General features: G+C 70.3%; 54 protein-coding genes (1 of these 54 only partly in view). 14 read left to right on the top strand and 40 right to left on the bottom strand.

Annotation, left to right across the window (positions count from 1 at the left end; genetic code table 11):
• From VK501_RS08585 to VK501_RS08540, 10 genes are all read right to left on the bottom strand, one after another.
• A protein-coding gene (locus tag VK501_RS08585; RefSeq protein WP_324336644.1) for a pyruvate, phosphate dikinase crosses the window boundary here: on the bottom strand, positions 1-1,300 show its 5' portion. Its footprint begins 467 nt before the window's first position; 1,300 of the gene's 1,767 nt are visible here — the first part of the coding sequence; the start codon lies at positions 1,298-1,300; the stop codon falls past the left edge of the window.
• The gene (locus VK501_RS08580; protein WP_324336642.1) at positions 1,297-1,908 is read right to left on the bottom strand and encodes a hypothetical protein; all 612 of its coding nucleotides are present in this window, start codon (positions 1,906-1,908) and stop codon (positions 1,297-1,299) included. Before VK501_RS08580 ends, VK501_RS08585 begins: the two co-directional genes overlap by 4 nt.
• Entirely contained in the window at positions 1,905-2,594 is a 690-nt protein-coding gene (locus tag VK501_RS08575) for an HAD family hydrolase (protein WP_324336640.1), read from the bottom strand. Before VK501_RS08575 ends, VK501_RS08580 begins: the two co-directional genes overlap by 4 nt.
• An 84-nt stretch (positions 2,595-2,678) precedes the next feature.
• Positions 2,679-3,416 (bottom strand): alpha/beta hydrolase, encoded by a 738-nt coding sequence (locus VK501_RS08570; protein ID WP_324336638.1) that lies wholly within the window; start codon positions 3,414-3,416, stop codon positions 2,679-2,681.
• 8 nt (positions 3,417-3,424) lie between these two features.
• Positions 3,425-4,114, bottom strand: a complete 690-nt coding sequence (locus VK501_RS08565; protein WP_324336636.1) for a histidine phosphatase family protein — start codon at positions 4,112-4,114, stop codon at positions 3,425-3,427.
• Positions 4,111-5,148 (bottom strand): zinc-dependent alcohol dehydrogenase, encoded by a 1,038-nt coding sequence (locus VK501_RS08560; protein ID WP_324336634.1) that lies wholly within the window; start codon positions 5,146-5,148, stop codon positions 4,111-4,113. Before VK501_RS08560 ends, VK501_RS08565 begins: the two co-directional genes overlap by 4 nt.
• A 178-nt stretch (positions 5,149-5,326) precedes the next feature.
• On the bottom strand, positions 5,327-6,094 hold the full coding sequence (locus VK501_RS08555) for an SDR family NAD(P)-dependent oxidoreductase (protein ID WP_324336632.1): 768 nt from the start codon (positions 6,092-6,094) through the stop codon (positions 5,327-5,329).
• An 18-nt stretch (positions 6,095-6,112) separates the two neighbouring features.
• The gene (locus tag VK501_RS08550; protein WP_324336630.1) at positions 6,113-7,639 is read right to left on the bottom strand and encodes a class I adenylate-forming enzyme family protein; all 1,527 of its coding nucleotides are present in this window, start codon (positions 7,637-7,639) and stop codon (positions 6,113-6,115) included.
• A 128-nt stretch (positions 7,640-7,767) separates the two neighbouring features.
• Positions 7,768-8,808: a thiolase family protein gene (locus VK501_RS08545; protein ID WP_324336629.1), complete on the bottom strand. Its 1,041-nt coding sequence runs from the start codon at positions 8,806-8,808 to the stop codon at positions 7,768-7,770.
• Positions 8,809-8,917: 109 nt separating this feature from the next.
• On the bottom strand, positions 8,918-10,858 hold the full coding sequence (locus tag VK501_RS08540; RefSeq protein WP_324336627.1) for a helix-turn-helix domain-containing protein: 1,941 nt from the start codon (positions 10,856-10,858) through the stop codon (positions 8,918-8,920).
• 303 nt (positions 10,859-11,161) lie between these two features.
• On the opposite strand from VK501_RS08540, the gene VK501_RS08535 reads away from it, so the two are divergent.
• The gene (locus VK501_RS08535; RefSeq protein ID WP_324336625.1) at positions 11,162-11,953 is read left to right on the top strand and encodes an acetoacetate decarboxylase family protein; all 792 of its coding nucleotides are present in this window, start codon (positions 11,162-11,164) and stop codon (positions 11,951-11,953) included.
• Between the two features lie 10 nt (positions 11,954-11,963).
• Positions 11,964-12,416: a DUF3237 domain-containing protein gene (locus VK501_RS08530; RefSeq protein ID WP_324336623.1), complete on the top strand. Its 453-nt coding sequence runs from the start codon at positions 11,964-11,966 to the stop codon at positions 12,414-12,416.
• Here VK501_RS08530 and VK501_RS08525 read toward each other — a convergent pair.
• The 3 genes from VK501_RS08525 to VK501_RS08515 form a co-directional block, all read right to left on the bottom strand.
• On the bottom strand, positions 12,409-13,113 hold the full coding sequence (locus VK501_RS08525) for an ABC transporter ATP-binding protein (RefSeq protein ID WP_324336620.1): 705 nt from the start codon (positions 13,111-13,113) through the stop codon (positions 12,409-12,411). The genes VK501_RS08530 and VK501_RS08525 overlap by 8 nt on opposite strands.
• Entirely contained in the window at positions 13,110-15,860 is a 2,751-nt protein-coding gene (locus VK501_RS08520) for a branched-chain amino acid ABC transporter permease/ATP-binding protein (protein ID WP_324336618.1), read from the bottom strand. Before VK501_RS08520 ends, VK501_RS08525 begins: the two co-directional genes overlap by 4 nt.
• 90 nt (positions 15,861-15,950) lie before the next feature.
• Positions 15,951-17,288, bottom strand: a complete 1,338-nt coding sequence (locus tag VK501_RS08515) for an ABC transporter substrate-binding protein (protein WP_324336616.1) — start codon at positions 17,286-17,288, stop codon at positions 15,951-15,953.
• Positions 17,289-17,595: 307 nt separating this feature from the next.
• Between VK501_RS08515 and VK501_RS08510 the strand changes: the two genes are divergently transcribed.
• Positions 17,596-18,420, top strand: coding sequence for an acetoacetate decarboxylase family protein (locus VK501_RS08510; protein ID WP_324336615.1), 825 nt, complete (start codon positions 17,596-17,598; stop codon positions 18,418-18,420).
• Here VK501_RS08510 and VK501_RS08505 read toward each other — a convergent pair.
• The 3 genes from VK501_RS08505 to VK501_RS08495 are packed head-to-tail and all read right to left on the bottom strand — an operon-like array spanning position 18,398 to position 21,781.
• Positions 18,398-19,858: a hypothetical protein gene (locus VK501_RS08505; RefSeq protein ID WP_324336613.1), complete on the bottom strand. Its 1,461-nt coding sequence runs from the start codon at positions 19,856-19,858 to the stop codon at positions 18,398-18,400. The two genes, VK501_RS08510 and VK501_RS08505, sit on opposite strands and share 23 nt — an antisense overlap.
• Positions 19,858-21,234, bottom strand: coding sequence for an acetyl-CoA carboxylase biotin carboxylase subunit (locus VK501_RS08500; protein WP_324336612.1), 1,377 nt, complete (start codon positions 21,232-21,234; stop codon positions 19,858-19,860). Before VK501_RS08500 ends, VK501_RS08505 begins: the two co-directional genes overlap by 1 nt.
• A 7-nt stretch (positions 21,235-21,241) precedes the next feature.
• On the bottom strand, positions 21,242-21,781 hold the full coding sequence (locus VK501_RS08495; RefSeq protein ID WP_324336610.1) for an acetyl-CoA carboxylase biotin carboxyl carrier protein: 540 nt from the start codon (positions 21,779-21,781) through the stop codon (positions 21,242-21,244).
• 53 nt (positions 21,782-21,834) lie between these two features.
• On the opposite strand from VK501_RS08495, the gene VK501_RS08490 reads away from it, so the two are divergent.
• Positions 21,835-22,524: a histidine phosphatase family protein gene (locus VK501_RS08490; protein WP_324336608.1), complete on the top strand. Its 690-nt coding sequence runs from the start codon at positions 21,835-21,837 to the stop codon at positions 22,522-22,524.
• A gap of 194 nt (positions 22,525-22,718) precedes the next feature.
• Positions 22,719-23,561 carry an SDR family oxidoreductase gene (locus VK501_RS08485; RefSeq protein ID WP_324336606.1) on the top strand — a complete coding sequence of 281 codons (843 nt, stop codon included), beginning with the start codon at positions 22,719-22,721 and terminating at the stop codon, positions 23,559-23,561.
• A gap of 66 nt (positions 23,562-23,627) precedes the next feature.
• Here VK501_RS08485 and VK501_RS08480 read toward each other — a convergent pair whose 3' ends face one another.
• The 3 genes from VK501_RS08480 to VK501_RS08470 are packed head-to-tail and all read right to left on the bottom strand — an operon-like array spanning position 23,628 to position 26,796.
• Positions 23,628-24,851 (bottom strand): M20 family metallopeptidase, encoded by a 1,224-nt coding sequence (locus VK501_RS08480; RefSeq protein WP_324336604.1) that lies wholly within the window; start codon positions 24,849-24,851, stop codon positions 23,628-23,630.
• Positions 24,852-24,853: 2 nt separating this feature from the next.
• Positions 24,854-25,597, bottom strand: a complete 744-nt coding sequence (locus tag VK501_RS08475) for an SDR family NAD(P)-dependent oxidoreductase (RefSeq protein WP_324336602.1) — start codon at positions 25,595-25,597, stop codon at positions 24,854-24,856.
• Positions 25,594-26,796, bottom strand: coding sequence for a dihydrolipoamide acetyltransferase family protein (locus VK501_RS08470; protein WP_324336600.1), 1,203 nt, complete (start codon positions 26,794-26,796; stop codon positions 25,594-25,596). The genes VK501_RS08475 and VK501_RS08470 overlap by 4 nt, the downstream gene beginning before the upstream one ends.
• 85 nt (positions 26,797-26,881) lie before the next feature.
• Here VK501_RS08470 and VK501_RS08465 point away from each other — a divergent pair, with 85 nt between their 5' ends.
• Genes VK501_RS08465 through VK501_RS08455 form a run of 3 tightly spaced genes read left to right on the top strand, consistent with a single transcriptional unit; the run spans position 26,882 to position 29,626 of the window.
• Positions 26,882-27,868 carry a thiamine pyrophosphate-dependent dehydrogenase E1 component subunit alpha gene (locus VK501_RS08465; protein WP_324336598.1) on the top strand — a complete coding sequence of 329 codons (987 nt, stop codon included), beginning with the start codon at positions 26,882-26,884 and terminating at the stop codon, positions 27,866-27,868.
• On the top strand, positions 27,852-28,835 hold the full coding sequence (locus VK501_RS08460; RefSeq protein WP_324336595.1) for an alpha-ketoacid dehydrogenase subunit beta: 984 nt from the start codon (positions 27,852-27,854) through the stop codon (positions 28,833-28,835). The genes VK501_RS08465 and VK501_RS08460 overlap by 17 nt, the downstream gene beginning before the upstream one ends.
• 17 nt (positions 28,836-28,852) lie before the next feature.
• Complete coding sequence (locus tag VK501_RS08455) at positions 28,853-29,626, top strand: FadR/GntR family transcriptional regulator (protein WP_324336593.1); 774 nt, start codon at positions 28,853-28,855, stop codon at positions 29,624-29,626.
• A 14-nt stretch (positions 29,627-29,640) separates the two neighbouring features.
• Here the strand turns inward: VK501_RS08455 and VK501_RS08450 are convergent, their stop codons facing one another.
• The 3 genes from VK501_RS08450 to VK501_RS08440 form a co-directional block, all read right to left on the bottom strand.
• Positions 29,641-30,849, bottom strand: a complete 1,209-nt coding sequence (locus VK501_RS08450; protein ID WP_324336591.1) for a thiolase family protein — start codon at positions 30,847-30,849, stop codon at positions 29,641-29,643.
• Between the two features lie 68 nt (positions 30,850-30,917).
• Complete coding sequence (locus VK501_RS08445) at positions 30,918-31,769, bottom strand: 3-oxoacyl-ACP reductase family protein (protein ID WP_324336590.1); 852 nt, start codon at positions 31,767-31,769, stop codon at positions 30,918-30,920.
• 3 nt (positions 31,770-31,772) lie between these two features.
• Positions 31,773-32,258 (bottom strand): nuclear transport factor 2 family protein, encoded by a 486-nt coding sequence (locus VK501_RS08440; RefSeq protein WP_324336588.1) that lies wholly within the window; start codon positions 32,256-32,258, stop codon positions 31,773-31,775.
• 413 nt (positions 32,259-32,671) lie between these two features.
• Here VK501_RS08440 and VK501_RS08435 point away from each other — a divergent pair, with 413 nt between their 5' ends.
• Entirely contained in the window at positions 32,672-33,217 is a 546-nt protein-coding gene (locus VK501_RS08435; RefSeq protein ID WP_324336587.1) for a hypothetical protein, read from the top strand.
• A 56-nt stretch (positions 33,218-33,273) separates the two neighbouring features.
• Here the strand turns inward: VK501_RS08435 and VK501_RS08430 are convergent, their stop codons facing one another.
• The 10 genes from VK501_RS08430 to VK501_RS08385 all read right to left on the bottom strand — a co-directional run bounded on the left by VK501_RS08430 (position 33,274) and on the right by VK501_RS08385 (position 40,898).
• The gene (locus VK501_RS08430) at positions 33,274-34,011 is read right to left on the bottom strand and encodes a hypothetical protein (RefSeq protein WP_324336584.1); all 738 of its coding nucleotides are present in this window, start codon (positions 34,009-34,011) and stop codon (positions 33,274-33,276) included.
• Between the two features lie 55 nt (positions 34,012-34,066).
• Positions 34,067-35,965, bottom strand: a complete 1,899-nt coding sequence (locus tag VK501_RS08425) for a HEPN-associated N-terminal domain-containing protein (RefSeq protein WP_324336582.1) — start codon at positions 35,963-35,965, stop codon at positions 34,067-34,069.
• Positions 35,966-36,146: 181 nt separating this feature from the next.
• Positions 36,147-36,953 carry a hypothetical protein gene (locus VK501_RS08420; protein ID WP_324336580.1) on the bottom strand — a complete coding sequence of 269 codons (807 nt, stop codon included), beginning with the start codon at positions 36,951-36,953 and terminating at the stop codon, positions 36,147-36,149.
• 75 nt (positions 36,954-37,028) lie between these two features.
• Positions 37,029-37,361: a DUF86 domain-containing protein gene (locus VK501_RS08415; RefSeq protein WP_324336578.1), complete on the bottom strand. Its 333-nt coding sequence runs from the start codon at positions 37,359-37,361 to the stop codon at positions 37,029-37,031.
• Entirely contained in the window at positions 37,358-37,921 is a 564-nt protein-coding gene (locus VK501_RS08410; RefSeq protein WP_324336576.1) for a nucleotidyltransferase domain-containing protein, read from the bottom strand. The genes VK501_RS08415 and VK501_RS08410 overlap by 4 nt, the downstream gene beginning before the upstream one ends.
• 11 nt (positions 37,922-37,932) lie before the next feature.
• Positions 37,933-38,079 carry a hypothetical protein gene (locus VK501_RS08405; RefSeq protein ID WP_324336575.1) on the bottom strand — a complete coding sequence of 49 codons (147 nt, stop codon included), beginning with the start codon at positions 38,077-38,079 and terminating at the stop codon, positions 37,933-37,935.
• A gap of 80 nt (positions 38,080-38,159) precedes the next feature.
• Positions 38,160-39,383 (bottom strand): site-specific integrase, encoded by a 1,224-nt coding sequence (locus VK501_RS08400; protein WP_324336573.1) that lies wholly within the window; start codon positions 39,381-39,383, stop codon positions 38,160-38,162.
• Positions 39,384-39,425: 42 nt separating this feature from the next.
• Complete coding sequence (locus tag VK501_RS08395; protein WP_324336571.1) at positions 39,426-39,635, bottom strand: helix-turn-helix domain-containing protein; 210 nt, start codon at positions 39,633-39,635, stop codon at positions 39,426-39,428.
• 41 nt (positions 39,636-39,676) lie between these two features.
• Positions 39,677-40,285 carry a type IV toxin-antitoxin system AbiEi family antitoxin domain-containing protein gene (locus tag VK501_RS08390; protein WP_324336569.1) on the bottom strand — a complete coding sequence of 203 codons (609 nt, stop codon included), beginning with the start codon at positions 40,283-40,285 and terminating at the stop codon, positions 39,677-39,679.
• A gap of 166 nt (positions 40,286-40,451) precedes the next feature.
• Entirely contained in the window at positions 40,452-40,898 is a 447-nt protein-coding gene (locus VK501_RS08385; RefSeq protein WP_324336566.1) for a YccF domain-containing protein, read from the bottom strand.
• Positions 40,899-40,998: 100 nt separating this feature from the next.
• Here VK501_RS08385 and VK501_RS08380 point away from each other — a divergent pair, with 100 nt between their 5' ends.
• Positions 40,999-41,841, top strand: a complete 843-nt coding sequence (locus VK501_RS08380) for a hypothetical protein (RefSeq protein WP_324336564.1) — start codon at positions 40,999-41,001, stop codon at positions 41,839-41,841.
• A gap of 63 nt (positions 41,842-41,904) precedes the next feature.
• Here VK501_RS08380 and VK501_RS08375 read toward each other — a convergent pair whose 3' ends face one another.
• From VK501_RS08375 to VK501_RS08350, 6 genes are all read right to left on the bottom strand, one after another.
• Positions 41,905-42,393 (bottom strand): hypothetical protein, encoded by a 489-nt coding sequence (locus VK501_RS08375; protein ID WP_324336562.1) that lies wholly within the window; start codon positions 42,391-42,393, stop codon positions 41,905-41,907.
• Positions 42,394-42,431: 38 nt separating this feature from the next.
• Positions 42,432-43,169: a PH domain-containing protein gene (locus tag VK501_RS08370; protein WP_324336560.1), complete on the bottom strand. Its 738-nt coding sequence runs from the start codon at positions 43,167-43,169 to the stop codon at positions 42,432-42,434.
• Between the two features lie 92 nt (positions 43,170-43,261).
• Complete coding sequence (locus VK501_RS08365; protein ID WP_324336558.1) at positions 43,262-44,845, bottom strand: DUF429 domain-containing protein; 1,584 nt, start codon at positions 44,843-44,845, stop codon at positions 43,262-43,264.
• A 49-nt stretch (positions 44,846-44,894) separates the two neighbouring features.
• Positions 44,895-45,131, bottom strand: a complete 237-nt coding sequence (locus tag VK501_RS08360; RefSeq protein WP_324336556.1) for a hypothetical protein — start codon at positions 45,129-45,131, stop codon at positions 44,895-44,897.
• 5 nt (positions 45,132-45,136) lie between these two features.
• Positions 45,137-45,808, bottom strand: coding sequence for a hypothetical protein (locus tag VK501_RS08355; protein WP_324336554.1), 672 nt, complete (start codon positions 45,806-45,808; stop codon positions 45,137-45,139).
• A 19-nt stretch (positions 45,809-45,827) separates the two neighbouring features.
• On the bottom strand, positions 45,828-46,562 hold the full coding sequence (locus VK501_RS08350; protein WP_324336552.1) for a hypothetical protein: 735 nt from the start codon (positions 46,560-46,562) through the stop codon (positions 45,828-45,830).
• Between the two features lie 983 nt (positions 46,563-47,545).
• On the opposite strand from VK501_RS08350, the gene VK501_RS28890 reads away from it, so the two are divergent.
• The 3 genes from VK501_RS28890 to VK501_RS08340 all read left to right on the top strand — a co-directional run bounded on the left by VK501_RS28890 (position 47,546) and on the right by VK501_RS08340 (position 50,081).
• A complete protein-coding gene (locus tag VK501_RS28890) occupies positions 47,546-47,845 on the top strand; it encodes an acyltransferase (RefSeq protein WP_414641164.1) in 300 nt (99 codons plus the stop codon).
• Positions 47,842-48,984 carry an N-acetylglucosamine-6-phosphate deacetylase gene (gene nagA, locus VK501_RS08345; RefSeq protein WP_324336550.1) on the top strand — a complete coding sequence of 381 codons (1,143 nt, stop codon included), beginning with the start codon at positions 47,842-47,844 and terminating at the stop codon, positions 48,982-48,984. Before VK501_RS28890 ends, nagA begins: the two co-directional genes overlap by 4 nt.
• Before the next feature lie 71 nt (positions 48,985-49,055).
• Positions 49,056-50,081: a hypothetical protein gene (locus VK501_RS08340; RefSeq protein ID WP_324336548.1), complete on the top strand. Its 1,026-nt coding sequence runs from the start codon at positions 49,056-49,058 to the stop codon at positions 50,079-50,081.
• A gap of 51 nt (positions 50,082-50,132) precedes the next feature.
• Here VK501_RS08340 and VK501_RS08335 read toward each other — a convergent pair whose 3' ends face one another.
• Both VK501_RS08335 and VK501_RS08330 read right to left on the bottom strand, forming a co-directional pair.
• Positions 50,133-50,378: a hypothetical protein gene (locus VK501_RS08335; RefSeq protein ID WP_324336546.1), complete on the bottom strand. Its 246-nt coding sequence runs from the start codon at positions 50,376-50,378 to the stop codon at positions 50,133-50,135.
• A 170-nt stretch (positions 50,379-50,548) separates the two neighbouring features.
• On the bottom strand, positions 50,549-53,116 hold the full coding sequence (locus VK501_RS08330) for a CHAT domain-containing protein (protein ID WP_324336544.1): 2,568 nt from the start codon (positions 53,114-53,116) through the stop codon (positions 50,549-50,551).
• Between the two features lie 283 nt (positions 53,117-53,399).
• On the opposite strand from VK501_RS08330, the gene VK501_RS08325 reads away from it, so the two are divergent.
• Positions 53,400-56,858 carry a CHAT domain-containing protein gene (locus VK501_RS08325; protein ID WP_324336542.1) on the top strand — a complete coding sequence of 1,153 codons (3,459 nt, stop codon included), beginning with the start codon at positions 53,400-53,402 and terminating at the stop codon, positions 56,856-56,858.
• Positions 56,859-57,069 lie beyond the last annotated feature (211 nt).

Genomic DNA, 57,069 nt, shown 5'->3' with positions numbered 1-57,069 from the left:
CGGCGTGCGACGTCGAGCCGCCGCGCTCGGTCACCACGGCGCGCGCCGCGATCATGCCGGCGACGTCCTCCGGGCTGGTCGTCGGGCGCACCAGCACGGTCTCGCCGCGGGTGGCCTCGGCCGCGTCCGCGTCGGGCACGACGAGGCCGCCGGCCACGCCCGGGCAGGCCGGGGTGCCGCGCGCCAGCACCTCCGCACCCGCGACGGTGGCGTCCGACAGACGCGGCGCCAACACCGATGAGAGCTGCTCAGGAGTCACGCGGGCCAGCGCCGTGGCCTCGTCGATCGCGCCTTCGCGCGCGAGGTCGACGGCCGTTTTCAGCGCCGCCGCAGGCGAGCGCTTGGCCGCGCGCGTCTGCAGCAGGAAGAGCCGCCCGCCCTCGACGGTGAACTCGACGTCCTGGACGTCGCCGTTCTCGCGCTCCAGCAGCGCGCCCGCCTCGAGCAGTTGGGCATGCGCGTCGCCGAGCCCGTCGCGCAGCGCCGACAGCGGCAGGCAGTCGTGGGTGCCGCTGACGACGTCCTCGCCCTGGCCGCCGGGCAGCCACTCCCCGTAGGGCTCGGGCTCGCCGCTGAGCGGGTCGCGCGTGAAGAGCACGCCGGTGCCCGAGCCCGCGCCGAGGTTGCCGAAGACCATGGCCTGGACGATCACCGCGGTCCCGCCGTCCTCCGGGATGCCCCAGTGGCGCCGGTAGGCGACCGCGCGGCGCGAGGACCACGACTCGAAGACGGCGTGGATCGCGGCGCGCAGCTGCTCCAGCGGCTCGGCGGGCACGGTCGCGCCGGTGTCCTCGAGGACGGCCGCGCAGACGTCGCTCGCCGCGGCGTCGTCGGCCGGCGGGTCGAGGTCGGCGCCGTGCACGGTGTGGCCGAACTCGTGGCAGAACCGAACGTGGGTGCGGCGCGCGAAGTCGGCGTCGCCCGCCAGGCGCGCCAGCCCGGCCTCGACCGCTTCGGTCATCCCGAGGTTCAAGATGGTGTCCATCATCCCCGGCATGCTCACCGCGGCGCCCGAGCGGACGGAGACCAGCAGCGGCGCGTCGGGATCGCCGAGCCGCCGCGCGGTGCGCTCCTCGAGGTCGGCCAGCCCGGCGAGGACGTCCTGCCAGACCTCGTCGTCCAGCCGGCCGCCGTTGGCGTGGTAGCGGCGGCACTCGTCGATCGGTAGCGCGAAGGCCGGGGGGACCGGCAGGCCGAGGCCGAGCATCCGCGCGACGCTCGCGCCCTTGTTGCCGATCGTCTCGCGATCGTGCGTCGTGCCGCCGTCGAGGATGACGACGTGCTGGGCGACGCGGTTCACGGCGCCTCCTCGCGCTCGCGACCGAGCATCCGCAACAGGTCCTCGTGCAGCTCGAACCAGACCGTGTGGTAGCTGTCGACGCGCGCGCCGCTGACGTACTCGTGCTCGCCGGCGAGCACCTGGTCGTAGGCCTCGTCGAGCCGGCGGCGGTAGACGTCCAGCCGCGGGTCGAGCGCTGAGAATCGGCCCAGGTTCTTCTCGGCGCGCTCGTGCAGGTCGCCGAGCCGGTCGACGATCCCGCGGTCGTACTCGGCGTCGGCGTGGTCGTTGGTGACGCGGCCGCTGGCCGCCGGGACCATCTGCCAGTCGGTGAAGAGCGTCAACAGCTCCCGGTTGATCCGCTCGAAGCGCTCGTAGGCCGCGGTCGCCGCCGGGTCGTCGCGGAACTCCGCGAACGCCTGCGGGTAGCGCTCGTCCAGCCAGGACCGCCCGGCGGGTGTGACCATGAACGTGCCCTTGGCGCCGATCGCGTGGCCGGCGGCCACGGCGGCGTCGAGCCCGGCGACCACGTCGTCCTCTTGCGCGCCGAGGACGGCGGCGACGGCCGGCGCGCCGCCGGCCTTCTTGACGGCGAGGCCATGCAGGGCGAGGAGCTCGAGGTCGCTCAAGGTGCGCTGACCTTCCGGGGTTCGTGGTGGCAGACGGCGGCGAGGATCATCTCGGTGAGAGCGGCGGCGTCGGAGGCGACCGCGGCGGCGCCTGCGGCCTGCAGCGGGCCGGGGCCGCTCGCGCCCCAGGCGACGCCGAGCGCGGCGGCCGTGCCGGCGGCGCGCCCGGCCGCGATGTCGACCGGCGTGTCGCCGGCCATCGCCGCGTCGGCCGGCGCGGCGCTCAGCGCCATCAGCGCGGCGAGCACCGGCGCGGGGTCGGGCTTGTGGAAGGCGACGTCCTCGACGCAGATCGCGGCGTCGATCAGCCCGTCCAGGCCGGCATGGCCGACGTCGGCGTTGAGCCGGCGTCGAGCCTTGGACGTCACGACGCCGATCGCCACACCCGCGGCGCGCAGCGCCACGAGCATCTCGGCCACGCCGTCGAACGCGCGCACCGCGCGGCCGCTGTCGGCGTAGGCCTCCTGGAAGGCGGCGACGAACGCCGCCGTGTCGGCGGGATCGCCGTCGCTGAGCGCAGAGAACAGCTCGAGGCCGGGGCGCGTGAAGACGAGCTCGTCCTCGGCCGCGCTAGCCGGGAAGCGGCGCCCGATGCGCGCCTCGCTGGAGGCATGCCAGGCCGTCAGGATCGCGTCGCGCGAGTCGAGCAACGTCCCATCCCAGTCGAAGAGCGCGGCGGCGGCCATGTGACGACCGCCACGCTAGTTCCCGGCAACGTGCGCAGGGGCGCTCCGCAACGACGCGATTTGGCGTTCCCACAAACTCGCGCCTCAGCCGCGGGCGCTGTTCCAGCGCGACAACAGCGCCGCCGCGGTCTCCTGCGGGCGCTCGTACGGCCACCAATGCCCGCACTCCAGGACGACGAAGTCCGCCTTCATCCGGCTGGCGAGCCGCTCGCCCCAGTTCAGTGGGACGTAGGGATCCTCGCGGCCCCAGATGACCATCGCCGGGACGGCGACGCGCTCGAGGTCGGGCTGCCACTCCTCGCCGACGTGGATCGCCGACCGGTACAGCGCGAGGATGCAGTCCTTGTTGCCCGGCGTCAGCCACGCGTTGTGCTGCGCGAACCGCTGCGGCACCCCGTTCTCCACGAGGTACGGCACGCTGACCTCCTCGGTGAGCTCCTCCGCCATATAGCGCTCGCCCTCGCCCGGCGTCTGCCAGATCTGGGCGATGTCGTGCCACGGGTACTCCGTGTCGACGGCGGCGCCGCCGGCGGTCACCGAGCTCAGGAGGTCGGGCCGCAACGACGCGATGCGCTGCACCAGCAGCGAGCCCCAGTCGTGGCCGACGAGGTCGACGGGGCCAGCCGCAGCCAAGTCCTCCAACTGCGCGATGATCCAGTCGACGTAGCTCTCCTTGGTCGCGTCGAAGCCGTTGGGCGTCGGCGCCGCGAACCCGGGCAGGTCCACGGCGACGATCTCCTCGCCGTAGTCGCGCAGGTGCGGAAGCACGTCCTCCCAGAGACGGGACGTGTCGGGGTTGCCGTGGACGAGCAGTGCGGGCATGGGGTCTCCTAGAGGATCGGGGCGGCGCGCACCGCGAGGTGCGAGGTGTCGTTGAACGAGCGCAGCTGCCAGCGGCCGTCGGCCAGCACCACCAGCCGCGAGATCGAGCCGTTGTCGGAGTGCACGAAGGCGAACGGGCGGCTGTCGGTGGCCTGCCGGCACAGCTCGCCGATCACCGCGCCGTGAACGACCGCGGCCGCGACCGCGTCCGGCCCGGTCTCGGCGACGATCCGCTCGATGCTGGCGCGCACGCGGCCGCCGAGCGACTCCATCGACTCGCCGCCCGGGATGACGTCCCACCGCTGCTCGGCGAACATCCGCTTGATGATCGGGTCGCCGCGGCCGGCGCGAACGCGGTACTCGCCGCCCTCCCAGTCGCCGAGGCGGACCTCGGCGAGGTCGTCGACGACGATCGGCTCGAGGCCGGTGGCGGCGACCAGCGGCGCGGCGGTCTCGTGGGTGCGGCGCAGGTTGGTGACGTACAGCCGCGAGGGCGGGTCGGCGGCCAGGCGCGCGGCGATCGCCTCGGCCTGGCGGTGGCCGGCCTCCGACAGCGGCGGGTCGCCGCGGCCGTCGACCAGCGGGAAGCGCGCGCCGGACACCGCGGCCGCCGACGCACCGTGCCGGACCAGGACGACTTCAGTCGCCCCGGCAGGCAGCGCGTACGGAACCTGCTCGAAGCCGTCGCGGTCGCTCATGCCCCGTTGGGAGTGATCAGCACCTTCAGCGAGCGGTCCTTCTCCAGCTGCACGGCGAACGCGCCGGCGACGTCGTCCAGCGACTCGCGCTGCGTGATCAACGGCGCGAACTGGACTGCTCCGCGCGTGAGCAGCGCGACCGCCTCGCCGAAGTCGTCGCTCGTGTAGGCGATGCTGCCCTGCAGCCGGATCTCCTTCTGCACGAGCACCGTCGGGTTGAACGACACGTCGTCGTCGTAGAGCGCCAGCACCACGATCGTGCCGCCGGCCTTGACGGCGTCCAACGCGGCGGCGTTGAGCGCGGGCACGCCCGAGCACTCGAAGACCACGTCGACCTCGCCGCCCTCTCCGAGCGTGGCGGCCAGCGCATCCTGCAGTCCCGGGGCGCCATCAACGGCCTCAGCGCCCAGCTCGGCGGCGGCCCGCAGGCGCAGCGGCGAGAGGTCCATCCCGATCACGCGGCCCGCGCCGTAGGCCTTGAGCACCTGCACGACCTGCTGACCGATGGTGCCGAGGCCGAGCACGAGCGCGGTCTGGCCGGCCACGTCGCCGGCCAGGCGCACCGCGTGCACCGCGACGGCGAGCGGCTCGACCGTCGCGCCCGCCTCGTCGGGAACCGACTCGTCCAACTTGAAGACGTTCTCACCCGCGACCGAGTTCGGGATCCGGACGCGCTCGGCAAACGCGCCCGGCCGGCCGTAGGCGATGCCGGTCGTCCACGCCTCGGCGCACAGGTTGTAGCGCTGCTCGGCGCAGCGGGCGCAGTGGCCGCAGGGCACGATCGGCGACGCGGTCACGCGGTCGCCGACGGCCAGGCCCTGGACGTCGGTACCGGCGGCGATGACCTCGCCGGCGAACTCATGGCCCATCACTTGGCCGGGCTCGACGAACGAGCCGTGCAGGAAGGTGTGCAGGTCGGAGCCGCAGATGCCGCACGCGGCGACCGACACCACCAGGTCGGTCGGGCCGGCCTCGGGCTCGTCGACGTCCTCGACCTGGATGTCCTGGACGCCCTTGAACACCGCCGCCTTCATCGCCGCACCTGCGCGTGGTCGTTGCTGCTGCGTCGGTCCATGCGCCGATCCTGGCTCATCGCGCGCGCCGCGCCGTCCCGGCGGCGCAGCGGTCGTTGGGCAAACCCCAATCGGCCCCCGAGGCAGACCGGGACGGCGGAAGAGGAGGGACGCCGCCGGCCCGGCTGCCGGTCGAGGACTACGGCGCCGTGTAGCCGCCGTCCACGCTCATCGCCGTTCCGGTGACGAACGAAGCCTTGTCGGAGAGCAGCCAGACGCAGGCTGCCGCGATCTCCTGCGGCCGCGCGAAGCGGCCGATCGGATGGTTCGCCAGCGCCGCCTTGGGCGCCTCGGGGTCGCCGCCGAGCAGGTTGTCGAACAAGTCGGAGACCATCGGCGTCTCGGTGTAGGACGGGCACATCGCGTTGACCCGGATGCCCTCGGCCGCGTACTCGACGGCCGCGGCCTTGGTCAGCCCGACCACGCCGTGCTTGGCCGCGACGTAGCCCGGTGCTCCCGCCCAGCCGATCAGACCCGCCGCGGACGCCATGTTGACGATCGACCCGCCGCCGTTGCCGAGCATGGCGCGGACCTCGTGCTTGGTGCACAGGAACACGCCGTTGAGGTCGACGTCGAGGATCCGGCGCCAGTCGTCGAAGCTCGTATCGCCGGTCAGCCCGACAGTCCCGAGGATGCCGGCGCAGTTCAGCGCGCCGTCGAGGCCGCCGTCCTCACGCGCGCGGGAGACCAGCGCCTCCACCTGCCCTTCGTCGGTCACGTCGCACGGTCTGAACGTCGCCGTGCCGCCGGCCCCGGCGATCTCCGCCGCGAGCGCTTCGCCCTGGTCGGCGTCGACGTCGGACAGCAGCAGCGCTGCTCCTTCGGCGTGTGCCTCCAGCGCGGTGGCGCGTCCGATGCCACTCGCCGCGCCGGTGATGAGGACGGACTTGCCGTCGAGGATGCCCATTCTGGCGATCTCTCCTGTTCAGGCCGGTGCGCCGCCGGCGACGCCGGCGCGCAACGGCTTCTTGTCGATCTTGCCCGTCGAGGTCTTGGGCAGCGCGTCCACCACGTCCCAGGTCGTCGGGACCTTGAAGCGCGCCAGCCGCTCGGCACAGTGCGCCTCCACGTCGACCAGCTCGGTGCCCGCCGCGAGGACGACCACCGCGTGGACCTCCTCCCCACGCACCTCGTCGGGGCGGCCGACCACCGCGGCCTCGAGCACGCCCGGGTGCTCCTGCAGGACGTCCTCGATCTCGCGCGGGTAGATGTTCTCCCCGCCGCGGATGATCATGTCCTTCTTGCGGTCGACCAGGAAGAAGAAGCCGTCGGCGTCGCGGTAGCCGACGTCGCCGGTGTGCAGCCAGCCGTCGCGCAGCGTCTCGGCGTTGGCATCGGGGCGGTTGTAGTAGCCCTGCATGACGTTGGGCCCGCGCACGCAGACCTCACCGGGCTCGCCGTCGGGCGCGACCCGGCCGGCCTCGTCGAGGATCACGACGTCCTGGCCGCGGACGGGCATCCCGATCGAACCGATCTTGCGCGGCCCGAGGAACGCGTTCAGGGTCGAGCAGCAGGCGCCTTCGGTCAGCCCGTAGCCCTCGAGGATCGCGATCGAGAACTTCTCCTCGAAGCGCCGGAAGAGCGCGGGTGACAGCGGCGCCGCGCCGCAGATGACGTAGCGGACGGAGTTGTCGGCCATCTCGTCGGCGCCCGGCGCGTGCAGGAGGGCCGCGAGCATCGTCGGGACCGCCGAGAACGTCACCGGCTCGAACTCCGCGACCGTCTTCCAGAAGGTCGAGGCCGAGAAGCGGTCCCACATCGCGACCTCCGCCCCGATCAGCATCGGCATCACGGTGGTGACGAGCTGCGCGTTGACGTGGAACAGCGGGAGGACCATCCCGAGCACGTCGCCGCGCACCGCGGGCACCAGCTCGGCGAGCATGCGCGTGTCGGTCAGGAAGTTGCGGTGCGAGAGCATCGCGCCCTTCGGCCGGCCGGTCGTCCCCGAGGTGTAGACCAAGGACATCAGGTCGTCGCCGCCGGCGGCGGCGGGCTCGCGGACCACGCCGTCGCCCCGCAGCGCGTGCAGCGGGTCCGGTACGCCCGGCTCGACCGCGATCAGCTCGCGCAGGGCCGGGAGCTCCTCCAGGGCGGCCTCGAACCCGGGCACGCGGTCCGCACGGCAGGCGATGGCCACGGCGCCGGAGTCCTCCAGGATCGCGACCGCCTCGCGCGTCGTGAGGTCCGCGTTGACGGGGTTGAACACCGCGCCGAGCCAGAGGACCGCCCACCACACCTCGAGGTACTCGGGGCCGTTGGGCAGCACCACGCCCACGACGTCGCCTTGGCGGAGGCCGCGGGCCCGAAGCCCCGCGGCGATCTCGGTCACGCGGTGGGCCAGCTCGGCGTAGGACCACGTCTGACGGGCGTCGCGGACGAAGCGGGCGTCGCCGAGCTCGACGGCTCGGGTCTGCAGCAGCTGGGGCAGCGTCTCGATCTCGGTGGAGAGCACGACGCCCAGCGTCGCAGGCGGGCGGACTCGCGCCCGGCCGCTGCCGGCCCGCCCGTTGTGCGGGCCACCACGGCGTCACCGGCCACCGTTGCGCGCGGCCTACGCGTGTGCTTGCGCCCGTCGGGCGCTCAGCCGGCCGTCACGATCGTCAGCGACACGACCTGCGCGCCATCGTCGGCGGGCCCCGCGCTGCACGCCAGCCCGACGCGGGCGCCGGCCACCTGGCGGCGCCCCGCCTGCCGGCGCAGCTGCCACGCCAGCTCGCAGATCTGCGCGACGCCCGAGGCGTGGACCGCTTCGCCCAGGGCCAGCATGCCGCCGCTGGCGTTGACGGGCAACACGCCGCCGAGCATCGTGAACCCGGCCGCCACCAACTCGGGGCCCTGGCCCTCGGGCGCGAACTGCAGGGCCTCATAGGACATCAACTCGCCGGCCGCGGTTGCGTCGTCGACCTCGGCGCAGTCGACGTCGTCCGGGCCGATGCCCGCGGCCTGGTAGCCCATCCGGCCCGCCTCGGCCACCGCGCCGTTGACCTCCCCGACGGGCCCACGGGCCAGCACCGACGCGCGGATGCGCAGCGGGCGCGGCCCCGGACCGCGCCGCCGGCGCGACGCGGTCAGCACCACCGCAGCGGCGCCGTCGGACAGCTCGGCGACCATGAGCCGGCGCAGCGGGTCCACCAGCAGCTCGCTCTCGAGCACCTCAGCCGCGCCGTGCGCGCGGGCCAGCAGCGCCCGCGGGTTCTCGGCGCCCTGGGCGGAGTTCTTGGCCACGACGCGCGCCAGGTGGCCGGCCGTCGCGCCGGACCGCGACATGTAGGCCTCGGCCGCCCGGGCGCGAACGGCGACGAGCGCGGCGTGATCGTGGGTGGTCCGCAGCGTCTGCACGCCCAGGCAGATGACCACGTCGAGCTCCCCGCTGGCGACAGCGTGCCAGCCGCGCTGCAGCGCCTGGGCCGCCGACACGCTCGCCGGCCCCAGCGCCCGCAGGCCCCGGCCGGCCCGGCCCTCGCCCCGGCCGGCGGCCCGCGCGACCCCCCCGACCTGCGCGGCCGTCAGGCCGGCGTCGGCGATCGCCGCGGCCAGCGCGTCGCGCTCCAGGGCACCGGCGCTGCGCCCGGATCTCCCGAACGTCGTCGCGCCGACGCCCGCCACGAAGACGTCGCGCACCTGGACCTCCCTGTCTTCCTCACCGTTGGACCGAGGGCGAGCATGGCAAGGGCGGCGGGGCGCGGTCTTCGCCGGCTGAAGCCCTGGTTGGGCTTTCCCCAAGCGCGCGTCAGCCGGCGGTGTTGGAGACCACGACCAGCGTGGTCGTCGCGGGGGCCTCGGCGACGGCGGCCTCGGGGACGCGACCTTGGAGCATCAGCACCAACAGCGCCAGCCTTGCCTGCAGCTGCGCGTCGGGGTCGTGCGTGATCGCCAGGCCCGTGATCTGCTCCACGCGCGAGAGCCGGTAGCGGATCGTGTTCTCGTGCACGCCGAGCCGCTCGGCGACGCGCCGCGTGCTGGCCATGTTGTCGAAGAACGAGCGCAGCGTCGCGAGCAGGTCGGCCTTGGACGGATCCTCCACCAGACCGCCCAGGGTGCTCTCGGCGTGGTTGGCCACGAGCTGTGGATCCGAGGTCGCCAGGAACATCCGGCCCGCGCCGAGCTCATCGGCCGAGCAGACCGCCGCGCCCGGCCGCGGCGAGTAGTGCTGAAGGCACGCGACGACCTGCTGGACGTCGAAGTAGGCGGCCCGGTACTCGGCCGGGTTCGAGCGCACGCCCGATACCGCGGCGACGAGCAGGCCCTCGGGACACAGCTTGTCGCAGATCTCGTGCAGCAGGTGCTTGACGCGGGCGACGAACTCCTGCTCGTCGGCGCCGTCAGGCAGCGAGAGCAACGCGGCGACGCCCGCCGACGTCGCGATCGCCTGGACCGTGAGGTCCGGCGCGCGGTCCGCGAACGCCCGCACGATGGCGCGGAAGTCGAGGATGCGGCGGTCGCGGTTGTCGCGCGCGCAGATGAGCGTCACGACGCGCGGGATGTCCAGTCGCACGCCAAGGCGGTCCGCGCGGCGCTTGGCCAGCGCGACGTCCGAGCACCCGCCCAGCAGCTCGGCGGCCAGCGACGCGCCGGCGTTCCAGTCGGCCTCGATCGCGCGACGCTCGGTCGTGACCTGCAGGGCGACGAGCGTCGCGGCGCGGCGCAGCGTCAGCAGATCGCCGCCGCTGAAGCGGCGCTTGTGCTCCATGACCACGAGGTGGCCCCAGATCTGGGAGCCGACGAGCACGGGCGCCACGACGTAGCGGTGCAGGATCCCGGCTGCCGGCAGCGGGCCGACGAGGAAGGCGCGGCTGCCCGCGTGCGCGGCGAGCGCCTCTTGGACCTCGGGTCGCTCGACGTGCGGAGCCTCCAGCAGCCGCGGCGCGATCCCGTCGTCCGCGCCGGGCGGGACGGCGGTGGCCAGGCGGTCGCCGTCGGCGCCGTGCACGGCGCAGGGCTTGCCCAGCAGCTCGGCGAGCGTGGCGAGCAGCTCGTCGAGCGACTTGCCCTCCAGCACGAGGTCGCTGAGGCGCTCGTCGACCGCGGTGGCGCGGCGCAGTGCCCGGATCTGGCGTTGCTGGGCATCGAGCTGCGCGCGCAGGAGCGCGCGCGACTGCCCGTCCATGACGGCGACGGCGGCCAGCCCCGCGAACGTGAACGCGAGGTCCGCGTGCTCCTCGGTGAATTCGTGGCGCCGGTCGACGTTGTCCAGGAAGACGACCCCGATGACCTCGTCCTTGAAGACCATCGGCACCGCCATGATCGAGCGGATCTTCCAGTAGCGCACTGTGGACTGCACGGAGCGCGGGTCGGTGGCGGCGTCCGCGATGATCACCGGCCGCAACGTCTGCAGCAGCTCGGCGGTGATGCCGTCGGCCGGCACGCCGGCCAGCGACCGCTTGATGTCGGCGCCGAGCTCCTGCTGCCCCACGTGGCCGACGCAGCCGCGGAACACGCCTGCGCTCTCGTCGCGTAAGTGGATGCTGCACCGGTCGACGCCCACCAGCGCGCTGATCTGGCGTGCGACGACCTCGAGCAGCTCGTCGATGTCCGAGCTGCCCTCGACGGCCGCCGCGACGAGGGCGAACGCGGCGATCGCACGCCGCAGACCCTCGGCGTCGGGCGACGCCTCGCAGTCGGCGATCTCGGGACCGGGCAGCTGCCCGTCCCGCTCCAGCGTGATGTCCAACTCGACCCCTCCTCCTGAAGCCGGGCGCTGACCCGACCGGTGACCTCGCCGACGCTAGACCGCCACGCGGCGCGCGTCGTCGTCCTCCGCGCCCCATCCCGACGCCCCACGTTGTGGTCCGACGACAAAGAAGCGTGGGCGGCGACGCCGCACACGCGTACGATCCGCCGGCTCGCCCCTTGCGGCAACCCCGAATCGGTCTCTCCCTGTGACTCCACCAAGGTGGGCGCCGGCGCCCCCGGCCGGCCGGCGGCGCGCGGGAATACGGTCGGCGCTTCATCGCCAACTCGCTTTGGAGGCACCATGGGCTTCGTCAAGCACCCCGAGGAGATCGCCCGCATCCAGGAGGCGCTGCGCCATCCGCGGTTCGTCAATGGCGAGATGCTGACGGTCGACTTCCTCACCGACCCGACGGTGGTCGCGCGCATCCTCCCGCCCCCGCTCGAGCCGGCCGACGCGCCGCGCGTCACCGCCATGATCGGCCGCTGGCAGTCCAACTGCGTCGGCGACTTCCATGGCGCGGCGATCTACGTCGCGGCGCGCCACGACGGCCTCGACGGCGACTACGTCCTGGCCATGTACATGGACAACGACGTCCCGACGATCTACGGGCGCGATCTCTTCGGCGAGCCGAAGAAGCTGGCCGAGAGCACGCTGCACCGCCACGGCGACACGTTCCACGGCTGGCTGGACCGCGGCGGCGTGCGGCTGATGGAGCTGCACGGCGAGCTGCCCAACCAGCTCGGCAGCGCCGACGTCGAGGGCATCAACTACAACTTCAAGGCGCGCCCCAGCGCCGACGGCGTCGGGCTGCAGGAGGACGCGATCCTCACGCGCGCGACGTTCCAGACCCACGTCGTCGCAGCGCAGGACGGGGCCGGCAGCGTGGTGCTGCGCGGCAGCGTTCACGACCCGCTCGACGAGCTGCCGGTGGTCTCGGTGCTGCGCGGCGCGTTCATGGAGTGCGACCTCATCGGCGCCTGCCAGGCGGTCGCGACCGTGCCGGCCGAGACCTTCCTGCCCTACCACCACGGCCGCCACGACGACTGGAGCGCGCTCGACACCGAGTCGGCCGCCCTGGTGCCGGTCGCCTGAGCCGGCGGCGATGGAGCTGGTCGAGGAGTTCACCTTCACCGCGCGGCTGGCGCCGTCGGTGCCGGTCGGTCCCGGCCCGCTCGGCACGCGGCGCATCCGCGAGGTGCTCGGCGGCGACGTGACGGGCGCGCGATTGCGCGGCACGGTTGGCAGCGGCGGAGGCGACTGGGTCCTGATCGGCCCGGACGGCTGGGGCCTGCTCGACGTGCGCCTGACGATCACCACCGACGACGGAGCGCACATCTACGTCCAGTACTTCGGCGTGATCGAGTACACGGAGGCCGCTCTGGCCGCCAACGCCGGCACGCGCCCGAGCCAGTACGACGAGCACTACTTCCGCACCGCCCCGCGGCTGGAGACCGGCGACGAGCGCTACGCGTGGGTCAACCGCACGCTCTTCGTCGGGGAAGGCCGGCTGCATCCGGGCCCGGTCGTCGAGTACCGGGTGCACCGGGTCACGTGATCGCGGCCTTCGTCCCCGCCAGGTAGGTGCTCTCGATCTCCGCCAGCCGCGATTGCGCCTCGGCGGCGGTGAGCGCCATCACGATGCGCCCCCGGCTCATGACGTAGACGCGGTCCGCGTAGCGCAGCGCCTTGCGCGCGTGCTGCTCGACGATCAGCGCACCCGCGCCGCCCTCGGTGGCCGCGACGCGCACGGCCGCGAGGAGACGGTCGACGACCAGCGGCGCCAGGCCGAGCGACAGCTCGTCGGCCAGCAGGACCCGCGGCTGGCGACACAGCGCGCGGGCGAGCGTGAGCATCTGCTGCTCGCCGCCCGAGAGCAGCCCGCCGCGCGTGTCCATGCACTTCTCGAGCTCGGGGAAGAGCGCCGTCGCGTCCTCCGCGGTCACACCGCCACAGCGCAGGTTGTCGCGTGCCGACAGCGCCTTGAAGACGGAGCGCTCCTCGGTGACGTAGGCCAGCCCGGCGCGGGCGCGGCGGTGCAGCGGCGCGTCGGTGACGGCGTCGTCGAAGGCCACCTCACCCGACAGCTGCGGCAACTCGCCGCTGAGCGTGAGCATGGTGGTGGTCTTGCCGGCGCCGTTGGGACCGAGCAGGCACACGACCTCGCCGGCGCTGACCTCGAGGTCGAGGTCGTGGATGACCGGCCGCCCGGCGTAGCCGGCGCTCACGCCCCGGGCGGAGACGACGGTGCTCATCGGGGGACCTCCTTGGCGGCGGCGGGCGCTGGCCCGGGCGCGGCATGGGCGGGCTCGTCGCCGTCGTCCTCGCCGAGGTAGGCGGACACGACGCGGCGGTCACGGCGGATCTCCTCGGGCGTGCCCGAGGCGATCTGGCGGCCGAAGTCCAGCACGACGATGTCGTCGCAGACCGACATGACGAAGTTCATGTCGTGCTCGACGAGCAGGATCGCCATCCCCCAGTCGTCGGCCAGGCGGCGGACGAGCTGGGCCAGCTCGGCGGTCTCGGCGTCGCCCAGTCCCGCCGCGGGCTCGTCGAGCAGCACGACGCTGGGCTGCGTCGCGACCGTGCGGGCGATCGCGAGCAGGCGGCGCTTGCCGTAGGGCAGGTCCTCCACGGTGCGATCGAGATCCTCCGCCAGGCTGAATTCCCGGATCGCGCTGATGACCTCGCCGGGCAGCGGCGGGTTGACCGGCCAGACGAGGTCGCGCAGGTAGGACGCGCGGTCGCGCGGGTCCGACGCGACCCGCAGGTTGTCGAGCACGGTCGAGTCCTCGAACAGCTCCAGCGACTGGAAGGAGCGGCCCAGGCCCGCGCGGGCACGCTTGGTCGCCGACCAGCGGGTGATGTCGGTCCCGTCGAGGTGCAGGGTGCCGCCGGCCGTGCGGGCGAAGCCGGTCACCGCGTCGATCAGCGACGTCTTGCCCGCGCCGTTGGGGCCGATCAGGCCGGTCACGCGGCCGGGCACGACCGCGAGCGAGACGGAGTCGACGGCGACCGACGGGCCGTAGGTCACGGTCAGGTCACGCAGCTCCAACGTGCGCGGCGCGACCGGCACGACCTTGCGCTCGGGCAGCTCGCGCACCGCGGGCGGCCGGATCGCCACGCGCGGGAAGCGCCTGCCCAGCGCCGTGCGCAGCCCGCGGATCTGGTTGATCTGCTCGCGGGCGATCCCGTCCTGGTTGAGCAGGACGATCACCAGGATGCTGATGCCGCCGATCAGGTCGATGTACTTGCCGACGCTCGACGAGAAGATCGACGTGAGCAGCTGCTGGCTGAACGCGCCGGCGGCCAGCGTCGCGCCGATCACGGGACCGACCAGGAAGCCGAGGCCGCCCAGCAGCGCCAGGCCCACGTCGGTGATCGAGGTGAAGTTGGTGAACTCGGTGTAGTCCACGCTGGGCAGGCGGAAGACCAGCAGGATGCCGCCCAGCGCCGAGATTGCGGCCGACAGGCCGAAGGCGTACAGCTTGGCCGCGGGCACGCTGATGCCCAGCGCCGCGGCCGCGCGCTCGTTCGTGCGCACCGCGATCATGCGCCGCCCGCTGCGCCCGCGGCGCACGTTGGCGACGACCACCACGCACAGCACGAAGAACGCCAGGACGAACAGCCCGTAGCGCGTCGGGTGGGTGATCGAGTTGATGTCCCAGCCGAAGAGGTTGGCGTCGCCGACCTGCGTCCCCCCGATGCCGCCCGTGTAGGCCGGGTTGCGAAAGAGCATCAGCTCCATCGCCGTGCCGAGGCCGAGCGTCACGACCGCGAGGTTGATCCCGCGGGTCCGCACCGCCGGGATCGCGAACGCGACGCCGACGGGAACGGTGGCCGCGACGCCGATGATCAGCGCCAGCCAGAACGGCACGCCCTGGCTGGCCACGAGGCGGCCCGCCACCCACGCGCCGAAGCCGGCGATGGCGTACTGCGCCAGCGAGAGCTGGCCCGCGTAGCCCGTGACGACGACGATCGAGAGCAGGACGAATGCGACGCACAGGGTCACCGTGATGGCGTCCGTCCACTGGGTCGACAGCGTCGCCAGCAGCAGGGCCGTGAGGGCGACGCCGAACCCGATCCCGCGCCAGTTGATCCGACCGCTCCCGATCGAGGGCAGCCGCTGCAGGAAGTAGTCGCGCAGCGGCAGCGCCTGGCCCGTGATCACGAGCATGACGACGATCACGATGAACGGCACCGAGTCGCCGAAGCCCGGCTGGTGCACGTACCGGTTGAGCTCGGTCTGCGCGATGCCGATCGCCACGCCGGCCAGCAGCGCGATCGGGAAGGAACGGAACTGCGCCACCAGGGCCGCGGCGATGGCGGCCAGGATGAGGTTGGTCATGACCGTCACCTGCAGCGTGACGATCGGCGCGATGAGGATGGCGGCCAGCCCGGCCAGCGCGGAGCCGAGGACCCAGTTGGCCGCGGCGATGCGGTCCGGCGACCAGCCCAGCGAGGCCGCCGCGCGCTCGTTCTCGGCCACGGCGGAGGTCGCGAGCCCGAAGGTGGTGAAGCGGTACAGCAGCCACAGGCCGAGCGTCAGCACCGCGGCGATCCCCAGCAGGATCAGGCGGTCGGCCGAGATGACGATCGTGCCGTGGATGTGCACGATGTCCGTCGGCAGCTGGCTGGTGACGAAGCGCGGCGTCGAGCCGTACCGCAGCACGGCGATCGCCTGCAGCGTGACGAGCACGCCGAGCGTCGCGATGACGCGCACGAGCGGCGACGAGCGCCGCAGCGGTCGCATGATGAACAGGTGGGTGAGGGCGCCGATGAGCGCGGAGAAGCCGACACCGACGACCAGCGCGGGCCAGAAGCCCCAGCCCTGCTGCTCGTGGAGGTCCCACCACAGGAAGACCCCCGCCATGCCGATGGCTCCCATGGCGAAGTTCAGCACGCCGGAGCCGCGGTAGATCACGATCAGCCCCTGCGACCCCAGGGCGTAGAGCGCGCCGATGCCGAAGCCGAGGAACGCGAACCGGATGACCTCTTCCACGTGATCTCTCCTGAGACGGGGGTTGCCGACGAGACCGCACCAGCCGGCTCCGGGACCCAGGCCGGGTCCCGGAGCCGGTGACGCGTCAGGTCACGAGGTCGGCTTCTTTCCCAGCGCCAGCTCGCCGACGTCCTCGAACTCGGTCGTCAGTGGCACGACCTTGCCGTCCTTGATCGTGCTGTACACCGCGGTGCGGTTGAACAGCCGGATGAACGGGGGGTTCTCGGTCCACGGCTTGGTGAAGTCGATGACCGGGACCATGCCCTTGGTGTCCAGGTCGGTGGTCTTGCCCGCCTGCGCCACGAACGACGTGGCGTCGATCTTGTCCGCGCCGCCCGAGACCGCCTCGGCCACCTGCTTGAAGCCGGTGTACGCGGCCCACGTGCCCAACCCGCCGAGCGAGTTGTAGTCGTTGGCCGGATCCGCGTCGGCGTCCTTGAGCGCCTGCCGGTAGTCGGCCCACGGAGCGGTCGAGATGTCCGGGTACATGCCGGCGATGACCGAGCCGTCGAGCTTGTTGCCCAGGCCCTTGATCGAGACGGTGTCGAGGTTGCCCTGAGGCCCGTACATCCGGGCGGTGGTGCCCGACTGCACCCACGCCTGGTTCCAGGCGACGTAAGGCGTCTCGGACACGATCATCACGACGCAGTCCGCCCCGCCGCTGGTCGCCTCAGCGACCTGTGGACTGTAGTCCTGCCCTGTCGGTGGCAGGATCACCGTCTTGCCGAACGACTTGCCGTAGGCCTTCATCGCGTTCTTCATCGGCGGCACGAAGCCCTGCGCGCCGTCGATGATCACCGCGTTGATCTTCTTGCAGCCGTCGACCACCGCGCGCTTGATGAGCGCCACGGCGTAGAGCGGCTGGGTCCCCATCGGGAACGAGGTCTTGCCCGTCCACTGCGGCGCCGTGATCGGGCAGCACTCTCCGAACGCCGCGATGCCCGCCTTGCTCAGCGCGGGCATGATGTTCGTGCCCAGGAAGGAGAAGGAGCCGACGACCGCCGCCACCTTGTCGGAGACCGCCTTGCGCGCACACGCCGCGGCGTCGGTGGGCTTGCCGTGCTCGTCGCAGACCTCGACGCTCAGCGGACGTCCGCCGATGCCGCCGCGTGCGTTGACCCACTTCTCATAGGCCTTGGCGGTGACTGCGATGTTGGGGTAGACGGGCCCCTGCGAGTCCAGTGATGTGATCGTCATCGTCTTGATCGGCGTGCCGGTGGCCGCCGTGCCGGCGGGCGTCACCGTGCCGGTGTCCGTGGTGGTCTTCGCGGCCGGCGCGGCGGTCACGTTGCTGCTGCTGCCGTTGTCGTTGCTCTTGCTGTCACCGCAGGCCGCGAGCGTCAGCGCGGCGAACGCCAACGCGATGACGAGGACCAGCGGCAACGGCGTGCGTCGCGGTCCAGCGGACCTGACGTGTCTGTCTCTCATGACGTGCCTCCTCCTGGGGATGCGCAATGCCGCGGCAAGCGTAGATTCGGGCCCTGCGGCGGCGGGCGCCTTGCTGATGCGCTGTTGGGGAAACGCCAACAGCCTCGACGGGAACTGCTGTGGCGGGGCGATCACGGTGCTCCACCGCGGTGCCGCGCATGTCGCGAGCACCACCCTCGCTGGCCGGCGCCGTCGCTGCCCGAGCCGGCGCGAGGCGCGTCGCGGTTTCCCCAAACGTGGATCAACCTCGCCTTGTCGCGCCACGGCCGGAGCAGCAGCCTCGACCGCAAACCCCAAGGAGGCAGCAGTGGACCACGCGACGTACAACCAGTCGTTCTCGCTCCCGATCGGCCCGGGGTCGGCCTATCCCCCGCCGCCCTACCACTACCGCGGCGTCGAGGACATCTTCATCTCGTATGAGCCCGACCCCGACGGCGTGGCCGCGCTGCTGCCACCGGGCGTCGAGCCGGCAGACGAGGTGCCGGTCTGCATCGCCTGGGGCCGGTGGATCCCGTTCTCGGCGTTCGGCCCCTACAACGAGGCCTACATCATGATCCGCGCGACGTTCGGCGGGCAGACGTTCCTGTACCAGCCGTTCATCTTCACCGACAACGAGATCCCGCTCGTGGCCGGCCGGGAGATCTGGGGCTTCGCCAAGAAGCTCGCGGTCATGGAGCGCCACAGCGGCGGGTCGGGCACGCCGTTCGGTGAGCAGATGCTGTTCACCGTCGAGCGCCCGCGCGGCCAGCGCCTGATGACGATGGCGATCGCCTGCGACCGGTTGCAGGATCCCGCGGAGCTCGACGACCTGCCGGTGCTCTCGACCCGGCTGATCCCCAACGCCGAACCGGGGCCGCCCTCGGTGAGCCAGCTCGTGCGTCTGGACGTCGTCGCGCCCTTGCACACCAGCGCCGCCGGCACGCCCAAGCTCTGGACCGGCCGCGCATCGGTGTCGATGGACGCGCGCTCGGCCGTCGACCCGTGGCATCTACTCGCCCCCACGCGCATCATCCAGGGCTGGTTCGGCGTGTTCGACTTCGACCTGGGCTACGGCAAGGTCGTCCACGACTATCTCGCCGGCGACACCTACGACAGCGAGGGGCGCGCGGTCAGCGCCGCAGCGACACGCTGACGCCGCCGCGGGTCGCGCTCACCGAGCGACCATCCGGGTGGCGCAGCAGGTCCCCGAGCCAGCTCAAGCCGTTCGGGCCCGTCAGAGGATGGATGGGCTCGACCGGCTTGGCGGCGGCGTACATCGCGTCGACGTCGGGGCCGGGGATGAGGAAGCGCAGCAGCAGCTCCTCGTCGGAGAGGTGCTCTCCGTGGTCCTTGCGGATCTCGGCCAGCGATGGCTGCGGCGCCTCGCCGCCGAGGATCGCGCGCCCGCGCTCGGCGGACGAGGCGCGGTCCAGGACCTCCTGGTCCAGCTCGCCGGGCGGCTTGCCGTACCAGCCCGCCAAGTACATGAGGTTCTCGTCGGGGATCGTCGTGTAGCGCTCGCCCTGGACGACGTTGAGGAGCGCCTGGATCCCAACGAGCTGCGAGAACGGCGTGGCCATGATCGGGTAGCCGAGCTCGGCGCGGACGCGGACCGCCTCCTCGAGCACGGCGGGCAGGCGATCCTCCATCCCGTAGGTCTTGAGCTGGTTGCGCAGCGTGCCGGTCATCCCGCCCGGGAACTGCTGCATCACGGTCGCCAGGCTGTACTCGGCCGGCTCGCCGAGATGATGGCCTTCCTCGACGGCCAGCGCGGCGAAGTGCTCGGAGACCTCGGCCAGGCGCGAGTCGTCGAGCGACACGTCATGGCCGAGCCGGCGCATGTTGTCCACCGCGATCTCGGTCGACGGCATCGACGGCCCGTTGGCCAGCGAAGAGACCGCCGTGTGCAGGATCGTCAGGCCCTCCTCCACGCCGATGATGTGGTTCAGCGTGCCCATCGCCGTCTTGTTGTGGAAGTGCATCTCCAGCGGGACGTCGCCGGCGCGCTCCTGTGCCATCCGGATCCAGCCGCGGGCCCGCTCGGGGCCCAGGACGCCGGCCTCGTCGCCCAAGATGATGGTCTCGGCGACGCCGCCGGCGACCATGCGCTCGATGATGTCTGCGTAGTGCTCGTCGGTGTGGATCGGCGAGACGCTGAAGTTCAGCTGCGGCGACGGCGCCAGGCCGGCGGCACGGGCGATGCCCGCGACGTGGAGCATCTTGTCGACGTCGTGCAGGCAGTCGAAGATCCACAGGCTGCCGATGCCGTGCTTGGCGAGCGTCTGGACCCAGAGCTCGATGACCGAGTCCGGCGTGATGCCCATGCCGACCACCCCGTTGACGCGCGTGCCCGCCCGCAGCACCGACCGCGGCATCGCGGCGCGCAGCGCGTCGAGCCCGCGCCATGGGTCCTCCTGGCGGAAGCGCACGAGCACCTCGAAGATCGAGCTGCCGGTGAGGTCGATCACGCGGTAGCCCGCGGTGTCGATGGCCTCCGCCACCGGGAGGATGTGGTTGGGGCTCATGCGCATGCCCCACAGGCTCTGCTGGCCGTCGCGCACGGACTGGTCGATGAACTCGATGCGCGCCATCAGACGGCCTCCAGGGTGGTGGTCCAACGGGGCAGCAGCTCTTCCTCGAGCCACCGGGTGTGCACGCGGCAGGCGACCACGTCGGGCTCCCGCAGCACGTCGAGCGCGAAGTCGGTCGTGGTCGGGACGCCGTCGACACGCAGATGGCGCAACGCGGCGACCAGGCGCGCCAGTGCCGCGTCGCGATCGGCGCCGTGGGCGACGACCTTGGCCAAGAGCGAGTCGTAGTGCGGGGGGATGCTCCAGCCGGGAAAGCAGGCGGTGTCGACGCGCACGTCGCTGCCGATCGGCGCGACCCAGCGGGTCAGCAGCCCGGGCGCGGGCAGGAACCCGCGCTCAGGTCGCTCGGCGTTGATGCGCACCTCGATCGCGTGGCCGGCGATCGCCACGTCGTTCTGGCCGAACGACAGCGGAGCGCCGCCGGCGATGCGTAGCTGCTCGCGCACGATGTCGACTCCGGTGACCATCTCGGTGACCGGATGCTCGACCTGCAGTCGCGCGTTGATCTCCAGGAAGGCGTAGGTGTTGCGCTCGACATCGACGAGGAACTCGCAGGTCGCGGCGCCCTGGTAGTCAAGCGCGCCGATCAGGCGCGTCGCGGCGCTGGTGATCTCGCGCTCCAGGTCGGGCGGCAGGCCATAGGCGGGCGCCTCCTCGACGAGCTTCTGGTAGCGACGCTGCAGCGTGCAGTCGCGATGGCCGAGGTGGACGACGGTGCCGTGGCCGTCGGCGAGCACCTGCACTTCGACGTGGCGCGCGCGGCGCACGTAGCGCTCGACGAACAGCCGGCCGTCGCCGAACGCCTGCTGGGCCTCGCCGGAGGCCGCGTCGTACGCGCCGTCGAGGTCTTCGGGCGCCTCGACGAGGCGCATGCCGCGCCCTCCGCCGCCGGCGGCGGCCTTCAGGAGGACCGGGTAGCCGATGGCGTCGGCGCTCGCTCGGGCCTCCTGCGCGTCGGTCAGCACGTCGGAGCCGTCGCCGACCGGGATGCCCAACTCGCGGGCCAGCGCGCGCGCGGTGGCCTTGTCGCCGCTGCGGCGCATCGCGGCGCCCGACGGGCCGACGAACGCGATGCCCTCGCGCTCGCACGCGGCGGCAAGCTCGGGGCGCTCGGACAGGAAGCCGTAGCCGGGATGCAGCGCGTCGCAGCCGGTGACCAGCGCCGCGGTCATGACGCGGTCCAGGTCGAGGTAGCTCTGGCTCGCGCTCGCCGGCCCGATGCAGACGCTGCGGTCGGCGAGCTGCGCGCCGAGGCTGTCACGGTCGATCTCGGACACGGTGAGCACGGTCTCCAAGCCCTCGTCGAAGCACGCCCGGAGGATGCGCACCGCGATCTCACCGCGGTTGGCGATCAGCACGCGCCGCAGGCCGGCCACGTCGCGCTCAGGCCTCCGGGTCGATTACGACGAGCGGCTGGCCGAACTCCACCATGGCGCCGTCGGCGACGTGGACGCCCGTGACGAGGCCGGCGACCGGGGCCACGACGTGGTTCATCAACTTCATGACCTCGACGATCCCGACGGTGTCGCCGACGCTCACGCGGCTGCCCACCTCGACGAACGGCGGGCTGCTGGGCGACGGCGCGCGCCAGAAGAGGCCGACGGAGGGCGCCGGGATGACCGTGCCTGGCACGTCCGCGTCGCGCGCGGCGGACGCGGGTGCAGGGGACGCCGCGGCCGAAGCCTGCGGCGCGGTGACCGCGGCCTCGACCGCGGGCGCGGCGGCCGGGGCGCCGTTCGGCGTCGGCGCCGCCACGGGGGCCGGCGCGGGCGCCGGCGCCGGCGGCGTGGGCGCCGGCATCTCGACGACGCCGTCGCGCGACACGTGGAGCCGGTCGGCCCCGATCGTCACCGTCATCTCCTGCCAGTCGCTGCGCTCGAACGCGTCAAGCAGCGCGCGGATCGTCTCTGGGTTCATCTCCATACCGGCGGCCTCCGCAGTCGGTCGGCGCGGCTGACGGCAGGCATGCTGCGCCCATGAACGTCGACTTCCAGCGCCCCTTCGCTCCCCCGGACGGCGCCCAGGAGCTGTACCTCGTCCGCCACGGCTCGGTCCATCACGCCGTCGACGGCCCGCGCATCGGCCGCCAGAACGACCCGTCGCTCAACGAGCACGGGCGCACGCAGGCGGCGGCGGTGGCGGTCCGCCTCGCACAGGAGCCGATCTCCAAGGTGTACGTGTCGCCCCTGCGACGCACCGCTGAGACCGCGGCGCCGCTGCTGGCCGCCCGCGGCTACGACGCCGGCGTCCTGGACGACCTGCGCGAGGTCGAGCTCGGCGACTGGGAGCATGGTGAGCTCGCACGGCGCGCCGGCAACGGCGACCCGGAGGTCGCGCGCGTCATGCGCGCGCAGCGCTGGGACCTGATCCCCAACGCCGAACCGGGCGAGGCGTTCGCGGCCCGCGTCGCCCGCGGCATCGGCCTGGCGGCAGACGCGGCGGCGCCCGGCGAGATCGCCGTCGCCTTCACGCACAGCGGGGTGATCGCCGAGGCCTGCCGGCAGGTCACCCGCAGCGACGGCTTTGCGTTCCTGACCAACAGCAACGGTTCGGTCACGCGCCTGGTCCGGATGCCCGAGGGTCGCTGGGTGCTGGTGGCGTTCAACGAGACCGCACACCTCCCACGCGAGTGGCAGCCGGGAGGCGCGGGTGGCGCCGTTCGCTGATGGGGGCTGAGCGGCGAGCATCGGATGGGGTCGGGCTGCGCCTGCGCTGCCCAGAGGCATTGATACCGGCCGTCGGGGTCGCCCGGAACGGGCCGCGGAGGGGCGTGTGGGTTTTCCACAAGCCTGGCCCCGCGCCGGCGTTCGCCCGCGCGCGGGCGGACGTAGCGTCCGCCCAACCGACCCAAAGGAGCGCCATGAGCAGCCTCAAGGACGACGTCACCGTCACCCCCCATCCCGCAACCGGCGGGCGCCTGCGCGACAAGGTCGCGATCATCACCGGCGCAAGCAGCGGCATCGGCCGGCAGGCCATGGAGATCTTCGGCCGCGAGGGCGCCAAGGTCGTCGGCACCGCGCGGACCGAGGCCAAGCTGCAGGCCGGGCTGGACGCCGTCAAGGGCGCCGGCGGCGACGGGATCATCGTGCCCGCCGACCTCGAGGACGTCACCTCGCAGGAGCGCGTCGTCCAGGCCGCGCTCGACGCCTACGGGCGCGTCGACATCCTCATCAACAACGCGGGCGTCGGATGGCAGTACGGCATCGACAACCCGGGCACGATGGCCGGCATCCACGAGGCGTCGCTGCAGAACTGGCGCGACATCATCGGCGGCGTCGACCTCGAGGGCTACTTCCTCATGATCCGCGCCGCCCTCCCGCGCATGCTCGAGCAGGGCAGCGGCGCGATCGTCAACGTGTCCAGCATGGCCGGCATCACCGGGCTCTACGACGCGCACGCCTACACGGCGGCCAAGGGCGCGCTGGTCAACCTGACGCGGTCGATGGCCATCACCTACGCCAAGCAGGGCGTCCGCACCAACGCGGTGTGCCCGGGCTTCGTCGACACGCCGATGATCGCGCCGGTCGTCAGCATCTTCGACGACGAGGCGACGGCCGCGGCACTCTCCCCCATGGGCCGCCCGGCGCGCCCCGAGGAGATCGCCCATGCGCTGCTGTTCCTGGCCTCCGACGAGGCGAGCTACTGCAATGGCGCGGCGCTCGTTGTCGACGGCGGCTGCACCGCGCGCTCCTTCCCCGGCTGACATCGACCCCGCTGGGGAGCACGCCGGCCGGCGCCGGGCCGACAGGCTCGGCGCCGGGCCGGTCGGCTAGGAGAGCAGCGCCAGCGTCACGCGTGCGTAGATGTCGGCAGCCTGGGCGACCTCGCGCAACGCGATGTGCTCGTCGACCTGGTGGGCCTGCTCGAAATCGCCGGGGCCGAAGGTGATCACGGTCGGGGTGCCGTAGCCGTCGGGTCCGGTACGCATGAGCTCGACCGCGTCGACCCAACCGCCGTTGAACCGGCGCACCTCGCCCGCGGTGCCGCGGACCTCCTGGATCGCCGCCTCCAGCGCCTTGACGCCGGGCGCCTCCGGGTTCGACTCGCCGGGGCGCAGCCACAGGCGTCCGGCGCCCATCGGCAGGACCTTCAGCTCGTAGCGGACGTCGCCGTCCTCCTGCTCGAGCGTGCGCAGGAACGCCTCGATCGACGCCTCGACCTCGGGCAGCGTGACGCCCGCCGGCGACATGACGGAGACGACCGCGTCGCAGCGGCCCGGGATCGTCCAACCGCCGCCGGGCAGTGTCCGGATCGCCTGCAGCGTGACGCGCGGCTCGAACCACGACGACGTCCCCGCCGGCGTCTGGAGGCGACCGGCGTCGACGGCCTCGACGAGCTTGGCGATCTTGGTGATGGCGTTGATGCCCTTCTCGGGCTCGGTCGGATGCGCGGTGCGCCCGACCGCGGTGACCTTCCACGTCGAGATGCCCGGGTAGGCGATCTCGATGCCGGTGTTGCTGGTCGCCTCGGCCGAGAACACCGTGCCGACGCGAGCGCTGACGCCGAGGTCGGCGAGCAGCACCGCGCCGCGGAAGCCGTCCTCGCCGTCGGAGTCCGACATGAAGTAGATGGGTCCGCCGCGCGCGGCGCCGGAGGCGACCAGCGCCTCGAGCGCGGCGAGCATCGCCACGTGCGTGCCCTTGCTGTCGACGGCCCCGCGGCCGTAGAGCACGCCGTCCTCGACGACCGCGCCCCACGGGTCGTGCGACCAGTCGTCGGGCCGCGCGTGGACGGTGTCGAAGTGCGCGTCGAACAGGACGCCGGGGGCGTCGCCCTCCCCTTCGAGCACGCCGAGGACCAGGGGTGCCTTGCGGCCTTCGACCGCGTAGTGTGAGACGGTCATGCCGAGCTCTCGCAGCCGCGCGGTGACCCACTGGTGCGCGCGGGTGGCGTCGCCGACCACGCTCGGGATGGACACCATCTCGGTCAGCAGACGCTCGCAACGCTCGACGCTGACGGGGGCCGGCGACGTGCTCTGATTCGTGATGCTCATTGTTACCCCTCGTTGATGGTCAGCATGGACGGGTGCTCGCGCAGGCTCATGCCGCCGTCGACGGCGAGGCGCACCCCGGTGATGTGGCCCGCGGCCGGTGACAGCAGGAACGTCACCGCGGCGGCGATCTGCTCCGGGTCGGCGATGGTGCCGAGCGGGACCCGGCGCAGGAACGCGTCCTCTTTCACCGGGTCGGCGAAGACCTCGTTCATCAACGGCGTGCGCACCGGACCGGGCGCGACGACGTTGCTGCGGATGCCCCGCGGGGCGAGCTCGAGCGCGAGCGAGCGGCTCAGCGCCTCGACGCCCGCCTTCGACGCGCAGTAATGCGCGAGGCCGGAGACCGGCGCGGCGCTGTCGATCGAGGAGATGAGGACCAGCGCGCCGCCCCGCGGCATGTGCCGGATCGTCGCGCGAGCAGCGTGGAAGGCGCCGGTGAGGTTGACGTCGAGGACCAGGCGCCAGCGCTGCGGCGTGATCCGGTGAAACGGCGCGACGTGCCCGATGCCGGCGGCGTACACCAGCCCGGTGATCGGGCGGCCGGCGGCCAGCTCGTCGACGGCGGCATCGACGGCGTCGGCGTCACGGACGTCCGCGGTCGCGGACGCCGCGATCGGCGCATCGGCGGCCGGTGGGCGCAGGTCTGCCGAGACGACCTCCGCGCCGGCCTGCGCGAGCGCTTGGACGCACGCCGCGCCGATGCCCGACGACCCACCGACGACCAGGACCCGCTGTGGATCGCTCATGGTCTCCACGTCATCCGCCCTTCGAGGAGGTCGGCCAGCTCGGCCAGGGCGGCACCGCCGACGGCGCCGTCCACCGTCCGGTGGTCGAAGGTGATCGTGACGGTGAGGATCGGGACCACCGCGAGGCCGCGGCCGCGCGGGACGACGCGATCGGTCGCGCGGCCGACCGCGACGATCGCGCTCTCACCCGGGTTGAGCATCGCGGCGAAGCGATCGACGCCGAAGCCGCCGAGGTTGGAGAGCGTGATGGTCGCGCCGCTCATCTGGGTGAGCGACAGCGTGCCGTCGCGTGCGGCCGCGACCAGGCGGGCGCGCCGCGCGGCGATCTCGCTCAGGCCGATCTGGTGGACGTCGTCGACGACGGGGACGACCAGGCCGCGATCGGTCGCGACCGCCAGCCCGACGCCGAGGCCGGCGTGGCGGCGCAGCGCAGGCTCGGGATCGTCGACGAACGCGGTCGCCAGCGCGGGATGGCGGACCACCATCTCGGCAATGGCCTGCATCAACAGGTCGTTGACGCCGGGCCGGGCGCCGCCGCCGGCCGCCGCCGCGGAGGCGTCCTTCTGGGCGAGCAGATGGGCGGCGTCGACGTCGCGTTGCAGCTGGTACTGCGGGATGAGCTGGCTGGCGGTCATGCGCCGAGCGATCGCGCGGCGGGGCTTGGTGAGGGGCTCGAGGTCGCCGCCGGATGCGGGCATGCGCTGCGCGAACGGGGGCTCGGGCGTCGCGGTCGCGGTGCCGCCGGCGGCCGCCGCTTCGACGTCGCCGAGCGTGATCCGGCCACGTGGCCCGGTCCCGGCGATGGCGGTCAACTCGACCCCGAGCGCCCGCGCCGCACGGCGCGCCACCGGCGCGGCCCGCGGCAGCAGGCCGGGCGTCGTCGCTCCGCTGTCGTTCACCACCGCCAGCGCCACCGCCGTCGCGACGCCGGCAGCCCCATCGCCTACGCGCTCGTCCGCGGTGTCGGCGATCCACGCGACCACCGCACCGACCGCGACGACGTCGCCCTCTGCGACCTCGATGCCCGCGATGAACCCGCCGCGCGGCGCCTCGAGCTCGGTCGTCGCCTTGTCGGTCTCCATCTCCAGCAGCGGGTCTCCCTCGGCGACCTGCTGGCCCGGCGTGATGAGCACGGCGAGCACGGTGGCCTCGCTGACCTCGAGGCCCATCTGCGGCATGAGGACTTCGGTTGCAGACACGATTGTCAGACCGTAACATCACGGATCCGGAATTTGCAACCGTCCGATCCGTTTCAGTCTGTTCGAAAGGCCAATTCGCGTCGCCATGCCACCCACGTCCGTCACCTTCGGGGCACCAGCCGTGAGCCTCGCCGACCTTCACGCGAAGATGGCGCTGATCCGCGCGTTCGAGCTGCGCGTCTCCACGCTGTACCGCGACGGCGACATCCCCGGCTTCGTGCACACGTCGCTGGGCCAGGAGGCCATCGCCGCCGGCGTCTGCGCGGCGCTGGAGCACGACGACTACCTGACGACCACGCATCGCGGGCACGGCCACGTTCTGGCCAAGGGCGCCGACCTCGACGGCATGATGGCCGAGCTCTTCGGCCGCGCCGACGGCCTCTGCCGCGGCAAGGGCGGCTCGATGCACGTCGCTGATCCTTCCGTCGGCATCCTCGGCGCCAACGCGATCGTCGGAGCGGGCATCCCGCTCGCCGTCGGGGCGGGGCTCTCGAGCAAGCTGCTCGGGCAGGGCCGCGTCGCCGTCGCGTTCTTCGGCGAGGGCGCGGTCAACCAGGGCGCCTTCCACGAGGCGGCCAACCTCGCGGCGATCTGGAACCTCCCGGTCATCCTGTTGTGCGAGGACAACCGCTACGCCGAGTTCACCGACAGCACCAAGATGACGCGGGTCGCATCGGTGTGCGAACGGGCGGCGGCCTACGGCATCTGGGCGCGCGACGTCTACGGCAACGACGTCGCCGCCGTCCACGCGGTGACACGCGAGGCCGTCGAGCGCTGCCGCGCCGGTCAAGGACCCGCGCTGATCGAGGCCGCGACGTATCGCTGGCACGGCCACTATGAGGGCGACGACCAGCCCTACAAGCCCGGCGCCGAGGCCGACGAGTGGCGCACCGAGCGCGACCCGCTCGTCCTCGCGGAGGCCGTGCTCGTCGCCGACGGCATCGTGACCGAGGCCGAGCTGGCCGCGGTGCGCACCAAGGCGACCGAGCGCGTCGACCGCGCCGTCGTCGCCGCGCGCGCCGCCGCCGTCCCCGCCGAGCAGGAGGCCTTCCAGCATGTCTTCGTCGACTGACGCTCCCCCGCTGCGCTACTCCGGCGCGATCAACCAGGGCATCGCCGACGCGATGGAGGCCGACGACCGGGTCGTGCTGATCGGCATCGACGTCGGGGCAGGCGGCGGGATCTTCACGGTCACCCGCGGCCTGCACGAGCGCTTCGGCTCGGCCCGCGTGCTGGACACGCCGATCAGCGAGATGGGGTTCGTCGGCGCCGCGGTCGGCGCCGCGATGACCGGCCTGAGGCCGATCGTCGAGATCATGTTCATGGACTTCATCGGGGTCTGCCTCGACGCCGTCATGAACCAGGCGGCCAAGTTGCACTACATGAGCTCCGGCGCGCTCGAGATCCCGATCGTCTTCCGTACGCAGACCGGCGCGGGGCGCGCGGCCGGCGCACAGCACTCCCAGAGCCTGGAGGCCATGCTCGCCCATATTCCGGGCCTGAAGGTCGTCCTGCCCGCCACCGTCACCGACGCGCACGACCTGCTCGTCGCCGCGGTCGAGGATCCCAACCCCGTGGTCTACGTCGAGAACCGCAGGTTGTACGCCATGAAGGGAGAGCCGGACGTCGACCCGCTTGCCCTGGGGAAGGCCCGGGTCGCGCGCGCCGGCGACGACGTCACCCTCGTCACCTGGGGGCAGATGGTCCGCGAGTCGCTCACCGCGGCCGACCAGGCGAGCGTCTCCCTCGAGATCATCGATCTGCGCTCGCTGGTCCCGCTGGACCTCGACACCGTGCTGCGCTCGGCGGAGCGCACCGGCCGCGTGCTCGTCGTCCACGAGGCGGTGCAGGACTTCGGCGCCGGTGCCGAGATCGCCGCGCGCGTCGGCGAGGAGCTGTTCGACGTGCTGCGCGTGCCGGTCAAGCGCCTGGGCGCCCCGTCGGTCCCGATGCCGTTCAGCCCGGACCTGGAGCGGGCGATCATGCCGCAGGTCGGCGCGATCACGTCGGCCTGCGAGCAACTGGTTCGCGAGGGCTGAGCCCTATATTCGCCGCAGTGTCCGCCACGCCCGACAGCCCCGCCGCCGGTGGTCGCGCCTACGAGCAGCTGGCGGCGTCGATCCGCTCCCGGATCCTGTCCGGCGAGCTGGAGGAGGGCCGGCGCATCGCGTCCGAGGCGGCGCTGGCCGAGGAGTCCGGCTTCAGCCGCTCGACGGTGCGCGAGGCGCTGCGCCTCCTGCAGGAGTCCGGGTTTCTCGAGCGCGCGAGCCCCAAGATCCTGGTGGTCCGCCGGCACACGGAGGCGCCGGTCGCGCGCGCGGTGAGCCACGCGCTGCGCCGCCGGACCGTAACGTTCTCGGCGCTGCACGAGGCGCTGCTGCTGCTCGAGCCCGCGCTGGCCCGCATGGCCGCGCAGCGCCGCGAGCAGGACGATCTCGACGAGCTGCGGCGCATCCTCGACGCCCAGCACGCCCATTCGCGGGACTTCGCGACCTGGTGCCGACTCGACGAGGACTTCCACGTGGCGATCGCCGAGGCCAGTGCCAACGCGCCGCTCGTGCTCGCCCGCGCCACGCTGGGGTTGGTGCTCGTGCCGACCGTCGCGCAGTTCGTCGACAACGAGCGGGCGACGCAGGCCGCGACCGAGTTCCACGAGCGGTTGTTCACGCACATCTCCGAGGGAGACGCCGAACTGGCCGAGGTGATCGCCCGCCGGCACGTCGAGGACTTCCACCACGCGTGGGAGCGCTCCGGCCTCGGCTACCACCGCGACATAAGCGAGCTGATCGACGCGGCGACGGCGCGACTGGAGCTGGAGCCGGAGGACTGAGGGTCGCGGCGGCGTCAGTCGGCCGAGAGGATGTGCACGGCCATCGCGGCCGAGTCGCCTTCGAGCCAGCCGCCGCCGTTCTGGGTCAACGCGACGCGCGCGCCCTCGACTTGGCGCTCCCCGGCCTCGCCCCGCAGCTGCCAGGTCGCCTCGCAGAGCTGCGCGATCCCCGTCGCGCCGATCGGATGGCCCTTGCTGAGCAGGCCGCCGCTGGTGTTGACCGGCAGATCGCCGTCGAGCAGCGTCCGCCCCGAGTCCACCAGGTCGGGCGCACCGCCCGGTGGCGCCAGCGCGATCTGCTCGTAGACGATCATCTCGGCCGGCGCGCTGGCGTCGTGCACTTCGACGCAATCGAGGTCGTCCGGGCCGAGGCCGGAGATGTTATAGGCCATCTGAGCGGCGCGCCCCGCCGATCCGGCCAGCGGGTCGGACTTGTCGTGGATGTTGCCCGAGACGACGACGGACGCGCGAACCCGCGGCCCGCGGCGCCCGAGTCGCTCCATCGCCGCTGTGGAGGCGAGGACGATCGCGGCGGCGCCGTCGGAGATCGGCGAGCACATCAACAACGTCAGCGGCTCGACCACGGTCCGGCTGGCGAGCACGTCGGCGACGCTCAGCTCTGCGCCGTACTGCGCCCGCGCGTTGCGCGCGCCGTTGTGCTGGTTCTTGACGACGATGCTCGCGAAGTGCTCGACCGTCGCGCCCGAAGTCGCCATGTAGTCGCGGGCCATGTCGGCGTAGATGTCCATGAAGAACGAGCGCTCGCCCGCGGGCTCCGCCGTCCCCATCTCCGCCGCGAGCTCGGCCATCATCTCGACGTCGACCGCCGTGCCGATCGCCTTCATGCCGACGGCCTTGTCGGCGTGGGTGAGCTTCTCGGCGCCGACGCACAGCACGACGTCGTGCACGCCGTTTGCGACCGCCTGCCACCCGAGGTGCGCCGCGCTCGACGCCGAGGCGCAAGCGTTCTCGATGTTGAAGATCGGGATGCCTTCGATGCCGATGCCACGCAGCATCACCTGGCCGCGGATCATCTCCTGGCCGGTGACCAGGCCGGCCGCCGCGTTGCCGACGTAGGCCGCGGGCACGTCGGCGGGCTGCAGCCCGGCATCGCCCAGCGCCTGGATCACGGCCTCCTGGGCAAGATCGCGCAAGGTCCGATCGGTCTTGGCGAACCGGGTCATGCCTGCTCCGACGATGTGGACATCCGTCACCACGCCCATCTCACCGGGCGGGCTCCACGAGCGCCAGCCGCGCCACTCCGCGTGCCTGTCAGAACTCCAGGCCCGGATCAATCCATGCGCTGGCCACCGTCGACGTTCAGCGTCTGGCCGGTGATCCAGCTCGCGGCGTCGGACGCCAGGAAGACGACGGCGTTGCCGAGATCCTCCGGCCGGCCCTGCCGGGCGAGCGGGAGCGACCGCACGCGCGCCGCCTTTGCCGTGCCCGGCACGCTCCCCGCGACCTGATCGCGCCGCGCGAACGTGCCGTCCATCATGTCCGTGTCGGTCGACCCGGGGCAGATGCAGTTGACCCGAACGGCCGGCGCGAGCTCGAGCGCGAGCTGCTGGGTCAGCCCGACCACCGCGAACTTGCTCGCGCAATAGGCGCCCATCCGCGGCTGCCCCGCCCGCCCGGCGACGGACGAGATGTTGACGATGCTGCCCGAGCCGGCCCGGACCATGCCGCCGGCGAACGCCTTGGTCACGAGGTACACGGCGTTGAGGTTCACGTCGACGGTTCTGTACCAGAGCTCGTCGTCGAGGTCGATGATCGCCGCGTCCCCCGCCCCGCCAGGCACGGCCGCGTTGTTGACCAGGACGTCGACGGTCCCGAGCCGCCCCTCGACCTCGAGGGCAATCCGCTGGACCGTCTCACGGTCGGTCAGGTCCCCTTCGACGGCCATCGCACGACGACCGAGAGCGGTGACCTCGTCGGCGACGGAGCGGGCGCCCTGCCAGTCGATCGCCCGCTCGGCCGCCGGCTGGCCGGACGGCGCGCGCGGCAGGCCGTGGACGACGACATCAGCGCCGGCCCGCGCGAGCTCGAGCGCGATGCCGCGCCCGATCCCACGACGGCGGGCCGCGCCGGTGACCAGCGCGACCTTGCCGTCCAGGCTCGCCGTGGCAGGCGTGTGCTCCACCACCTAGATGAATTTCAACTTGGAGGCGTCGAACGTCGAGATCTCGCTGGCGATCCGGCGCCCGTCGAAGACGTAGCCGTCGGTGGAGAAGTAGGGCGCGGCCAGGAACGGCGCCGTGACCTTGAACTTGACGAAGACCGTCGTGCCGCGCTTGAACTGGTCGACGGGCTCGGCCTTCAGCCCGCAGAGCCCGCCTTCGCTGCGCGGCTTGACGAATCCCGCGTAGAGCTCCTGCAGGGCGGAGCGGCCGCTGACGACGACGCCGTCGGGGAAGAAGAGCTTGGCGTCGTCGGTGTATCCGGCTACGAGCGCATCGGCGTCGCACGCGGCGAGCGCCGCGATGTGCTTTGCGACCGCTTGTTGCACCGCACCCCCGCCATACCCATCGTGGCCAGCCTTCGAGTGTCCGCCGGCGCCGACCGCGATGGCGGTCGGCACGCTGAGCACTGCCACGAGCGACGCGAGCAGCGTCGGCCTGGTCCATCTCATCATCGTCTCCTCCTGCCGTTGAGATCGTGGAGCCCCACGGTCGCCAACGCGCTCCCGACGCGGCAAGCCCTCCACCTCGGCGGCATGTGGGAATCACGAATTCGGCATCTCCGTTCACATTGCCGCAGGGCGTTCCGACGTCCGTGCAGCGACACTCGGAGCTTCCGTCACCGGGTTCTGCCTGGAAGCGGCGCAGTACTAACGCGAAAGGCCCCCAAAAAGCGGGCCTTTCCGCTTCGTCCGGGAGGCAGAATTCGAACCCTGCGACCGCCCGGCCCCCAGCCAGGCCAAGGGGGTATCGCTGAGGTGTATCCCCTTTGTTTGCAAGGGTTCGTGGTCTGCTGGTACCTGTGAGTTGCGCTCAATTTGGACCGGGAATTGGACCGGGTCTGCATCCGGCTACCGTCCAAACGATGTCGCGCCAGCGAGTTCCTCCGCCGCCTCTCGACACCCACCCGGATCCGGAACACGCCGCCAATTGGCGGCCGGATCCGTCCAGGACACCACAGGAGTGGCTGGTCGAGGGGCTGCTGGAGGAAGACCACGACGCGCCGTACCGGTTGGTACGTGTCTACGGGCAGCCCTTCGCACCACGAGAGCTTCCCTTGAACTATGAGTTAGGACCGCTCAGATGCTGCTACGCCAACGCTTTCGCGCTCGCTTCCGAGCACTCCGATTTACGCTACGTAGAGGGTTACTGCACCACATGGGGTTCAGACACTTGGAAGAACCGCCACGGATGGTGCATCGACGAAGATGACCAAGTCGTCGACCCGACATGGGGAACAGGCCGGCTGCCACTGGCCTACCGCGGCATCGTCCTGCCGTTGGACATCGCTGAGCCGCACGCGAAGCCGTTTTCGCACGGCACGATCGACGGCGGCATGATGACCGATATCCCGACGCTTGCAAGACTGCTCGGATTCCCGTGGCCCCCGACGCCGGAGCACAGTCGGTGAAGTCACACGGTTGCATGCCAGAGTCGCTCGCGCCGTCCGTCCGAGCGCCCGCCGAGTCAGCTGATCGGTGACCGCCCTGGATCGTCTGTCGCTGTCGTCAGTACTTGGATGCGGGCCGCCTCCAGAGCCGCGCGCGCTGCTTCACTCGGCATCTGTGATCGCGTGTAGATGACGCGGCGGATTGCGCTCGCCGGTACACCCTCGTGCAGCTGCACCTCGGCGTAGCCGGCGTCGCAGAGGTCGCCAAGGACTGACGCCGCCAACGCGTTGTTCTTGTGCAGAGCAACGGCGCGAATGTCCGGTGCGACCACTGGAATGGGAACAAAGGTAGGGCCTGCCAGGGTCGCGTCAACCGAGTCGCCGAGCGTGAAGGTCGCGTGTTCGACACACAAGACGTGGAGCCCGAGAACGACTGGGCCCCAACGCGTGAGCGGGTCGCGCTCGTGGCTGCCTTCGAGGTAGGCGTAGACCGGACGTACCGTCGGTGAAGCGGACCGCGGGATACTGAAGATCCGCTCTTCGGCGTGCAGGCGATTGGCCGTATCGGACATGGCGCTTCCCGTTGAACCGACCTCGGCCCACGACTTGAAGCGTCCGTCCCTGAGAATGCCGAGCAGCGCCGCCTCCGAAACACGGACGCGGATCTCCGCGCCGGGAACCCACTCCTGCAGCTTCATTTCGATGGCAGCGATGTACGCGTCCTCGGACATGCCAGCCTCTTTGGCGCGAATGCCGATCTTGAAGCTGCGCGACTCGTAGTCGTGGACCCACGCCGCGTTCACGTAGTCGGGCATGTGCTTTCGACGCTCGGAGTCCAGTGGCGGTGGTCTGTTTCGTCTTGCACTGCGATTACCGGACGCCGCGAGGCACTGGAAGAGCGTCGAGCAGCGCTTCTGCGCGCGTCTCGCAGCGCGCCGGCTCATCGGCGAGTGCGCTCCGCAACATGCGGCCAAGTGCCCAGTACAGACCCGGAACGTTCAACATGAGCTTGCGGCCCTCAAGACGAACCGGCGTTCCCGCCAGCGGATATTGAGCGTACGTCTCCAGGTCGACGACGTCGGCGGAGGTCAGCGGCGGGTCGGGCTTGACGAGGAAGACCTGACGGCGATTCTTCTTGGCCTCCGCATCGGTAACGCCGAGGTTGTGGACCAGCAGATTTCGCGTCTCGTAGAGGGTTCGGGCGATCGTGCGGATGTCAGGCTCGCCGGCCGCTCGCGGGTAGTAGGCGCGAACGAAGCCGAGAAACCGCCGTTTGGAAAGGATCATGCAACGTTGCTTCTCTTCGCGCGAGATCGTCTGCGCCCACCGGTTCTGCAGAAACCAGATCGAAAGGCCGCTGATCTGGCCTAGGATGGCTGCTGTCGCGGTCAGGTTCACTCCGACGTTTGGCGCGATGTCATCGTTAGGCAGTCGTAGCAGCGCTCGCAGGTCGGCGAACTGCATGTCCACCTGCTCGGCGAGGAGCCGCTGGACCGCAGGCAGGTTCTGTGCCTCGGCAAAGGCCGAGGGGAGTTCGCCTTTACTGAACGGGTCGGCGACTGCGCGGGCTGGTGCTGGTGGCAGCTCTCGATGCTCGTTTAGCACCAGCAACGCGGGATCCTCGGCAGCCTCGTCCTCGCGATCGCAAGCACCGTGATTGTCGATGAACAACGCGAGGTTCTGACCGCCGGGCCTGCGTGCCGACGCGAACAGAACGCCATCAAGCCGGCGGCTGTCGCCAGGGTCGAATCGTGTGCGAAGCCACTCCGTGACGACCTGCGTCGGCACGTACTCGATGTGCACACGATCGTCCCGCTCGAATGGCTGTGAGACCGACTCGCTGAACTGGCGCAAGAAATTGAATGCGGGCCGGTGCTCACGTGCCACGGGATCGAACAGGCTGGGAACGGATGGCGGACTTGCTAGGTCGACTACGACAGCAGGCCTGCGGAGAGCGAATGTTCCGTGCGTGAACGCCGGCGACGAGGGATTGGCGTGGCGGGCCTCATCGTCGGCGGTTTCGAAGTCGAGGGCACCGTAGAACAGTGGCACCCCGGCGGGAGCCATTCTCCCGGACGCACGTAGGAACTCCTGCGGAGCTACGCCCAGCGATGCGGCATCGGTCGGGTACTGGTTGCGGTCATGAGCACGGACCCGATGCACGGGAGTTTCACGGGACAACGTCCGCACGAGGCCGGCCTCCTGCAGCGCATCTCCGATCGCCACCAACATCTCGCCAGGTGCAACGTAGTCCGGGTCGTCGTCGAGGGCGTCCGGTCGGTCGTCGGCGAAGAAGTATCGGCGCCGGTGCTTGACGATCTCTCCGAACTGACGCCAGCCGAAGACGAGCCGTTCGTCCGGACGCAACCGGTAAAAGTCGCGTTGTACCCACGCGTGCTCTGGGAGAGCTCGGACGACGTCAGCGATGAGGTCGCCGTGGTTTAGCGGGCCGAGGTCCGTGATTAGGTCCCACGAGTCATACGTCTCGCCCACGTAGTCGCCTTCGTCCCACGCAACACCTTCGTCATCTGCGCCACGCCATTCGAAAGGAATGCTGGTCGCGATGCGCTCGATCAGCACGTCGATGTCAATCGCGAACGGCGCGTCGGCCTCACGATCACAGTACGAGCAACAGGTGGCATCGGCCGCGTCGCCGACGAGGCGCACGAGGGCTTCGTCTTCGAGGTGTCGATCACAGACGGTCTTCGCGCCTCCGCTGCGCCAGCCGCGCTCTTCCTCTTCCTCAAGCTGACGCTTGGCAAAGCCCATCGGGCGATCTTCGCCTGCTAGTCAAGCGTGCGTTAGCGGTCGCGCGCCTGAGGACCGTGACGGACAGACGTGCCGTCTGCCTGCCGCGTCTGCGGCATGACGGCGTCAGCCTGGGATCGATGAGCTCGTCGCGCAGTTGCCCAGTACCACCATCGTTGCCGCTGAAGTCCACCATGCCGCCTCACCCTCCGACGTCTCCGCGTCGGTAGTGGCCGGTCGGGCTCACGCCGCCAAAGGGCCGGAACCACGCCTCGAGTCGCTGGTCGACCTTGCCCATCTGCTGGCTGACGGGGTCATGTCCGGCGAGGGCGGCGTCGGCTGGCTCGGACATCTCGAAGAGATCGAGGACGTCGTCATCTTCGAAGAGCTCGAAGAGTCCTCTGAGCTCGTCTTTGGCGTGTTCCGCCTCGTCGGCGCGCAGGAGACCGCTGACCTCGTGAGCATCGAGCTCGGCGCTCGCGATCGTCAGCAACTCGACCGCGACGATCTCCTCGGCCAGGCAACCGGCCGCTTCTTGCAGACCAAGTCGACACGTCAGCGCCACCGTGGCGACGAACAAGTCGATGGCCAACGACTCATCCAGCGCATGGGCGAAGGCGGGCGGCACGAGCCGGTGGGCTACCGACGTCGCTTGCCCGTTGGTGACCGCCTCGCGGAACTCGTCGGTGAGCTCAGTGGCCGCGCTCGTCAACGCGGCTCGCGCGTGGAGATCGTCGATGACCGCCGGCAGGTAGAAGAGGACGTCGTCGCCGACGTTCCCTCGCACTGCCAAGTACTGATGACCGGCGTGCAGGAGCAGAGGGACATGCCCCTGCTCCTTGTCTCCGAGATGGATCAACCCCGCGGCGTCGAGCCAGCGCAGGTCCTCGGCGACCGCGTCCGGGTTACGGCCAAGCTCGGTAGCGATCGCCAAAGGGTCGAGCGCTTCCCCAGCGGCTGCCGACATCGCGACAGCGCGAAGCACGGGTGCGATCGTGGCGAACTCCATCGTTGAATGTTCGCAGCAAGTCGCCGCTCCACCGAGCCTTTCGATCGCGGATGCGCAACCGCGAACGGTCACGCGTCAGGCGAGCAGTTCGTGCAGCACGCGAAGCAGTTGCGGCAGGTCGCGACGGACGGTGTCTTCGATGATCTGCTTCTGGATGCGGAAGTACTCGTGGGCGATGATGTCGCGCAGCCCGGCAATATCGCGCCAGCGGATGTCCGGCGCAGCCTCAAGCCGCTCGGCGCTGATGTGTTTGGCTGCCTCGCCGATGACGATCAGCCGAAACAGGACCGCGTCCAGCACGATGGGGCCGTCGATCGACGGCTCCTCAAGGCTGCCACCGACGTAGTCGCGGATCGCCTCGAGCGCCTCGACGATGTCGAACAGGCGCTCGCGGTCCTCGCGGCTCATACCGGCACCGCGTCCCGTTGGGCCTCGACACGCACGGCGTCTCGCAGGGTGTCGAACGTGGCCACGTCGACCTTCAGGCCCAGCAGCGCGCTGGCCTCGCGTCGCAGCGCGACGAGGTCAAGCAGCGTCCGCCCCGGCTCCAGATCCACCAGGAGGTCGACGTCGCTGTCCGGGCCGGCGTCGCCGCGGGCGGTCGATCCGAAGACGCGTACGTTGCGCGCCCCGTAGCGGCCCGCAAGCTCCAGCAGTGCGCGGCGATGGCGCCGCACGACCGACCCGTTGACCCCGATCAGACGCGCGGTCGGCACCGCGTGCAACTCCAGCCGCTGGCCGCAGGCGGCCAGCAGCCGCTCAAGCGTCCTCAGCGACGGTTGCGCCGCCCCGGTCTCGTAGCGCGCGATGGCCGACTGCGACGTACCTGCCGCCTCGGCCAACGCGGCCTGCGACAGACCTGCGCGCATGCGCGCGTCGCGAAGGAGGACCATGGCGTCCATGCCCGTCATCATACCTGATCGAGTATCGCGCTCAGGAGACCGCACCATCAGGCCGCTCAGGCCCAAGGTCCCCGCGGTCAGTCCCGGTCTCGGCGCTGCTCGTCCAACGCCCTTGCCGCCGTCACCGGTCGCCGCTCGAGCTTGAGCGGCGGATGCGCGGCCAGGACCTCCGACAGACACCGGCGAGCCGGGATCAGCGTGCCGCATTCGATCAGTGCCGCCACGCCGGCCGGGTACCTCGGCGGGTGATCTCCGCTCGAATGGGCCATCGCTCCCGACACTACCGTCGCGTCGACCTTCGCGGCTATCCGTCGTCATCCTCGGCGAACGCCTGGTTGACCATGTCGACCTCGTGCTCAGACGGCGCGTAGTGCGCGTAGATCTGGGTGGTCTTGGAGTCGGCGTGGCCCAGGAACTCCTGGATCGAGCGCAGCGGCTGCCCCGAGGCCGCCAACCGCGTCGCGAACGTGTGGCGCAAGTTCTTGAACGGGATCACCCGCACCCCCGCGTCGCTGCACGCCTGCTTGAACCGGCGGCTCACCTTCGTGCGGTCCACCGGCCGGCCCGTCTCCGGATGGGCGAAGACGAGATCATCGGCCGTCGCGTAGTTCGAGCGCTGCCGCCAGGCGCGCAGAGCGTCTGCGACCAGATCGGCCATCGGAACCGAGCGTCGCGTCGACAGGTCCGACTTGCCCTCCCCCGAGTGCTCACCGCGCACGAAGGTGTTGCGCACGCGAATGCGCTGCGCCTCCCAGTCCACATCGCGCCACCGTAGCCCCAGCAGCTCTGACTGGCGCAACCCCGTCAACGCCGCCACCAGGATGACCACCCGGAGCACCGGCCCCAGTACGTCCGGCGGAATCGGCGGCGCCGGCCCACGACGGCCGCGACGCGTCGGCGCCGGCTGGCGATGCACCACCTCGTCGGGGATGGCTGCGAGGACGCTCTTGAGCTCGGCCACCGTCAAGAACTGAAGGTCCGGGTTGGCGTCGCCGGCGCGGCGGCGCTTGGGACGCGTCGCGCGCCGCACCGGGTTCTCCACTGCCCACCCCTTGTCGATCGCGTGCTCGAAGACTGAGTGCAGAAAGGTAATGACATTGCGAACCGACTTCGGCGCCAGCCCCGTCTCCAGCATGTCGACCGCAACCGCTTCAACTTGCGACCGCGTCACCCGGTCGACAGGCGTCGACCCGATGCGCGGCGAGATGTGCACCCGCTGCATCGACTCCGTGCCCTGCAGATACGAGGTCCGGCAGCCCTCGATCTTCAACTTCCCCCGCAGCGAGTCGGTCGCGTCGTCGACCGTCCGACGCTCGTCGCTGGAGGGCCGCGGCCGGGCCTCCTCCTCCTGCTGCATCCGCCGGAAGCGCCGCTCGGCCTCGCTGCGCGTCAAGCCCTCCGCGGAGCCCTTCTCGCGCGCTTTGCCGATCTTGCGGTTCAGCTTGCGGCCGTCCAGCGTGCGCCAGCGGCCGTAGTAGGAGCCGAACTCCATGTACAGCTGTCCCGTGCCGTAGTCGCGCTTACCCATGACCCAAAGAGGCGCCAGCGGCCGAATCTCGCCCCCACCACGTCATCGCGCGCGCGGCCCCCGCTCCCCGACCTCCAGCCAACGCTCGATCGCGGAACGCCGGTAACGCACGTAGCGCCCGAGCCGCACATGCGGCAGCCCGTCGCGACGCGTCTCGGCGTAGACCCACGACCGCGTCACGCGCATGAAGGCCGCCACCTCCTCAGCCGTCAGAAGGCGGTCCTCCGGCGGTTGCTCGTCGCGCAACTCCATGATCCCTAGTCGACGAGCCCAGCCATCACCCCTCGCCCGAATCAGCCCGGCCGTGGCGGCCGATCAGGACCGGCGACGCTCGCAGCACCCTGCAACCGCCTCTGCCACGTCTTGGGCAGCGCCCCGCGCAGCCGACCCGGCGTCGTCATGCCACGGCTCAACGACTGACGCACCGCGAGCTCGACCTGCTCGCTCCACCCATCCGCCCGAACGACATCAGCAATTGTGCGCTCTACCCCGGTGACCGGTATCCCGGAGACGGTGTGACGGTGACGTCCTTCGATCGGTCGAGCCGTGAAATGCACCCGGACCCCGGCGGGGACCATAGCACCGCGCTTCGATCGCGGCACCGTGACGTGAACCTCATCGGCGATCAGGTCCGTGAGCTCCATCAGCTCCAACGCGCTGACATGGGATACGACCGCACCAGCACGCGACAGACTCAGCCACACACAAACGACCTGCTCATACGGTGAGCGCGGAAAGCGACGCAGTCGGTAGACACCATGTCCCGCGCGCCGCAGCGCCCCGCCGTCACGTGCGTGGTACGTCAGCGTCGACCGCGCCACTCCGGCACCGATCGCCTGCTGAGCCGTGAAGAACCCGCTTTGGCCTTCCGCGAGCTCGTACAACCGATCCTCGACGCTCATGTCATCGATTTTGCCAAGATTCCTGGCCATACCAATGACAATCTAACCCCGCCGCGCGTGGTCGTCCAGCTGGGCAGACACCGTTCCAATCAGAAGTCGACGGAGTCGCGTCCCCAGAGTCTCCGCCAGCTCGTTGCTGGCAGAGTACGAGTCGTACTCCTGTCCGCTAGGTCGTTTCCGGCAGCGCGCTCCTCGGCTCAGCTGACACGATGACGCCGTGGGCTCCGAGCGCCCGCGCCATCTCGACGGACACGATGCGCCGGCCGAACGGTCGCAGGCACACGTTGATGAGCTTGAAGTTCGCGATGCCCAGCGGGATCCCGATGATCGTGATGCACAGCACGACGCCCGTCACGAGGTGCACGAGCGCCAGCCACCAGCCGCCGAGGACGAACCAGATGACGTTGCCGATCGTCGAGCCGGCGCCCTTATCCACCTGCGGGATGACCGTGCGGCCAAAGGGCCAGAGGCTGTAGAGGCCGATCCGGAACGAGGCGACGCCGAACGGGATCGTGATGATGAAGACGAACGCGATCAGCGTCGCAATCGTGTAGGCCACGAAGAGCCAGAAGCCGGCGAAGACGAGCCAGATGATGTTGAGGATCAGCCGCATGGTCGGCACCCTAACGTTGGGCCGGTGAGCGATGTGCGTCGATGTCCATTTCGTCTGATGCTGAGCACACGATCCCGTTGATCGCCGGTAGGTTGCGCGCGTGTCGCTTCGATTGAGAGTCCTCGCCCTGGTGGCGGTCTTCGTTTCGTTGGCCGCGTCGACGCGTGCGACCGCTCAGGCCCCCACGACGCCAGCAGAAGGCGCGCAGATCACCCAGGCCGAGACCGTGCTGCGATGGACGCTTGCCGATGGCTGGCACACTCGCTGCCTCGAATGGGCCGCGCGTCCCGAGACTGCGTCAAACGGCGGGCGTTTCCTGGAACCGAGCGGGTCGACTTGCGACCTCGCCCCGACGGACGTCGCCTACTTGCTCAAGGACTTGGAGCTTGGCCGCTACTACTGGCACGTCGAGGTCGAACGCCAGAGCTGCGACTCCGCTGATCTCGCCGGCTGCCGGACCGACGACGCCTACGGTCCGACCGCGTCGTTCGAGGTCGTCCCTCCCCCGTTACCACGCGGCTGTACCCCGGCGGCGGCCAAAGCGGTTGGCGACGAGATCCTCTTGCCTTATGCCCTTGACCACTTTCCGCGGTACTTCGAAGGGATCGAAGGCTGGTCTCCGGTCGCGCCGGTCTGTCGTGACCTCAATGGTGACGGCGACCGCGAGATGGTCGTGCGCGAGCTCTGCTGCACCGGCGGCTCGATCAGCCCCTGGGCGATCTTTGTGCACGACCGCGACAGCGGTGCCTGGAAGCTGGCTTATGCGCAGATCCGCGACACGGTCTTCAGGCTCAAGCTACTCGGCAGGGTGGTGCGGACGACTTTGCCCGCCCCGTACGAGGGCGCATGTACGCGGTGGATCCGCTACCGCGAGGTCCGATGGTCTGGCGGCCGGTTCCGAAGCAGGCTCACGCACCGTCGGCGCGTTCCCGGACCTTGCTGAGTCACCGTCGCCAACGGACTCCAACCGCAGGACCCAGGTAGTCCTAGCTCGCGACGCGGGCTGTCAACTGCCGACGAGAGGCGCCAGCGAGGCGAGCAGCGTGCGCTCGTCGCGAGCAACGAGGTCGCCTCCAGCGTCGTTCTTGTAGTAGATGCCAAGCGAGAAGTAGGTGTAGCTCTGTTCGTGCCATTCGAAGCCGCAGAGGTGACCGCAGAGTCGCCAGACGCGGCGGGACCCGATGCGGACGCGGCGCGGATGCGATCCGCGGGCTCGCGCGGTCGCGAGATCGGAGCGCAGCTGTGAGGCCTTGCCTCGCCCGAAGGACACGAAGCCGATCGGAAGACCGTCTTCGGTCCCGCGATCCCATGTGACCGTGAACCGCTCCGTTCCGCGAAGCTGGGCGTCCGACGCGCGCAGGCGAGGAGGGACGGTCGTCGGAAAGAGCGGCGCGGGAACCAGACCGAGCCCACGCAGCGACGAGCGGACGTCGGCGGTATCGGCCGCTATCGCGGCGGACGAGGGAACCATCGCGGAGACGACCGCGAGCCCCAAGGCGACCAGTAGCCGCCTGCACGTCGATCGGGACACGATCACAGCTGGCCCAGGAGCTGGGTCTTCTTGGCCTCGAACTCGTCGGCGGTGATCGCGCCGAGGTCGCGGAGCTCGGCGAGGCGCCGGATCTGCTCGATCGGATCAGTCGTGGGTGCGGGTGACTCCGACGCAATGGGCTGCGCGGCGGCCGGATGGGATGTCGAGCCCTCGGCGATGCGACGGCTGATGTAGCCGGCAATCTCCTGAGCTCGTTCCTTCGGCGCGATCTGGCCGATGACCGCGACGTTGGATGCGGCGAAGATCTTGATCTGGGCATTGACCATCCCCGACTTCCATTGCGCCGAGCTGATGCGGCTGTAGTGGAACTCCTCCAAGCGCTTGCGCACGATGCCCTCGTCGAGGAAGAGCAGGCGGCGGTCGGTGACAGCGAGAAGACCCGTGTGGTCCTCGTAGATACCGCTCGCCGCGGTGATCAATTCTTCGTCGACGGCGAGGTAGTCGGTGAGTCGCTTGATCTCCTTGCGCACTAGGAACTTGTTGCGCAGCTTGTCGGCGAGGATCTTCTCGACGGCCTGTCGCCGCGGGTCCAGGCGCTGCTCACTGGCGACTTCGTGGGGATCTGGGTCGTCGGCCCGAGGGCCGTCGTAGGGATCCTTGCTGTTGACGCCATCGGCGCCGACGTCGTCGGTCCAGCGAGTGCCGTCCCACCAGCGGAAGGCGTGCCGTCCGGTCGGGTCGGGCTTCCAGCCCTGTTGAGCGTCCTCAGGCCTCGACATCGCCGGAACGTACTACGACGGGAAGTGGAGTGACGACCGTTGCTGCGTTCAGCGTTCCGGAGCGCCCTGCGGTGCTTTCGCACCGTGGTGGGTCACCCGGCGGGCACGGCGTAGCGGTCGCGCAGCGCCGCGGCGTGGGCGATGAGCCAGGGTGGGTGGTGCGGCGCGGACCACGCGTCCCAGAGCCGGTCGTGGCCCATCGCGACGAACCGGATCGCCGGGTCGGCGACCCGGGAGCTGAACTCGGCGACTTCGGCGGCGTGGATGGCGCAAGGGGCGAGGTCGCCGGCGTCGGTCGGCGACCAGTAGATGTAGGCCAAGGTGACCGGCGTGCGGTTGAAACGCGCGCAGAGTCCGAGGTAGTGCTTGATCAACTGGGCGGCATCCAGATGGCGGTAGCGGCGGGGATCCTGGATCAGCCGGTCGAACTCGTCGCGCCACGAGCGGTGGGCCGGCGCGAGCAGGGCTGCGTAGGCTGTGCTGAACGACGCCTCGTGCGTCGCGAAGGGCTCGGTGCACTTGGACTCGATCGCCAGGACGTGGGTACCGTCGACGAGCACGTCGAGCGTCGGCGGGGTGCCGGGCAAGCCCGTGGGGCACTTCACTTCGAGGTGAACGTCGCCTCTGAAGTCCCGGCCGTCGAACGGAACGCTCTCGCCGGCGGTCAGGAACGGTCCGAAGGCATTGGCCGCTAGCCCGGCGGACGAGTGGGCGGCGTGGAACTTCGGTGGGTGGCTTGCCGTCTCGACCAGCTCTGAGCCGCCCTTACCCTTGAGGTCGTCGCGGATCGCGTCCTTCACCGGTGGGGAGAAGCCGGGGAGCAGGGCGTCGTCGAAGGTCGGGGCGTATCCGGCGTCGTCGACCGGCACGCCGCTCGCCCGCAGGCGCGCGGCGAGCGCCGCGGCGGGCCGGGCTGCGAGCGCGGACTTGGGCCGGGCGAGAAAGCGCAGGCTCCCGCGCACGGGCAGGTGGATCCACCCTTCGGTCCTGGCCCGCTCCGCCGCCTCGGGCGGCGGACCGTCGGTGAGGCCGAGCGTCGCGGCGCGACCGACGAGGGCGGCCAGGAGGGAGTCCAGGGCGTCGTCGACGGTGCGGCACAGCTCGCGGTCCTCCGGCAAGAGGACCAAGCCGTCGACGCCGTCGATGACCTGGTCGGCCAGCGTCGCGAGCGCCGTGGCTCCGTCGCTGCCCTTATAGCCCGACGGCGAGAGTCCCCAGCGCACGAGCGCGGCGGCGGGATAGACCTCGACAAAGCGGCTGCGGCCCGTGCGGTCGACCGTCTCGCCGTCGGCCGACCAGCGGTGCAGCAGATGCGCGCACCGCATCGCCGTCACGCCGAGTCGGTCGGTCGACACGCTCAGCGGGCGGCGCGTGTGCATCGTGACGCGATCGGTCGTGCGGAAGCTGAGGGAGGCGCGGAAGATCTCGGGCGGCTCGTCGTCGGGCGCCGGCCAGGCGTTCGCGGCCCGGTGCGCGACGAGCGCATCGACGAACGGGTCGGGCCACCCGAAGGGCGCGTCGATCGCGACCTTCGCGCAACCGTGGGCCATCTGGCGCAGCTCCTCGTCGCCGCAGCCTGCAGCAATGCGCGCGTGGAGCTGATCGTCGCTGGGCTCGAGCAGACAGGCATAGGTCTTCGGAGCGCCGGCGGCCAGGTCGATGCCAAGCACGGTCATCGTTCGCATCGAACCGGGCCCGTCGAGCCGGGGTGCACCAGAGCCGGCATCAGGAGCCGTGTTGCGACGCGTGGCGCGCCGCCGGCTGTTGCGCAGGCTTGGGCAGCTGGATCGCGCGCTCCATCAGCGTGGCGATTCGTGCGCCGCGGACCTGGGCCGCTTCGAGGAAGAGCCGCTGGAACGTTCCGCCAAAGCAAAAGATCATGATCAAGACGATGACCGCGGTCAGCCGGGGAAGGAACCGGCGGCCGAGGCTCATCGCGCTGAAGAGGTCTGGGTCGGGCACGTGAATCAGCCGACCCCGCCGTGATGTGAGCACGCGCCCTGGATGCCACCGGAATGGCTGTAGGAGCCATCGGCGCACTGGACGGTCGAGCCGTTGCCGTTGGGGTAGTTCGGGATGCAGTCGTGGGTGTCGCAGAACGAACTCGAATCGGTGTTGTCATCGGCGGAGCTGTCAGCGGGTCCGTCGGCGACCGAGGTGCTGGGCGCGGGCGCGGATGGCGTCCGGGTCGAGTCGCCAGTGTCATGTGCGGCTGCGAAGGCAGCCGCTTGCTGGTCGTCGTAGGCGTCGATGGCCGACTGCGGGAACTTCACCACCCCGTGGTCACCGGTCCTGCAGGTGACGATCCCGGCAGAGCGCGAGCAATGCGTGGAGAACGTGCGCTGAACCGCCGGGCTCCATACGGCGAGCGTCGCGGCGCCGAGGCTCTTGTAGTAGGCGTAGAACGTGTTCTCCGCAAACCCGCACGTCGTGGTGACCTTGCGCGCACGGATGTTCGCGTCGCAGTGCTTGTACGCGGTCGGGGGCTTGGCTGGCGTGCGCGCGACCGGCACGGTTGACGTGGCGGACGCGGCGGTGAGGTTTGCGGTGGTCTTGGTGACGGTGACCGTCTTCGTCGCCACGTCGCTCGAGCCACAGCCGGCGATCGCCACGGCGGCGGCAGCGAGGCTCGTCGTCACGGCGCGACGCCGGCGGCGGTCAGCCACGAGTCATCGCCGACGGATTAGGTAGCAGCGGCTCGACACGTTGGGCGATCCGCGCGTCGTCCCAGCCGCGAGCGCGGAGCTCGGCGAGGAGCATCGGGACCTGGCCGGGATGCAGCGTTGGCACGTTGGCTTCAAGCCATGTGTGCGTGAAGCGACCCGGGGGCCGAAACGGCGGCGGCGGACCATCGAGCCACCGCTGGTGAGCCTCGCGCGCCTCACGATCACGAGCTGCACGACGCTCCGCCATGAGGCGCTGTTGCTCACGGGCGTTCGCCCGTTGCGCTGCGAGCCGCTCGGCGTCCCGTTGGACCCGGGCGGCGTGCTCCGCCGCCTCCCGCTCGGCAGCCCGCTTGCGACCGGGTGAACCCGCCGCCTCGGCCACGAGCGCCACCGCCGCGACGGCTACGAACAGCGCGGCGACCGCGCCAACGTAGCGGACACCGACCAACGGATAGTGCTCATGCATCCACGCCTTGTCGCGGTTCATCAGCTGATGCCACGACGGCGTCAGATGAATCGCATGCCCCCACAACGACAACGGCCACATCACCACGAGAATCACGAGACCGACAGCGATGAGGCCGCCCAGGAGGCCGGCTCCCCCGCCCCCTCCGCCGCCACCGCGACGACGTCGTCCACCGCCCGAAACCGACACAGGTCCGGCGCTGACGCCGACCCTGCCGCTCGTCGAAGCGCTGAACGGCCCAACGCGGATACGCATGCTCATCGCGATTCCCTCCGTGAAACCTGGACGCCCGAGCGGCTCAGCTCTCAAGCCAGCACTCTATGGACCTTGAATCGGTGTGCAGCCTAGAGCGAATGGTGAAAGGCTGCAACGTTGGATTGGACCGAGACGGCGCGGCATGGTCAAGCAATCACACACCCCATCAAGGAGGACGGCGGAGGCCCCGCCGACACGTGCCGCCGGCGTCTCGAAGAGCGGCCTCGCCCGAGAGATAGAAAGTAGGCCTCCTGAGCAGCCCGACCGCGTGCGAGCCTTGCGGAAGCGCTGGACTAGCGTTCGGCAGGTCTCCCCAAAACTGGGTATTGCGCGGCGAGTTCATTTCGAGAAATGATGCCGCCGTTGCTGAGTGGTCCTGATGAACGCCGTTGGGCCCCCGCCATTCTCATGCAATGGCGCGCCTTTCCACGACTGCTGTCCCAGCATCGACGGCCCGACGTCCTCCCGTACGAGCACCGCGGATCACGCATTCGTACGCTGGAGCTGACTACCGACGCTGGTCTGCTCGAGGCGCTTGAGGAGTTCCACGCCGAACCAGATCGCTGGCTGCGGAAAATGCTCGCCCAGGCCATCCTTGCGTCCGGACGAGGGTTCGACGCCAACACTCGAGAAGAACTGACAAAGGCCCTCGCTTGTCGAATCAGCTAGCCCGGGTCGTCCGAGGCGCCCGAGAAGTCAAGTCACGCGTAGCCCAACTGTCCGCAGATGTAGTCAATCGGGCGGAACTCGGACTGGGAGACCAGGACTTCGACATCGATGCATCGGCCGAGTTCCGAAGTCCCCGACAGATCTCCTTGGGCAACGCGTGCGTGATCAAAGGACGCGTCACTCTCAACGGCCGAAGCCAGATCCGTCCACACGGTGTCTCGCTAGGGGCGGATTGCTACCTCAAGGAAGGCTGCATCCTGGATGCGTATGGCGGCTTTATTGCTATAGCCGGCCCATGTGCGATCGGCCAGCACACGATTATGCACGGAGGTGGAGGGATCGAGATTGGCTCCCACGTCATCATGGGCGCCAATTGCTATCTAATCGCTAGCAATCACCAATACCGGTCCCGCGAGCTTCCGATCATGCTTCAGGGAGACCACCGACGAGGAATTTCCATCGGAAGCAATGTCTGGCTCGGTGGGGGCGTGACGGTTCTGGATGGAGTCTCGATCGGAGACAACGTCGTTGTCGGTGCGGGCACCGTCATTGCAGAACCGGTCGAGAGCAATTCAGTCGTATTTCATAGTCGAGCACTAACGCAGCGAGGCATGTTTTGACCGACGCCATCATCGAAGGTCGCATGGTCCAGTCCCAGGAGGTCATAACGGGCCAGATTCACATCAAGGGTGGCGCGATCGCGGATGTCGTGAGCGACCGTGACTCCTTTCAGCCGGCGAGCATCCGACTTGCGCAGGACCAAGTCGTTGTACCTGGATTCGTCGACATCCAGATTAATGGGGCTTTCGGCAAAGAATTCAAGACCGACTTGGACGCGGTCGAAGTGATCAGCCACGGCCTCCCAGAGTTCGGCACAACAGCTTTTTGCCCGACCGTGACGACAATGGCAAGCGACCGGTACACCACTTGGCTGGACGGGCTAGCTGCAAGTGCCTCTCGCGCTGACGGCGCCATCCCGCTGGGCTTTCATCTCGAAGGACCAGCACTCAACCCAGAGAAGGTCGGAGCACAGAATTCAGACCTTCTGCGATCGCCAGGCGACCTCGACGCGGCGATGTACGGGCGGAGCGACCTCCGCATTCTGACGCTGGCTCCGGAACTTCCAGGTTCATGGGAGCTCGCTTCAACGCTCATCGGGCAGGGAGTGCGGGTTGGCGTCGGCCATTCGCTGATCGACTACGACGACTTAGTTGGCTCTTTCGACCCGGCGCACATGCTTGTGGTCCACGCGTTCAATGCAATGGCGGATCTCAACTCCCGCAAGCCGGGAGTGATTGGCGCGGTACTCGATCGCGACGACTTCTACTGTTCTGTCATCGCCGACAGAATTCACGTCAGCGACCCGACCCTGCGAGTCCTCTGGAAGGCGAAACGCGACAAATCGAAGATCATCGGCATTACCGATGGCTCTGCCGTGACAGGACTGGACGTTGGCGTTCACCAAATCGGTTCGCGTTCTATCGAGAAGCGCGAAGATCGTGCCGTGTTGGAGGGAACCGAGACACTTGTCGGGAGCACCCTCACGCTGGACGCAGCGGTACGCAATCTTGTCGCGGTGACCGGTTGTTCGCTACCAGAGGCCGTGGCGTGCGTCACGCGGAACCCAGCGACCTTACTTGGCATCGGCGAACGAAAGGGCTCGATCGCAATCGGGATGGACGCCGACCTCGCGGTCCTCGATTCGTCGCTACGAGTCGTCAGCACCTTGATCGGTGGGTGCACCGTATGGAGCAAGTAGCAGCTGATGAACGCCCGCGGCCCTCGCTCTGGAAGAGGCCGTGGAAGCCTGTAGCCGGCTACATCGCTTTGATGAGTGGTCTGGCGACGTTGTACACCGCGTTCGACCTGACCTGGTTCAAAGGCGTGTCTTCCGAAGTCTTCGGTGTGGGACTGCTGCTGCTTGGATCGATCGTTGTGGTTCAGTTGACCATCATTATTGATCAGCATGAGTCACGGCCTGGCGGCAACGTCAACGGCGAGCAGTCTCTGCATGACGCGATCGTCGTCGCCTTGCGCGCCCAGTTCAACCGCCACAACTACAGCGACGTCATTCGGGTTGGAGAGGCCTTGAGTCGGCCCCTTTTCGAGTCGGGCGCCTTTTCACCACGACTCCAGATCGGAAAGATGGTCGAGGAGTCCGCAGCCCGTTCGTCCCGAACCCGAGAGCAGTATTCCGCTCTCATTGACTCCATTGGTTGGTCCCTGGTCGAACTCGGTCGCTACGCCGACGCTGATCGCCAGATCAAACACGGTCTGAGACTTGCTGAGTCCGCCGAGGATGCTTTCTACGAGGCCAAGGCTCACAGACATCTCGGGGTCATTGCACGTCGCCAAGGACGGTTCGCGGAGGCAAGAGAGATGTATGCGACTGCGGAAGCGGTCGCCAGTCGAATCCCTGACGAACATGACCGGTTGGTCATGCTTGCAGGCCTGCAATACGCCCTCGCCTCATTGTCTTACTACGAGAAGCATTTTGAAGTTGCCTCGACGGAGATTTCCCGCGCCATCGACAGCTTCACTTCGCTAGGGGATGAGTATCGGCTCAATATGGCCCGGGTGATGCAGGGCGACATTCAATTTCAACAGGGGGCTCGAGACGACGCGCGCGACACCTACCGCCTAGTCCTCCAGAACTCTGACCGAAACAAAGAGACGCTTCAATACGTCCGCGCATGCCTCGGGCTCGCGGAGGCTCGTGCCGCCGACCACGAGTGGGAAGACACTGCGCAGGCGCTCCGGCTTCTCGCCGGCCTGAACCTCAACGAGTACAAAGCCGAGCGAGAGCGACGCGACGCTATCCACGCCATGTTGCCCGGCGCAGTCACTGAACGCTGAGTCGCTTCTCGCCAGAAGCCGCTGCGGCGACGGATCGCTATTCCGGGCTGATCACCAACGGCCCGTGTTTCGCGGCCGCCTGCACCTGCTGGTCATAGCCGCAACCACCGCGGGCCGACCGCCGGGCTTCGCGGCCTGCGCGCTCGCTTCATGGATCGCGTCGAGCAACGCGGGAGCGGGAGCGGGAGCGGCGGCGATGATGGTGCCGGTCACCGGGATGATGTGCGTCGCATCGGAGATCTCGGCGATCGCCCGAAGCCGGTCGCGCAGAACGATCGGTGGCACGGCGCGGCTCACTACACGCGGCAGCTCGCCCCTGGTCAACGCGCTGGTCACAAACCGCCCTCCCCGCACTTCGCCAGCTCCAAGCGCCGTCTTCGTATTGCCCGACCTTCCACGAACGAGCGTGCGTGTCCAGTCGGCACTGTGCCGGTGTCGGTTCGAAGGGCGAAGGCATCGGCCCGGAGTTAGGGAGCGAGCAGAGGGTTCGCTGCCCAGTGAGCGCCGGAGAGCTTGAACGGCGCCCAGCGGTTCGGGTGCCTCAGGCTGGACTCGAGGCGTTCGCGGGCGGTCTGCCAGCCGGGGGCCTGGGCGTCAAGCGCCGCCGACGCTGTGGTGTCGACGAGCAGCGCGCGGCCACCATCGCGGACCGCGCGCACGGCGGCGCGGAAGGCTTCGCCGACGGAGTGGCCGCGGCTGAGGTCCGCGTGGAAGGCCGCGGCGAAGAGCAGGGCGGCAAAGTCGTTGACCGGCCACAGCGCCGAGACCACGGCACGCACGCCGCTCACCAGGAACGGTGCGTCGATGCCGGTGTAGCCCTCGACCGTCCGACGGATCGACGGGGAGCGGCCGGTGTCGCAGGCGGCGAGCACCGCGAGCTCGACGCCGATGAGGTTCACGTCGCGGTGCAGCTCGGCCGCCGACAGGTAGCGGTCGAAGACCCCCGGCAGGCAGAGGTCGATGACTGAGGCGAAGTGGTCGTCCCGATACCAGCGGCCGTGGCTGACCAGGTGCGCGACACGAGCCGTCTCGAGCGCGCCGACGACGCTGGCGCGTGAGGTACCGACCAGCGCGGTAGAGCCGTGGAGGGCGGCCACGGTCTGGACCTCGGGATCCCCCCAGGGCAGCGTGCCGCCGTGCGCGGAGACCGCCGAGATGCCATGGCGGTCGCTCGCAGGAGCGTCGTGGCCGAGTCGCAGGATGGCAGCCGAGGGCGCGTACGAGATGCCGAAGTGGTCGTCGAGCACGCCGTCGGCCACCGGCAGCGCGCCGAACGGCACGGCCTGGAGCAGCCCCCACGGCAAAATCACGAGTTCGCGGACGCCCAGCGGGCCGAAGGCGTCGAGGAGCGCGCCGGCGAGCGGCGCTGCAGCCTCTAGTACCGGTTCGACGTCGGCTCGCGCTCCCTCGGTGAACGGCCGCACAGCGCGCGCCAGTGCGCCGACGTCCACCTGCTCGCCCGAGATCCAGCCGCGTTCGCGGCCGCCATCGGTCGTCCATGTGGCGTCGATCCGACCTTCACGGAGGTTGAAGTGCACGAGCGCCCGCTCGGGAGTCGCCAGTCCCGCGGTCGTGGCGGCGAGGGTGGCATCGCGGTCTGCGCGCCCGCTCTTGATGAGCGGCCGCTCCTTCTGGGCTCGCGCGCGAGCGTCGTCGATGCCGCGGAGCGCAGTGAGGACGCGCTCCTCCGCGTCGGTCGTGTCGCCACCCGCATGAAGTGCGAGGGCCCGGCCCACCTGCGCGTCAAGGTACGCGGCGCGTGCCTCGGCGAGCGCATCGGAGGGTGAGCGAGCGAGAGCCGGGTCAGTGAGGAGGAGCAGGAGCTCGGACTTCGCGGTCTCGGAGCTCATGAAGCTGCCCACGATGTCGTCGTCGGCGAGATCCTCGGCAACGAGGGGCGCGGGTCCGGAGGCTCGCAGAAGGATGTGGACGTCATCGCGGATGTGCTCGATGAGGTCCTCCGGGGCGGCGAAGAAGCGGTGGATGAGGGCAAGTCGGTCGTCCTCCGCCATCCGGAAGACATCGACGATCAGGTTCCCGGTCAACAAGAGCAACGCGAGGAACTCGCGCGTCGACGCACCCGTGCCGAGGCCGTAGCCCATGAACGGCGCGTCGGGGTCTGGGCCAAGCCCGACGGTCAGCTCGACCGGGTGGGCGGAGTCGGGAAGCAGGCCGAGGGCGATTCCGGGCGGCCCGTCGGCCGCGAGTTCGTCGTGGGGCTCGAGGACGAGCCAGAGGTATGGCGTGGGTCCGCTGGCGTCCACGCCGGAGCGCGCGCCACGGGAGTAGACGGCATCCACCTGCCAGTCGGCCGCGAGCGTCAGCTCGTCGACGCGGTCCGAGATGCCGTTCTGCATCACGATGTGTCCGGAGGACAGCGTCGTGAGGCGGATCCGGCGGGGCAGCACTGCGACGTGCTCCCGCAGCAGCTGCTCATCGACCGACGACGACTGCAGGTAGGCGAGCTCGACGACGGTGAGGCTGAAGCTCAGGCGCCGGAGGTGGAGGTCTAGCGTCTGGGCGAACGCGTCGAGATCCGGCGAGGTCGGTGATCCTGGTTCATCTGCCTCGGTCGCGATTGCCTCTTGCGTGAACGTTAGGAGGGCTACGGTCGCGATGGTGTCGATGATCGCCTGGTTGCCTGCCGCGTCGAGGTCGAGCGCCGCGATCGCCTCGTCGCGGGCGTACAGTGCCGGGGCGCAGTCGCACAGCTCGGCGACGGCGGGGCTGCGCGCACCCCGGTCGTCGAGGAGCGCCGCGAGGGACGGCGGTTCGTCGCTAGCGGCGTGCAGGTCGTCGGACAGCTCCGCGGGCACGTTCCAGCGGTCGCGCAGGAGTGCGTCGGTAGCGCCGCGCCCGACTCGGCGATCCGCCGCTCGGGCCCAGGCCTCGAGCAGGCCGGTGTGCACCAGGTCGGCGTCCCACCAGCGTGGGCCGGGCAGACGGCACCCGCGGAAGAACGAGATCGCCGCCAAGGTGAAGTCGATGCTCTCGGTGTCCTCGCCCAGGAGCCGGCCGGCGCCGAGCTTGTCCACGATTTCGCCAATCAGCGCGCCCCGAGAGTGCCAGTCGGCGACCAACGCCACCACCGCAGCCGCTGTGAGATGCGCGCCTCCGGCTTCAGCGAGATCGGGGGCGACGTCGTCGGTCACAGTGCGGCCAAGGACGTGGCCGGTGACCTGCATGGCGAAGTGGTGCAACCAGTCGTCGCGCGAGGTTACGGTCGCACCTGTTGCGGGCGCGACGGGTGGTGTGGGGGGCGCGGACGGCTGCGCCGTGTCTTCTTCCGGGAGCGACACTCAGCCAGGGTAGAGCCAGGTGTCGACGCGGCCCGGCCGCCCAACGGTCCTCGTATCTTGTCGTGTTCCTGTGTCCGCTCCTACCCCGCCGTCGTTCGCCCAGGATCGTGATGTTCGGTGTCCGTCGTGCGGGCACGTAACGCCAGTCCTGACGTGGATGTCGATCGATGTGCGGGAGCGCGCGGACCTTCGGATGCGGTTCCAGGATCTTCGGGCTTACATGGCCGCGTGTTCGGAGTGCGGCGCCGGCATCGTCCGGGACGTCGGCCTCGTCGTTGTAGGCATGGCCGAGGAGGCGCCGGTGGTGCTGGCGTGTCCAGACGAACACCTAGCGCAGGACGATCCCTTCGCGCCGTCGCGCGAGTTGCTGGACGCGACGAACCGATCGCTCGACTACGGCGGCGTCAGTCTGCCCGGACCGGTGCTCGCCGTGCCGTTCGACGTCCTGGCCATCGCGCTCGGGCGCGACGTGGCCAGCGATGCCGCCGAGCCGGATGCGGCCGTTGCCGCGGTTGCCGCGATTTCTCAGGACGGGAACAACGAGGCCGAGCGGTACGCGATCTTCTTGGACCACGTAGCCGGGTCGCGGCCGGAGCGACGGATGAACATGGCGTGGGACGCGCTATTGGAAGTTGGGGACCTCGACAGCCTCCGCCAGGCCCTAGAGCAGTTCCCGGAGCTGACCGAGGACGGTGCACGAGAGCGTTCCGCGGCAATCAGGGAGGCGGCGCTCGCCGCGGGCGACGAGCATGCCGTACGGATCGCCGAGGCTCAGATCGCGTTGCTCCAGTCCTGCGCGGTCGGCGACCCGGAGGGCGGCTGGTCCAACTACGAGGCGGTCGCGCTCGGCTTCAGCACGGACGTCCTGCACCCGCAGATCGACCCGTACGCGGCGGCGTTCGAGGAGATCTTCGAACGCGATCGGGCGGGAGCCGCCGCAGCAGGAGAAGCGCTCCTCGCCAAGGCTGCCGAGCTGGGGATGCGCCCACTCGAAGCCGAGACCGCCGTGCGCACCGCCACGGCCTACTACGAGCGGACCGATGGCGACGCGTCGGCGAACCTGGAGCGCTGCCACGAGCTGCTGGAGCGAGCTCTCGAGCTCGTCGAGCGTGACCCGGGCGCGCTCGACGAGGCTACGCACACGCAGACACTGCTCAACCTCGGCGCCACGTACAGCTCGCGGATGCGCGGCGATCCGGACGCCAACCGCCAGCGCGCTATCGGCGTGACCGAGCAAGTGCTAGGTCTTGTGTCACGCGAGGACGACGGCCACAGCTGGGCGATCGCCCATACGAACCTCGGGATGAACCTCGCTGACCAGGAACGCTATGACGAAGCCCTGAAGCACTTCGACGCGGCGCTGACGTGGCGCAGCTTCGACCGCGACCCCGGTGACTACGCGTACACCCAGGTCAACCTCGCGCTGACGCTCATGCACATGGGCGGGCGCGCGCGGTTGGAGGCATCGCTTGAACACGGCTCCGAGGCGGTCCGCGGCTACCGCGCGGCGGGTGACGCCCTGCGGGCCGCGCATGCGCTGGGCAACATCGCCTCCGCGCGGCACACGATGGCCGACCTGGACGACGTCGCTGAGGCGGAACGCCGTGACCTCCTCGACGAGGCCGAGCGCGACGCACGCGGGGCGATCGCGCTGGGCGGCGGCGACGCGTCTGCCAACGTCGCGGCCGGCCGGCGGTGGGCGCAATTGGCGGCGGTGCTCGCGACCAGGGACGGGTTCGCTGAAGCGACGGTCGACGCGCACGAACGCGCTCTCGCGGAGCTCCGTCCCGACTCGGACCCGCGAGGCGCGCGCGACGTCGCCCGGCGGCTCGGCGCGCTGGCCGCTGACGCCGGCGCCTGGGATATCGCGGCAAGCGCATGGGAGCGAGCGGCAGTCGCGGGAGCCGCCGCCGTGGAGGCGCGCGCGACGCGACGCGGCCGCCTCGGGGAGACCGCCGCGAACCTGACGATCTTCCGCTGGGCCGCGTATGCGCTCACGCGTAACGGGCAGGCCGACCGGGCCGTCGAGATCCTTGAGCTCGGCCGCGGCCGCCAGCTGAACTCGTGGCTGCAGCGGGACATCGTCGACGTTGAGCCGCTCCGGCGCGCGGATCGCGCGCTCTGCGCGCGCTTCCTCGAGGTGCGCGAGCGCGTCGAGCACGCCGAGCGCACGGGGGCGGCGCTCGGGGACCCCGCAGTGGCGGGCGCGGTCGAGGAGTTGGCCGCGGTCCTCGCGGAGGTCCGGGCGCTGGAGGGGTTGGAGGGGTTCCTCCTGCAGCCTGGCATCGACGAGGTCCTGCGCGCGCTCCCGGAGGGCGAGATCGTCGCGTATCCGGTGACCTCGCCATACGGGTCCGTGTGGCTGCTCGCCGAGGGCGGCGCGAACACGATCGGCGTGATCGACCTGCCTGGGCTAACGTCGACCGAGATCGTCCACGTGGCGATGCGTATCGACGAAGCCAGCGGGCGCGTCGAGGGATACATGGTCGAGCAGCCGGTGACCGGGGACCGGCTCGACGACGAGATCCGAGTCCTCGGCGAGCTCCTCGGGCCGGAGTTGTTGCAGCCGTTGGCGGACGTACTCGTCGCGTGCAGCATCGACGGGGTCACGATCGTGCCGCTCGGGACCCTGGGCCAGATGCCGCTGCACGCGTTCGGCTGGACCGACAGCGACGGCACGCCGCGATGTCTGCTCGACGTCGCCGCCGTCGCTTATGCCCCGTCGGCCTTGGTGCGCTCGGTCAGCCTTGGGCGCGCCGACGGTCACACGGGGTTTCCGCGGCTGGTGGCGGTTGGCAACCCACTCCCCCAGGACGATCCGCTGCCGGCCTCGGCACTTGAAGCCCGCGCCGTTGCCGCCTCGGTCCCGGCCGCCGAGACGAATGTCTTGGTCGAGGAAGCCGCCACGAAGGGCGCAGTCGTGGCGGCTCTGGACCACGCCAGCCACCTACACCTCGCCTGCCACGGTTCGGCAGTCCGAGACGTGGAACGGCTCGACGGCGGACTCTCGTTCGCCGACAACCAGGTCCTCACGGGCGCCGAGATCCTCGACCTCGACCTGTCGAGTGCTCGCCTCGTTGTCGCGTCGGCCTGCGAGACGGGCATCGTCGTGGGATACGACGCCGTTGAGGAGGCCGTCGCGCTGTCGACGCTGTTCCTCGCGGCTGGCGCAGCCAGCTCCGTTGCATCGCTGTGGCAGGTGAGCGACTACGCCACGGCACTACTGATGATGCGCTTCTACGAGGAGCTGGCGCTGCACCCCGAGGCTCCGGCACAGGCCCTTCGCGTCGCGGAGTTGTGGTTGCGCGATCTGGACCTCGACGAAGAAGAGCGGTATGTCGCTCGCCGGCCGGTCTTGCGGAACGCGGCGAAGGTGATGGAGCTGTCACTCCGACGGGGGCAGGGCGTCGGCGCCGGTGGGACGGCGGGCTTCGGCGCGCCAACGTTGTGGGCGGCGTTCACGTTCAACGGCGCCTAGCTCTCGGCCCAACGCGCATTCCCGGCCGCTCGAAATCCACGCAGAGATCCTGCGGAGGCGTGCCACGCGGCTAAGCCTCGATCCACCGTTCCATCCGGGTCATCGGGTGAAGTGACCTCCCAAGCGGGGCTTGATTGCGGCTGATTGCAGCAGCCGCGGCCTCGCTCGGGAGGTCACCCACATGGTGAACGAGCAGGCGGTCGTGGTGTTC

This window comes from Baekduia sp. (assembly GCF_035318805.1).
GTDB lineage: Bacteria > Actinomycetota > Thermoleophilia > Solirubrobacterales > Solirubrobacteraceae > Baekduia.
Note: the sequence above shows the minus strand (reverse complement) of the source record. Positions and strands in the feature narration are given on the sequence as shown.

Coding starts and splice junctions, on each gene's coding strand:
- VK501_RS08555 (WP_324336632.1), bottom strand. CDS start 6,094: ATGGGCATCCTCGACGGCAAGTCCGTCCTCATCACCGGCGCGGCGAGT.
- VK501_RS28890 (WP_414641164.1), top strand. CDS start 47,546: ATGCACGGAGGTGGAGGGATCGAGATTGGCTCCCACGTCATCATGGGC.
- VK501_RS08525 (WP_324336620.1), bottom strand. CDS start 13,113: ATGAGCACCGTCGTCTCCGCCCGGGGCGTGAGCGCCGGCTACGCCGGG.
- VK501_RS08575 (WP_324336640.1), bottom strand. CDS start 2,594: ATGGCCGCCGCCGCGCTCTTCGACTGGGATGGGACGTTGCTCGACTCG.
- VK501_RS08560 (WP_324336634.1), bottom strand. CDS start 5,148: ATGAAGGCGGCGGTGTTCAAGGGCGTCCAGGACATCCAGGTCGAGGAC.
- VK501_RS08390 (WP_324336569.1), bottom strand. CDS start 40,285: ATGAGCGTCGAGGATCGGTTGTACGAGCTCGCGGAAGGCCAAAGCGGG.
- VK501_RS08460 (WP_324336595.1), top strand. CDS start 27,852: ATGTCTTCGTCGACTGACGCTCCCCCGCTGCGCTACTCCGGCGCGATC.
- VK501_RS08430 (WP_324336584.1), bottom strand. CDS start 34,011: ATGCCCGACTACGTGAACGCGGCGTGGGTCCACGACTACGAGTCGCGC.
- VK501_RS08480 (WP_324336604.1), bottom strand. CDS start 24,851: ATGAGCATCACGAATCAGAGCACGTCGCCGGCCCCCGTCAGCGTCGAG.
- VK501_RS08495 (WP_324336610.1), bottom strand. CDS start 21,781: ATGGAGATGAACCCAGAGACGATCCGCGCGCTGCTTGACGCGTTCGAG.
- VK501_RS08415 (WP_324336578.1), bottom strand. CDS start 37,361: ATGAGCCGCGAGGACCGCGAGCGCCTGTTCGACATCGTCGAGGCGCTC.
- VK501_RS08385 (WP_324336566.1), bottom strand. CDS start 40,898: ATGCGGCTGATCCTCAACATCATCTGGCTCGTCTTCGCCGGCTTCTGG.
- VK501_RS08485 (WP_324336606.1), top strand. CDS start 22,719: ATGAGCAGCCTCAAGGACGACGTCACCGTCACCCCCCATCCCGCAACC.
- VK501_RS08565 (WP_324336636.1), bottom strand. CDS start 4,114: ATGAGCGACCGCGACGGCTTCGAGCAGGTTCCGTACGCGCTGCCTGCC.
- VK501_RS08570 (WP_324336638.1), bottom strand. CDS start 3,416: ATGCCCGCACTGCTCGTCCACGGCAACCCCGACACGTCCCGTCTCTGG.
- VK501_RS08350 (WP_324336552.1), bottom strand. CDS start 46,562: ATGAGCATGCGTATCCGCGTTGGGCCGTTCAGCGCTTCGACGAGCGGC.
- VK501_RS08475 (WP_324336602.1), bottom strand. CDS start 25,597: ATGAGCGATCCACAGCGGGTCCTGGTCGTCGGTGGGTCGTCGGGCATC.
- VK501_RS08400 (WP_324336573.1), bottom strand. CDS start 39,383: ATGGGTAAGCGCGACTACGGCACGGGACAGCTGTACATGGAGTTCGGC.
- VK501_RS08535 (WP_324336625.1), top strand. CDS start 11,162: ATGGGCTTCGTCAAGCACCCCGAGGAGATCGCCCGCATCCAGGAGGCG.
- VK501_RS08505 (WP_324336613.1), bottom strand. CDS start 19,858: ATGGCGCGCATCGAGTTCATCGACCAGTCCGTGCGCGACGGCCAGCAG.
- VK501_RS08490 (WP_324336608.1), top strand. CDS start 21,835: ATGAACGTCGACTTCCAGCGCCCCTTCGCTCCCCCGGACGGCGCCCAG.
- VK501_RS08370 (WP_324336560.1), bottom strand. CDS start 43,169: ATGTCGAGGCCTGAGGACGCTCAACAGGGCTGGAAGCCCGACCCGACC.
- VK501_RS08530 (WP_324336623.1), top strand. CDS start 11,964: ATGGAGCTGGTCGAGGAGTTCACCTTCACCGCGCGGCTGGCGCCGTCG.
- VK501_RS08395 (WP_324336571.1), bottom strand. CDS start 39,635: ATGGAGTTGCGCGACGAGCAACCGCCGGAGGACCGCCTTCTGACGGCT.
- VK501_RS08440 (WP_324336588.1), bottom strand. CDS start 32,258: ATGAGATGGACCAGGCCGACGCTGCTCGCGTCGCTCGTGGCAGTGCTC.
- VK501_RS08425 (WP_324336582.1), bottom strand. CDS start 35,965: ATGGGCTTTGCCAAGCGTCAGCTTGAGGAAGAGGAAGAGCGCGGCTGG.
- VK501_RS08515 (WP_324336616.1), bottom strand. CDS start 17,288: ATGAGAGACAGACACGTCAGGTCCGCTGGACCGCGACGCACGCCGTTG.
- VK501_RS08435 (WP_324336587.1), top strand. CDS start 32,672: ATGTCGCGCCAGCGAGTTCCTCCGCCGCCTCTCGACACCCACCCGGAT.
- VK501_RS08420 (WP_324336580.1), bottom strand. CDS start 36,953: ATGGAGTTCGCCACGATCGCACCCGTGCTTCGCGCTGTCGCGATGTCG.
- VK501_RS08340 (WP_324336548.1), top strand. CDS start 49,056: ATGAGTGGTCTGGCGACGTTGTACACCGCGTTCGACCTGACCTGGTTC.
- VK501_RS08365 (WP_324336558.1), bottom strand. CDS start 44,845: ATGACCGTGCTTGGCATCGACCTGGCCGCCGGCGCTCCGAAGACCTAT.
- VK501_RS08450 (WP_324336591.1), bottom strand. CDS start 30,849: ATGGGCGTGGTGACGGATGTCCACATCGTCGGAGCAGGCATGACCCGG.
- VK501_RS08465 (WP_324336598.1), top strand. CDS start 26,882: ATGCCACCCACGTCCGTCACCTTCGGGGCACCAGCCGTGAGCCTCGCC.